Annotated in this window: 43 protein-coding genes (1 of these 43 only partly in view); 23 read left to right on the forward strand and 20 right to left on the reverse strand. The window is 35.9% G+C overall.

Annotated features, from left to right (window positions below):
• The 4 genes from JO178_RS02490 to JO178_RS02505 all read left to right on the forward strand — a co-directional run.
• Positions 1 to 791, forward strand: the 3' portion of a protein-coding gene (locus tag JO178_RS02490) for an SDR family oxidoreductase (RefSeq protein WP_291931098.1). 43 nt of this gene lie to the left of the window's left edge; 791 of the gene's 834 nt are visible here — the last part of the coding sequence; its start codon lies beyond the left edge, outside the window; it ends in the stop codon at positions 789 to 791.
• Positions 792 to 873: 82 nt separating this feature from the next.
• Positions 874 to 1431 (forward strand): Crp/Fnr family transcriptional regulator, encoded by a 558-nt coding sequence (locus tag JO178_RS02495; protein WP_291931101.1) that lies wholly within the window; start codon positions 874 to 876, stop codon positions 1429 to 1431.
• Positions 1432 to 1508: 77 nt separating this feature from the next.
• Positions 1509 to 2318, forward strand: coding sequence for an SDR family oxidoreductase (locus JO178_RS02500; RefSeq protein ID WP_291931105.1), 810 nt, complete (start codon positions 1509 to 1511; stop codon positions 2316 to 2318).
• A 309-nt stretch (positions 2319 to 2627) separates the two neighbouring features.
• On the forward strand, positions 2628 to 3404 hold the full coding sequence (locus tag JO178_RS02505; RefSeq protein WP_291931108.1) for a transporter substrate-binding domain-containing protein: 777 nt from the start codon (positions 2628 to 2630) through the stop codon (positions 3402 to 3404).
• A gap of 544 nt (positions 3405 to 3948) precedes the next feature.
• On the opposite strand, the gene JO178_RS02510 is transcribed toward JO178_RS02505, so the two are convergent.
• From JO178_RS02510 to JO178_RS02550, 9 genes are all read right to left on the reverse strand, one after another.
• Positions 3949 to 4644 (reverse strand): hypothetical protein, encoded by a 696-nt coding sequence (locus JO178_RS02510; protein ID WP_291931111.1) that lies wholly within the window; start codon positions 4642 to 4644, stop codon positions 3949 to 3951.
• A 530-nt stretch (positions 4645 to 5174) separates the two neighbouring features.
• A complete protein-coding gene (locus tag JO178_RS02515; protein ID WP_291931114.1) occupies positions 5175 to 5978 on the reverse strand; it encodes a hypothetical protein in 804 nt (267 codons plus the stop codon).
• 326 nt (positions 5979 to 6304) lie between these two features.
• Positions 6305 to 6889: a hypothetical protein gene (locus tag JO178_RS02520; protein WP_291931116.1), complete on the reverse strand. Its 585-nt coding sequence runs from the start codon at positions 6887 to 6889 to the stop codon at positions 6305 to 6307.
• A 144-nt stretch (positions 6890 to 7033) separates the two neighbouring features.
• The gene (locus JO178_RS02525) at positions 7034 to 7474 is read right to left on the reverse strand and encodes a hypothetical protein (protein ID WP_291931120.1); all 441 of its coding nucleotides are present in this window, start codon (positions 7472 to 7474) and stop codon (positions 7034 to 7036) included.
• A gap of 309 nt (positions 7475 to 7783) precedes the next feature.
• Positions 7784 to 8914, reverse strand: coding sequence for a hypothetical protein (locus JO178_RS02530; RefSeq protein WP_291931123.1), 1131 nt, complete (start codon positions 8912 to 8914; stop codon positions 7784 to 7786).
• A 188-nt stretch (positions 8915 to 9102) separates the two neighbouring features.
• The gene (locus JO178_RS02535; RefSeq protein WP_291931126.1) at positions 9103 to 9660 is read right to left on the reverse strand and encodes a hypothetical protein; all 558 of its coding nucleotides are present in this window, start codon (positions 9658 to 9660) and stop codon (positions 9103 to 9105) included.
• Positions 9661 to 9863: 203 nt separating this feature from the next.
• Positions 9864 to 10217 carry a helix-turn-helix domain-containing protein gene (locus JO178_RS02540; protein WP_291931129.1) on the reverse strand — a complete coding sequence of 118 codons (354 nt, stop codon included), beginning with the start codon at positions 10215 to 10217 and terminating at the stop codon, positions 9864 to 9866.
• The gene (locus JO178_RS02545) at positions 10184 to 10609 is read right to left on the reverse strand and encodes a transposase (protein WP_291931131.1); all 426 of its coding nucleotides are present in this window, start codon (positions 10607 to 10609) and stop codon (positions 10184 to 10186) included. The genes JO178_RS02540 and JO178_RS02545 overlap by 34 nt, the downstream gene beginning before the upstream one ends.
• 30 nt (positions 10610 to 10639) lie before the next feature.
• Positions 10640 to 10870: a hypothetical protein gene (locus tag JO178_RS02550; RefSeq protein ID WP_291931135.1), complete on the reverse strand. Its 231-nt coding sequence runs from the start codon at positions 10868 to 10870 to the stop codon at positions 10640 to 10642.
• A gap of 787 nt (positions 10871 to 11657) precedes the next feature.
• Between JO178_RS02550 and JO178_RS02555 the strand changes: the two genes are divergently transcribed.
• The 4 genes from JO178_RS02555 (at position 11658) to JO178_RS02570 (ending at position 16738) form a co-directional block, all read left to right on the forward strand.
• Positions 11658 to 14567: a HAMP domain-containing sensor histidine kinase gene (locus JO178_RS02555; RefSeq protein ID WP_291931138.1), complete on the forward strand. Its 2910-nt coding sequence runs from the start codon at positions 11658 to 11660 to the stop codon at positions 14565 to 14567.
• 18 nt (positions 14568 to 14585) lie between these two features.
• On the forward strand, positions 14586 to 15197 hold the full coding sequence (locus tag JO178_RS02560; protein WP_291931141.1) for a response regulator transcription factor: 612 nt from the start codon (positions 14586 to 14588) through the stop codon (positions 15195 to 15197).
• An 85-nt stretch (positions 15198 to 15282) separates the two neighbouring features.
• Positions 15283 to 16080 carry a helix-turn-helix domain-containing protein gene (locus tag JO178_RS02565; protein ID WP_291931145.1) on the forward strand — a complete coding sequence of 266 codons (798 nt, stop codon included), beginning with the start codon at positions 15283 to 15285 and terminating at the stop codon, positions 16078 to 16080.
• Between the two features lie 73 nt (positions 16081 to 16153).
• Positions 16154 to 16738, forward strand: coding sequence for an NAD(P)H-dependent oxidoreductase (locus tag JO178_RS02570; protein ID WP_291931148.1), 585 nt, complete (start codon positions 16154 to 16156; stop codon positions 16736 to 16738).
• A gap of 187 nt (positions 16739 to 16925) precedes the next feature.
• Here JO178_RS02570 and JO178_RS02575 read toward each other — a convergent pair whose 3' ends face one another.
• Both JO178_RS02575 and JO178_RS02580 read right to left on the reverse strand, forming a co-directional pair.
• Positions 16926 to 19460: a TonB-dependent receptor gene (locus JO178_RS02575; protein ID WP_291931151.1), complete on the reverse strand. Its 2535-nt coding sequence runs from the start codon at positions 19458 to 19460 to the stop codon at positions 16926 to 16928.
• A gap of 356 nt (positions 19461 to 19816) precedes the next feature.
• Positions 19817 to 20029, reverse strand: coding sequence for a zinc-binding dehydrogenase (locus JO178_RS02580; RefSeq protein WP_291931154.1), 213 nt, complete (start codon positions 20027 to 20029; stop codon positions 19817 to 19819).
• Between the two features lie 139 nt (positions 20030 to 20168).
• Between JO178_RS02580 and JO178_RS21485 the strand changes: the two genes are divergently transcribed.
• The 7 genes from JO178_RS21485 (at position 20169) to JO178_RS02610 (ending at position 26589) form a co-directional block, all read left to right on the forward strand.
• Positions 20169 to 20228 (forward strand): sortase B protein-sorting domain-containing protein, encoded by a 60-nt coding sequence (locus JO178_RS21485; protein WP_365865681.1) that lies wholly within the window; start codon positions 20169 to 20171, stop codon positions 20226 to 20228.
• Positions 20229 to 20278: 50 nt separating this feature from the next.
• Positions 20279 to 20614, forward strand: coding sequence for a DUF6572 domain-containing protein (locus JO178_RS02585; protein ID WP_291931156.1), 336 nt, complete (start codon positions 20279 to 20281; stop codon positions 20612 to 20614).
• Positions 20615 to 20798: 184 nt separating this feature from the next.
• Complete coding sequence (locus JO178_RS02590) at positions 20799 to 21194, forward strand: hypothetical protein (protein ID WP_291931158.1); 396 nt, start codon at positions 20799 to 20801, stop codon at positions 21192 to 21194.
• Positions 21195 to 21248: 54 nt separating this feature from the next.
• Entirely contained in the window at positions 21249 to 22196 is a 948-nt protein-coding gene (locus JO178_RS02595) for a glycerophosphodiester phosphodiesterase family protein (protein ID WP_291931161.1), read from the forward strand.
• A 120-nt stretch (positions 22197 to 22316) separates the two neighbouring features.
• Entirely contained in the window at positions 22317 to 23207 is an 891-nt protein-coding gene (locus JO178_RS02600; RefSeq protein ID WP_291931164.1) for a bestrophin family ion channel, read from the forward strand.
• Between the two features lie 90 nt (positions 23208 to 23297).
• The gene (locus JO178_RS02605; RefSeq protein WP_291931167.1) at positions 23298 to 23867 is read left to right on the forward strand and encodes a Dabb family protein; all 570 of its coding nucleotides are present in this window, start codon (positions 23298 to 23300) and stop codon (positions 23865 to 23867) included.
• Positions 23868 to 24471: 604 nt separating this feature from the next.
• Positions 24472 to 26589 (forward strand): S8 family peptidase, encoded by a 2118-nt coding sequence (locus JO178_RS02610; RefSeq protein ID WP_291931170.1) that lies wholly within the window; start codon positions 24472 to 24474, stop codon positions 26587 to 26589.
• A gap of 475 nt (positions 26590 to 27064) precedes the next feature.
• On the opposite strand, the gene JO178_RS02615 is transcribed toward JO178_RS02610, so the two are convergent.
• Positions 27065 to 28213, reverse strand: coding sequence for an acyltransferase (locus JO178_RS02615; protein ID WP_291931173.1), 1149 nt, complete (start codon positions 28211 to 28213; stop codon positions 27065 to 27067).
• 558 nt (positions 28214 to 28771) lie between these two features.
• Between JO178_RS02615 and JO178_RS02620 the strand changes: the two genes are divergently transcribed.
• The 4 genes from JO178_RS02620 to JO178_RS02635 all read left to right on the forward strand — a co-directional run bounded on the left by JO178_RS02620 (position 28772) and on the right by JO178_RS02635 (position 31220).
• On the forward strand, positions 28772 to 29272 hold the full coding sequence (locus JO178_RS02620) for a DUF2165 domain-containing protein (protein ID WP_291931176.1): 501 nt from the start codon (positions 28772 to 28774) through the stop codon (positions 29270 to 29272).
• A gap of 352 nt (positions 29273 to 29624) precedes the next feature.
• Positions 29625 to 29834: a hypothetical protein gene (locus tag JO178_RS02625; RefSeq protein ID WP_291931179.1), complete on the forward strand. Its 210-nt coding sequence runs from the start codon at positions 29625 to 29627 to the stop codon at positions 29832 to 29834.
• 385 nt (positions 29835 to 30219) lie between these two features.
• Positions 30220 to 30450, forward strand: coding sequence for a hypothetical protein (locus tag JO178_RS02630; RefSeq protein WP_291931182.1), 231 nt, complete (start codon positions 30220 to 30222; stop codon positions 30448 to 30450).
• A gap of 29 nt (positions 30451 to 30479) precedes the next feature.
• Entirely contained in the window at positions 30480 to 31220 is a 741-nt protein-coding gene (locus JO178_RS02635; protein ID WP_291931185.1) for a hypothetical protein, read from the forward strand.
• A gap of 81 nt (positions 31221 to 31301) precedes the next feature.
• Here the strand turns inward: JO178_RS02635 and JO178_RS02640 are convergent, their stop codons facing one another.
• The 3 genes from JO178_RS02640 to JO178_RS02650 form a co-directional block, all read right to left on the reverse strand.
• A complete protein-coding gene (locus JO178_RS02640) occupies positions 31302 to 31562 on the reverse strand; it encodes a hypothetical protein (RefSeq protein ID WP_291931190.1) in 261 nt (86 codons plus the stop codon).
• Between the two features lie 44 nt (positions 31563 to 31606).
• Positions 31607 to 31903: a hypothetical protein gene (locus tag JO178_RS02645; RefSeq protein WP_291931193.1), complete on the reverse strand. Its 297-nt coding sequence runs from the start codon at positions 31901 to 31903 to the stop codon at positions 31607 to 31609.
• 182 nt (positions 31904 to 32085) lie between these two features.
• Positions 32086 to 32721, reverse strand: a complete 636-nt coding sequence (locus JO178_RS02650) for a CPBP family intramembrane glutamic endopeptidase (RefSeq protein WP_291931196.1) — start codon at positions 32719 to 32721, stop codon at positions 32086 to 32088.
• Between the two features lie 279 nt (positions 32722 to 33000).
• On the opposite strand from JO178_RS02650, the gene menA reads away from it, so the two are divergent.
• A complete protein-coding gene (gene menA, locus JO178_RS02655; RefSeq protein ID WP_291931199.1) occupies positions 33001 to 33636 on the forward strand; it encodes a 1,4-dihydroxy-2-naphthoate octaprenyltransferase in 636 nt (211 codons plus the stop codon).
• 77 nt (positions 33637 to 33713) lie between these two features.
• On the opposite strand, the gene JO178_RS02660 is transcribed toward menA, so the two are convergent.
• The 5 genes from JO178_RS02660 to JO178_RS02680 all read right to left on the reverse strand — a co-directional run bounded on the left by JO178_RS02660 (position 33714) and on the right by JO178_RS02680 (position 39176).
• Complete coding sequence (locus tag JO178_RS02660; RefSeq protein ID WP_291931203.1) at positions 33714 to 33965, reverse strand: hypothetical protein; 252 nt, start codon at positions 33963 to 33965, stop codon at positions 33714 to 33716.
• Between the two features lie 37 nt (positions 33966 to 34002).
• A complete protein-coding gene (locus JO178_RS02665; protein ID WP_291931206.1) occupies positions 34003 to 34560 on the reverse strand; it encodes a cytochrome b/b6 domain-containing protein in 558 nt (185 codons plus the stop codon).
• Positions 34557 to 35654: a catalase family peroxidase gene (locus JO178_RS02670; RefSeq protein WP_291931209.1), complete on the reverse strand. Its 1098-nt coding sequence runs from the start codon at positions 35652 to 35654 to the stop codon at positions 34557 to 34559. Before JO178_RS02670 ends, JO178_RS02665 begins: the two co-directional genes overlap by 4 nt.
• Before the next feature lie 144 nt (positions 35655 to 35798).
• Entirely contained in the window at positions 35799 to 36941 is a 1143-nt protein-coding gene (locus JO178_RS02675) for a tail fiber domain-containing protein (RefSeq protein WP_291931212.1), read from the reverse strand.
• A gap of 765 nt (positions 36942 to 37706) precedes the next feature.
• Positions 37707 to 39176, reverse strand: coding sequence for a PLP-dependent aminotransferase family protein (locus tag JO178_RS02680; RefSeq protein ID WP_291931215.1), 1470 nt, complete (start codon positions 39174 to 39176; stop codon positions 37707 to 37709).
• An 88-nt stretch (positions 39177 to 39264) separates the two neighbouring features.
• Here JO178_RS02680 and JO178_RS02685 point away from each other — a divergent pair, with 88 nt between their 5' ends.
• The 3 genes from JO178_RS02685 (at position 39265) to JO178_RS02695 (ending at position 41656) form a co-directional block, all read left to right on the forward strand.
• The gene (locus tag JO178_RS02685) at positions 39265 to 39837 is read left to right on the forward strand and encodes a GNAT family N-acetyltransferase (protein ID WP_291931218.1); all 573 of its coding nucleotides are present in this window, start codon (positions 39265 to 39267) and stop codon (positions 39835 to 39837) included.
• 181 nt (positions 39838 to 40018) lie between these two features.
• The gene (locus tag JO178_RS02690) at positions 40019 to 40429 is read left to right on the forward strand and encodes a 5-fold beta-flower protein (protein WP_291931221.1); all 411 of its coding nucleotides are present in this window, start codon (positions 40019 to 40021) and stop codon (positions 40427 to 40429) included.
• A 765-nt stretch (positions 40430 to 41194) separates the two neighbouring features.
• Positions 41195 to 41656: a T9SS type A sorting domain-containing protein gene (locus tag JO178_RS02695; RefSeq protein ID WP_291931223.1), complete on the forward strand. Its 462-nt coding sequence runs from the start codon at positions 41195 to 41197 to the stop codon at positions 41654 to 41656.
• The last annotated feature ends 169 nt before the right edge of the window (positions 41657 to 41825 follow it).

Raw genomic sequence — 41825 nt, forward strand, 5'->3', positions numbered from 1 at the left:
GAATGGGGTTTTCATTAGTAAAGAAGTTGCTGGAGAAGGGACATCGGGTAGCAGCAACATCAAGAACAATAAAAGCCTTTGAAGGAATGAGTGCTGATGCGGAAAATTTTCTTCCGTTGGAAGTGGATCTGAAAAATGAAAAATCTATAGAACAGTCCATTGAAAAAGCGATAAAAAAATTTGGCCATCTGGACGTTGTTGTCAATAATGCCGGTTATGGACTGGGTGGAGCTCTGGAGGAACTCAATACCGAAGAGATTGAGGGAAACTTTCAAATCAATTTCTTCGCTGTCGTAAAAGTGATCCGTAAGGTGTTGCCTTATTTAAGAAATCAGCGTTCAGGTTATATTATTAATATCTCATCGATTGCCGGTTTTGCACCCGGTTTGGGATGGAGCATGTACTCTGCTGCAAAATTTGCAGTAACCGGATTATCAGAGGCATTGGCCAATGACCTGAAACCGTTGGGAATTCATGTGACAGCGGTTTTGCCCGGATGGTTCCGTACCGGTTTTGCGAAACCGGATTCCCTTGTTTTCAGTGAGAACCGGATTGATGATTACGAATTCCTGAGGAAAGCTCATCAGAAAATGAATGAAATAGACGGAAAGCAATTAGGAGACCCTGATAAGATCGCCGACGTTTTTATTGCATTAACAGAGACTACAACCCCGCCGGTTTTATTATTCTTAGGCTCCGACGCCGCTCAGAGAGCTCAGGATAAAATTGAACAGGTATCAGTTCAGATCAGAGAGTGGAAAACTCTTTCTTCATCAACAGACTTTAAGTAACAGATCGCCGCAGTATGATCCCTGAGAAAGTTTTTACCAAATGATAAAATATTCCGTAATAAGTATCGCTAACTTTGTGATCATGGAAGAATTTTTAGAATTTATATTGCAGTTCGGTCATTTAAATAAACAGCAGACTGACCTTATTGCAGGCAAAGGGAAAGAAATAGAGCTTCACAAAGACGAATATTTTGCCGAAGCAGGAAAAGTGCTGAAACAGGTCGGGTTTATCCTTGATGGTATTCTCCGTATCTGCTATTATAATAATAAAGGTGAAGAAATTACTAAAATTTTTATGGAAGAAAAACATTTGCTTTTCCATCTGAAAAATGTGCCTTCCACAGAATATATTCAGGCTGCAACTCCCTGCAGGCTTCTGGTGTTTTCTAATCAGGACTGGAAAGAGATTTCAGATACGATCATAGACTGGGAAAATATTATTCAGAAGATTACGAATAAGTCCCTTGCCCGGAAGCTTGAAAGAGTAAGCCCGCTGGTGTCTCAGGATGCTACTACCCGATATTTGGAATTTATGGAAAAATATCCCACATTGGTTAACCGTATTCCTTTGTCATATATAGCTTCTTATCTGGGAATCACACAACAGTCATTAAGCAGAATAAGAAAAAACATCCGCTAACTTACTTTTTACCAAATGGTAAACTCTTTCTTTTTTTATCGATGCACTTTTGTAGAATCAATTTAAAAATTTAAAAAATGAAACCAAGCATTTTTATTACAGGAGCATCATCAGGATTAGGAAAAGCAACGGCTAAATTATTTGCCACAAAAGGATGGACGGTACTTGCCGCCATGCGTTATCCCGAAAAAGAAACTGAGCTTACAGCATTTCCGGACATTCATCTGCTGAAATTAGACATCAGTGATCCGAAACAAATTATCGGAATAGCCTCAGAAGCAGAAAAAATAAGTCCGGTAAGTATTGTACTGAATAATGCTGCTTATGGATTAATGGGACCTTTTGAAGGAACTAGCGATGAACAGCTGGCCCAACAGATTAATACCAATTTTTTAGGAACCCTGCTTGTGACGAAAGCCTTTCTTCCTTATCTCAGATCCAGAAGAAAAGGAACGGTAATGACCGTTACTTCTTCAACGGCCAATATTCCCTATCCGTTTGTTTCCGTGTATGCAGCAACGAAAGCCGCGTTAGAAACCTGGACAGAAGGAATGAGCTATGAACTGAATGAATTCGGTATCAGAATCAAAACAATTCTTCCTGCCTATATGCAGACCCATTTTGGCAGCAATGCACAGATCGTTTCACATCCTGCCTATCAGAATGTTTTCAGTCAATATATAACAGCCATGAAAGCTGATTCCGCCATGAAACGTGATACGCCGGAGTCTATTGCCCATAGGGTTTATGAAGCAGCAACAGATGATCAGCAGCAGCTGCATTACACAGCCGGAGATCTGGCCGCAGCAGAATATGAATGGCTGAGAAAAGACGGTATTGAAACGGTGATCAATATGATGAATCAGCGATTGTTGAATGCATTATAATTGGGCATTTCTATGGGGTTAAAAAACAGATAAGATCATTGAGAGTCTATTAGTTTTGAACACCGGCATCCCAGCTAATAAATCCAAAGGGTAGAAAAAGTTTGATGATTCTATAATGTATTATTCTACATTGTTGATTTTCAATACGTATCATAAATGATTAGATTCGCTGTAAGAATAATTTTTTCTTTTCATTTAATGTTTTTTTGAACCTGTTTTAAAAATTAAAACAGGTTTTTTTAGAATTGTAGTTTATTATATTTTTAAAGAAAGCTATAGTAGAAATTTATTTATAAAATATCCATTTTTATGGTACCAAGATCAAGATGTATAGTTCTATCAGGTTTTTTGACGTTATCATTTATTTTTCTGATATGTTTTGGCTGTTGCAATATAGAGAAAGGTACTTTTTTAATCAAAAACAACGACTTAAGGATAGGGAGTCCGGGAGATTATCCCCCACTCAGTATGTATGATCGTATAAAAGGACGATTCAGTGGAAAAGATATCGAGTTAATAGAAAAATTTGGAAAGAATAAAAGAAAAAAAATAATTTTTATTAAAACAACATGGAAGAGCCTTTCTGATGATATGTTGGCAGGTAAATTTGATATCGCTATCGGTGGTATTTCTATCAGTGAAAAAAGAAAGCAGTTATTCATTTTCTCTGTTCCTCTGCTTATTGATCGAAAAGTGGCACTTTTTAGAAAAAAAGATTCTCTGAAATACACCCATTTTTACAATATGGATACTCCTAATACTATAATTGTAGAAAACAAGGGAGGAACAAATGAAATTTTTGCGGAAAAAAATATACATCATGCCTGTTTAAAAGTGGTTTCCAAAAATGAGGAAACGTTAGAACTCCTACTGGCCCATAAAGCTGATATTATGTTTACTGATGAAACGGAAGCTCAATTCAGGATAAAAAATAATCCCGAACTTTCCTGGAGACCCCTTGATGAAAAAATAAGTCCTCCATTCGAAAAAGCTTTTATGTTTAACAAGAGAGATACATTATTAAAATCACAATTCGATAACTGGATTAAATGTTCAACATATCATGATCCATTTCAAAAATCGTAATCAGAATTAATAAAAGATTGGATTAACATTATATTTTACCTTACTATAAAAAATGAGACCGGAATTAATATAGAATTCCGGTCTCTTCCCCCTGGATTAAGAAAAACAAATACCTAACTGCAAAATATTCTGACTTTTATTTTTTTAATTGTTCCGTAAAAGAGATAAAAAATTGAATAAAGAGGGATCTGAACATTACTATAAAAACGTTGTACATGAAAAAAAATCTTTCAAATCTGGCTCTTTATTCAATAAAAAAATATATATAAAATTTGTGTTCTCTAAGGATTAATCATGTATGGTTTTTCATGATGTTTTACTGTCTTTTTAATTTTATCCGGATTTATTTTAAAATTGGGCAAACCGGATGGTTTTTATATGAAGTTCAGTTAATCATTCTAAGAAAAATTATTAGATGAGCCCCAGCCGATGTTGCCCAATGAAAAATTAAATCTGTTTTTTTTTAGAGCTGTAGATTACAGAACAAATGAATTTTTTATAATAACAAAACTCATAGGACTGAATTTAAAATTTAGAGTATTATTTAGGGAATAGGAGGGCTATAGCTTCCGGTATAGTTTCCGTCTGCAGCAGTGATGTCCTGTCCCTGTATGACCTGTCCTTTATTCATAATGAGGGTATAAATGGTCCATGTTCCGTTGGTGTTATCTGAAGTTGTCATATCAGAATAGTCTGCTTTTAAAACCCACCTTCCATTATTTACTAAAGCATATACATTAGGGTGCATTATGCTGGTTAAAGGTGGTTGTGGAGTCTGGGATGCATTTTTTACTAAAGCTTTATTGAATAAAGCATTAACGACTACAACCGTATAATCACTGGCAGATATATTGGTATTAAAATTTCCGACATTGTCCTGACTACCGGTGAGTATGAATTTCTGATAATAGAAAGGGGCTTTCATCAGCCTTTGCCATAGATTTCCATCAAAATAATAATACCCTTCAATCGTTACATTCGCTGTTTTAGGGCTTGTTGAAGTCACCGGATTGGTGACGTACACAAGGGCTCCTTTTTGTGCTGTGCTGTATTGAGCATCAGCGGCCTTGATCTGATCTCCGGTAAGGCGTGGAAATATAGCCCCTTCCGCTGTACTTCCGTCTGTTTTTTTAGCCACCACGTCTAAAGTGGCATTCGGCGATACCATATTAATTCCGATCTGGGAAAAAAGCATAGAGCTTACCGGAAACAGCATGGCTATAAAATATTTCTTTTTCATAGGCTGTGTTCTGATTCTATATTATTTTTTAATCTGGTCTGACTTTATGTATATCCTTACAGATATACAAAACTGTTTTTTTAAAGGGGACCAGGAGTTGATTTTTCTCTGATCCCCGATTGGGAAAAATAAAACGAAGCGTTAAAACTATTCCAAAGCGGATTGATCCGCTGTCTTATATTCTAAAAAAACCAAATAAACATCCTGTACATACTCCGTTTATTACCCATATGATGTATGGATAGGGTCAGTTACTCTGTGGTTAATGAAAATTGTTTTCTTTTTAATAAAATTGGGTGACAGAACCAGCGTATAAAAACACAATTGATGAAAAAATAATACTTCCAAACCGGTTCTGTCATGCCCAAAACCAAAACTTATCTTATAAAAAACAAGTCAATCAAAAGAATGGGATATTGATATTATCAATACGTTATTTTATTTTTAGGGGATAGAACTGGCTTACCTTACTATGAAAACTATTTAAGAAAATACTATTCACCAATTCACATCCCCGTAAAAATTATAGTCTAGTTTGTAACTGGAGGAGCAGAAGCTGTTGCTGTACTATTACCACCAAGATCCTGTTGAATATCTGTATTTTGAGTCACCTGAGACTGATCTATAATAAGCGTGTAGATCTTCCAGGTTCCATTTGCGGTAGAACCAGCGGCATGTTTGGTTCCGTCAGGATCAGTGGTATCAACAGTATAGCGGGGGCCTGCGCCCACATAATCTGCCTGAAGTCTCCATGTTTCTGAGCCGGAAGGTCCTTGTTTAACCGCAGCTACATTGGTCGCACCAAAAAAATCATAAACATTTGTCGCTGTGGGTGAGGTAGATCTGTTATGGTCTGTTGCTAAAATAGCATTTGATGGAAGCTGTAAGGTAGATCCAAGAATAAGCATCGTATACTTTTTTGCATCAAGCAGCGTGTTATAATTAGCAACCCAGTCCTGATTCACATTCGTAAGGGTATAGGTCTGATACGTAAAAGGGCCCTTTATAAATTTTTGCCAGATATTTCCGTCAAAATAATAATAACCTTCCCCTTTGAGATTTACTGTCTGTGGTGAGGCGGGAGAAGTTACCGGGCTCGTTACATAGGCAATGGTACCTTTTTGCGCTGTTGTATATAACTTAGGGCTAGCATTATCAGCCGTTTTGAGATCATCTCCTGAAAGTCTTGGGAGAATAGTACCATCCGGTTTTTTGCCGTCTTTCTTGCCAACTACATCCAGGGTAGCTGCGGGTGTTTGGGTATTGATTCCTACCTGAGCGTAGATACAACCGGCAGAAGCTAAAACAATAAGGGTAAAAATCTTTTTTTTCATCTTTAATTTTTTTTAAAAGAATTAGCAATAGATATTTAGACATACTCATGTCATGATCAACTTTCGTGGTTATTGTGTTTTTAGAAGAATTTGTGTTTTTAGAATCGTAATGAACAGAAATAATTTATTTACAACTCTCCATTCATTGACAGGACAAAGATATCACAGTACAGAGATTGAAATTGAAAAAAGGCTATAGAAATAGTTGTTTGAAAATTGTAGAATTTTTACTATATTCACTTTAAGGTGATTAAAAAAATATATTACTATTGAAAAATGAGACTGAAAATTTTTCCAGTCCCATCAGATGATTATATGAAAATTTCTTACTTTATCTGTACAGAAGGTACGTGGGTATCGTTAAGATGGTAATAGCTGATGACAGCCTGGTAGTCGTTATAATCGACGGGAGAACCTATCTTTGCTGACTTTGCGGCTACATTGGCCCCAGGAACAATGACAAGTCTGAATGTCTGGTTATTGAGATACCTGTTTTTGTCTGCCGTCGATATGGTTCTCAGATCACGTTTGGTATTGATGCCAATATCTATACCGGAATTATCGTACACAAAGTTATAAATCAGGTCTCTCTCATCCATGGGTAAGGAGTCCATATCAGAATAATATCGGGTATCAGGTAAAGGAGCCCATGCCGCTGAAAGGGATGTATTCGAATTTTGATTTCTAAATACTAAAATTATTTCTGAAGGCCGGATGGTAAGATCTTTTGTCATGAACCATTTTTTATCCTGACCCGGATCTTTAAAAGTAAAGGTGGCATCCATTATTGCAGGTGGCTTTGAGTTGTTTTGTGCTGGCTGCTGCACGGTATCATCCTGGTTATTACAGCTGTCTATCACAAAACCCGTGCTGGTTAACAGGATCAATGGAAGGATTTTAATTTTTCTCATTTTGTTGTATCTTTTGGTTAAATATTGGTAAAGCTCCGTTGATATTGTGTTGTTCAACAAACTTTGATGTTAAAAGGTTGTTGGGGGTATGACCTGAAATTAGCACTGAAAAATGATGATCATCTGAAGGAATCTTTTTACTGTTTAATGGGCAGCATAGGCAGGAGGGATGACTACGATTCTAAAAGTCTGATTATTCAGATAGGTATTGGCTTCAACATAAGACAGGGTATTCGGGTTAACATTACCGTCTATATAAATACTTATGCCATGATCGTTGATAGAAAACTTATAATCCAGTTCTCTGCCGTTTGATAAATAATATGTTAAAGGGATTTCTTGCCAGGATGTAGTATAATATGTGTTTGTATCGTTTCTGTATACCTCTACTTTATAGTCGTACGGGATATTCATATTTTGAAAAATAGTCCAGTCATTGGCCTCTGTAAAATTTCCTGAAATAATGACCTCTTTATGGGGTATATTTTGATAGGTTGCTATAGAGCCATCTCCATAATAACAGCTGCCTGTTATAAAACCTATACTGGTTAACAGAATCAATGGAAGAATTTTAATTTTTATCATTTATTTTATTAGTTACAATATCTACAATGTTGCTGAATTTTCATTCCTGGCAGAATAGGCTTTTTTCAAATTCTTATTGAAATAAAGTTTTTTCAGCGTATCGATTTTTATCAAAATAAAAGTACTGCAAGAAAACGGACTTGTGTGAAAAACCCTGTAGAATGATTTGTATAAAAATTGTAGAATTTTTTCGTATCCGTAAAAAATGAGACTGAAAAATTTTCAGTCCCATTCTTAAAAAAATATACTTGAATAAGTGATAAAAATCAATCTGATCCGTTCCTTGTTTTTATAAATAGTTCACTTGTTTTACGGATTGATATTGGCAGGTGGAGTACTGGCCTTCATAATGGTAGGACATTGCGAAGCGTTTGTTGTACTGGCAGGCGTATAGACACTTGTGTTTTGGGTACAAGTTTGCAGATCAGGGCTAAGGTCTGCATTTTGGATAATCTGGCTTTTATCCAGAATCAGGGTGTAAATCGTCCATTCATTATTTGCAGTTTCATTAGACACAGAACCTTTATAGTCTGCACTGATTTTCCATGTTTTGGTAGTAGGGTCAGCATTGGCTACTATATTGGTAGGCCCGAAATAATCTCTGTTGGCATTATTATTATTAGTTCCTCTGTCTGTATATAGCAGATTATTAAAGCTGAATCCCATAATCAATACCGTGTATTTATCAGTTGGAATAAGGGTATCATAGCCGTCTACCCAATCATAATATGTATTTTTGAATATATACTTCTGGTAAATAAAAGGAATGGCATTCTGCCCCTGGCGGAGATCTCCGGAAGCATCCACCGTCACGTATTTATTACCTGCTCCGTTGGCCGGACCGGGAGGCATGCCTCCCACTTTTACAGGACTGGGGTCTGTGGTGGCAAGATTCACTGTTTTATTGCCTACGACATGAAGTTTTGCTGCCGGAGCATTGGTTCCGATCCCGATTCTCAGATTATTGGCATCTACATTCAGAGTGTTTCCGGCGACATTGAAATGGCTGGTTCCTGTAGTGGCCGCAGATTTGAAACTGAGGGTATTGGTTCCCATAGTTACGGTACGGCTGTCCCTAAGGTAGCCATCAGCGGTATAAATATTACTGCCTGGTAAAGAGCTGCTGTTGAGTTGTTGCCACCGGTTTCCGTCAAAATAATAATAGCCTTCGGAGGTCACATAGAATGTTTTTAGTGAGGAACTGGTGACGGGAGCTGTCACATACACAAGGGTTCCTTTCTGTCCTGTCGAATAGAGGTTATCCTTAGCTTTCAGCTCATCTCCGGTCAGCCTTGGAAGAATAGCACCATCCGGTTGGGTCGTATTTTTTGGGGCTACTATATCGAGGGTGGCAGCCGGTTTTTGAGTATTTATCCCAACCTGAGCAAATGCAAATCCTGCACTGCTTAGTATTAAAATTGTCAAAATCTTTTTTTTCATCCTTAATTAATTTATAATAATATATGTTATAGCTCTATGCTATGGGGTTCTTCGGTTTTTGCGTGTTTTTAAGAAGGGCGTATTGTATAAGTATTTTTCGGATCAGATAGGCTTAGGCCCATAACCGAAGTTCTTGCACATGTTCACCGGTAGCTTATGCTACCGCTATTCGGTCCGATTCCATTATTTTACTTTGACAGCATGAGCTGGGTGTTTTTTAAAGTATAGGTTAACGTTTTGCTTCCTCCGCTTGGACAGCAGCTGGCCTCTTTTTCTTTATAAACGGGATAGGACCTTTTTAGTACGGTCCCGGAAAGCGAGAAATCATCATGACCCATATATCCTTTTTCGGTCAATTTCGGAATGCTTATTTTTCCCAGTTGCTGATCTTTCAGGGAAGTATATCCATACACTGTTTCATCGGATCCTGAGCCGGCACTTTGTGTAATGATATAGATTTCATCGAAACCATTTTTATCTAAGTCACCCACCAATACTTTTTTAAAAGGATCCGCATCTTTGATTAAAACAGGAACATCTTTCAGAAAACCTTTAGTGCTGATCTTAATGGTATTTGCACTTGCTCCGCTTCCCGTGATCAATGATATGGTGATCAGTTTGTTGGTTTTGGTTTTGATTTTTTTTATCACCGTCTCTTGTACTGGCCGGAATGGGAGGGGAGATCCTGAAAGGTTATTAATACCTATAAGAAACCCAAGTATCATAGACATCATTATTTTTTTCATTGTATGCGTTATATTAATTTTAAAAAATGATTTTTCATGGTCACTGCAAAATTATTACAAGGAAGAGAACTGATGAAAAAAGAAGTGTAGATATACTCGTTGATAGCCTGTAGAATTTACGCTACAATAAGTGTGGTGAAAATATAAATCTCAAAGAAACGATTTATACTTAATTATTTAAAAATATCAATAATGAGTATTTCTTATGGATGATTGTTTTGCTGTTCATCATGAAACATTTTTTTCCATTTCGTTATGGAATTTCGGCTGAGTTTAAAATGATGAGCCAGCTGCACATTATTTAATTTATTGACTTTCTGATAATGCAGCATTCTCAGGATATCTGAAGGCTGATAAGCATGGTATTTGTGATTGTCTTTTTGTGAAAGGCCAAAGATTCTGTTATTGAGCTCCAGAATATCTATGGCAGACAGTTCTTTTTTGGAAAGTATATTCCTGCATTCGGTTTCTTTTTCAGGATAGAGTTTGAGGATATCCGAATAGATACACCTGAAATCAGGCGTTATTTTTTTTGTTCCGTGTGTTTTAATAACCATTTATTTAAAGTTGTTTTAGGTATTTTATATCGGTCTATGATTTCATCCTTGGTCATTTTTTTCGATAAAAACTGGTTCAGAATAAAATCAATGACTTCTTTTGTATAAATACTTTTCCGAAATAAGGGGAGCTGGGTCTGTCTGGGTACCGGGTCGAATGCCGAAGGGGGAGAATATAATATTAAATGCTGGGTATATAATCTGAAAAAATCATATTTAAGCAGTTTACTCCATCGTAACAACATGTCGGTAGAGAGGTCTTTCTGTGTATACATATGTTCTATCTCTTCTTCGGAATATTGAAAAAAAAGACAGATCCGGGGCAGCTTTATCTGAGATTCTGCAACTCTTTGATGGATTAAAGATCCGATGTGAATTTCTTTAAAATTCATTTTTATAAGGATGAAGGTTACAATTATAAGTTAAGGATTTCCGGTACTATTCATGACGGGTGGCGACGAAGGGCTTATTTTAGCTGACTGATACAAAGTATAAGCAACAATATTATGGAATATCGTTGAATCTCTGTAATTATTAAAAGAATCATACTGATTAATAAATTCCTGAAGATGGGTTGTATCTCTGGTATGAATCATACAAAATCCCTGAATCCATACATTGTAATTATTGCCATTCATAAACCTTCTTATCATTTTGTAAAAATAGAATAACGAAAACGTTTGCCGAAAAAAAATACGTAGAAGTATTGATCTTTCGATTGTCAAATTTATACTATACTACAGGTAGGGTAAATTAATAACTTCCCGGAAACGAAGTGTTGATGACAGAAATGTTTTGAAGAATAGCTGCAGGATATCTGTTGGAAAAGAATTAAAACCCCATAAAGACGATTAAGAGAACATTAATGCATAACAGGGCGCCAAGGAGTAAAAACCAAAATAAATTTTTCATTGTATGTCGTGTTTTTAGTCTTATCATTTAGAATTTCAAGAGAGATAATGAAAACTGGATGTGAATCCGGTCTTTCTGTTGAAAATAATTGATAAGGCAAAAATATTAATATAGAAAATAAGTGACTTGAGATTATTTGTAGAATTTAATCCTGATTTTTTGTAGAGTTTTTACTACACAAATGATGAATATTTTGGATAAATGCTGTATTGACGGTATGTTCGAACATATTAATAGTGTACTTTAGAAATTACAATATATAAGTGTAAATTCTATACCTTTGTGCTTTAAACGAATACGTTTAATAATAACACAATAAAAGGAAAAATTTATGATTGATGAAAAGTCTGTATTTCGTTTTTTACTCTCATAAAAAAATAGATGTAAACCTTATTTTTTATCCATTGTTTTTGGCAGTATCCTGCGAAAAATATTATCCGTTTTGACCTTATGAGAGTCTGCACTTTATTTTTTGTTTTTATATTTTTAACGACTTATGCCCAGCGTTATACCTCCACTTGGTATAATATGGACAACGGATTTCCGCAAAGCAGTGCCAAATCCATTATTAAAGATAAGTATGGCTTTATCTGGATTTCAACCGAAAGTGCTATCCTCAGGTATGACGGAACATCACTGCAGACTTTTAGCGATTTCAAGCTTAACAATTTGCATTTTGGAGAGTTTATGGGAAACCCTCTTATGGACAGCATCACGGTTCATAATGATTATGATGAAAACAGGATTATGATTAAAGGCCGGACCTTGCAACAGGTTCCTCTGAATAAACAGGACAGGGGAATGCAAACAGAAAACGGAGAACTGATCCACAGAATTACCAAAAATACATTTACCACTTCCATATTTTATCGTGATCTCCCTTATTTTATACAACTGAAAGATACAAAGTATAAGTTCAAGGAAAAAGAATCGGTTCTGTATACTGATGAACAAGGAAGAGACATTAAGATCCGTCTTCCTTTTGTTAATAATGACCTGCACAATATTTTTATGGACAAAGAAGTGTTGTTCATCAATGATCCGAAAAAAAGAACAACCTACGCTATCGATAAAGGAAAACTGTCTAAGATAAGCGGGAAGAGCTTACTCAATGATCCCGAATCCAAAATCTACTGGCAGCAAGTCACTAACCAGACATTTATTATCCATCACCGCGATATTTATGTTGTTGAGATGAAAGGGGAGACTCCGGTTCTTCGTTTTCTTGTTCACTATGATCAGGTAAGCAAGTATCCTTTTGCAGCATTGTTTTATGATAAATCTTTTAACAGACTGTATCTGGGAACTTTAAATAACGGGCTCAACATTCTTCAGCTGTCCGCCTTTTATGTGGCCAGAAAAGAAACGGATTTTGCCAATAATGTATATTACGCTTCCTTACCTTTTACCCGCAGTACCATCATCACAACGGATGGAACGGAGTTCGGGCGAAAAGGTATTGTAAAAAACCATCTGATGGGGCAAAACGATCCTTATATGATTGCTTATGACCAGGCTCATAATATGCTGGTTCGGGATGATAAAAAAATCTTTCGGTTTTATAAAAACTCGGATTATAAAAAAAAGGATTCCTTTTCTATAAAACAGGGTTTGAAAGCCTTTATAAAAGATGAAAATTTCTATGGGCTTTCGTTTTTCAATTTTGACCAGAATCAGCTGTATCTGTACCAGGAAGATATTTTTGCAAAGCCCGCTCATGTCTATAATTTTAACAGTCTGATTACTGATTTTCATCAGTATGATGACCATAAATTCCTGATAGGTGGTAGTGACGGTCTTTTTGTACTGGATGAGAAAAAAAATACAATTCGGTCTGTTATGAAAAATATCAGAGTTAAAAATTTTGTACACACTGCAGACCACCAGCTCTGGATTACAACCAATAAAAGCGGGTTCTATCTCTTCAGAAACGGGAAAGTAATCAAAATGCCCTATGATAAGGGAAAAAATCTGCAACTGGCCCATTTCATTTTTGCAGACCGGAAGGGTTTTTATTGGATATCTTCCAATAACGGTTTGTTCAAAGTCTCCAGAAAGCAACTGCTTCAATATGCAGATCATCCTAAAACACCGGTGTTTTATTATCGGTTTACAAAAAAAGACGGCCTTTTAACGAATGAATTCAACGGGGTTCCGTCTCATGAGCTTGAAAACGGAGATTTGGTTTTTCCTTCAATGGACGGGTTCCTTTTCTTTAATCCCGATGAGGTAAAAACGTATTATCCGGACCATACGGAAATTTACATAGAAAGAGCTCAGGTTGGTCATTCTGCCATACAGTATTTCAAAGAAAGTCTGACGTTAGCCAGCGACTATAAAGTCGCCAATGTTTATCTTGATATTCCTTATTTTTCTGATGCTGAAAATCTTTATCTGGAAGCCAGACTGTCGGGAGATAAAAATACAGAATGGCAGCAGGTGGATACCGAAAAAGAACTGAAATATGCCATCAGTGATTTGGGACCCGGAAACTATCATCTGCATGTAAGGATGCTTATTTCTGCTGACGGAAAGTTTAAAGAAAAAACAATTGCTTTAAAAATTATCCCTTTTTTCTATCAGACACTGCTTTTTAAAATAGGAGTACTGATTATCGGGCTCATCATTATTATTTTCATTGTCAGGCTGGCAACCAATTACCTGAGGGTAAGGAATAACGCTTTAAAAGAGATCGTTAAAAGCAAAAATTCCAGACTGAAAGAAAATTCTCTGAATATCGAATTGCTAAAAACCGATTTGAAAAATGAAGCGGAGTATCAGAAAAAACTGGTAGAGACCATTAGTCATGATATCACTACCCCTATCCGGTTTATTGCCATGCTTTCCCATAAACTGCACGAATCTGATGATATAGAACTTCAAAAAAAATATTTTGACAGTATCTATAAATCTTCAGAACAGCTGTATGAGTTTACCTTAAGTTTAAAAGAATATGCTGAGTTGTATAAAGCTAAAAATATTTTTGAAGAAAATGAATATTCAATTAATAAAATTCTTAAAACTAAGAAAAAACTATTTTTAGAAATTGCTCATGAAAAAGGAACCCTTATTACCAGAATTGAAAGAGGAAATGTATATACCAGAATAAATCAGCCGATTTTATCCTCCATTATCCATAATATTATTGATAATGCGGTTAAAAATACCTATGATGGAGAAATTATTCTTGATAGTACTGAAAATGAACACAATATTGTGATTACGATCAGTGACACCGGATCGGGAATGACTTCTGAACAAATCGCTTTGTATACGGATCTGTTTAATCATTCTACCAATGAGATCCGGGACTTTAAAGGAAAAGGAATAGGATTGCATATGGTGATTCATCTGATCAAAAAAATTGATGCCACCATCCGTTTCAGAAAAAACAGCCCTAAAGGAACTATTGTTGAAATTATTCTTAACAAAAACTAAATATATTTAAATTATCATATGAACGAAAGAATTTTAATTGCTGATGATCATCATGTAGTGAGAGCAGGGACAGCCCTGATCCTGCAGTCTGCCTATCCTGACCTTATTATAGATTTTGCAGAAAAATATGATCAGGTGAAAGAATTATTAAAAACAACAAAATACAGTCTTCTCATTCTGGATCTTGATATGCCGGGAAGTCAATACAGAAAAATGATAACCGAACTTAAAGCTATACAGAAGAACCTTAGAATCCTTATTTTTTCAGGATTTAATAAAGAGGTTATCATTCAGTATATCCGTGAAGGGGCAGAGGGCTATATCAGTAAACAGAGCAGTGAAGAAGAGATAAGAAATGCTGTAAAACTGGTTCTTGAAAAAGGTCATTATTATCCTCAGGAACTGATAGGGCTTATTATTGAAAATAAAAGAATGGACCCTAAAGAAAAATTATCTTCCAGGGAATATGAAATTTTTAAACTCCTGGCTGAAGGAAACGGAAATCTGGAAATCGCCAACAGGCTTGGTATAGAAATGTCGACGGTAAGCACCTATAAAAAAAGAATCTTTCAAAAGCTTCATCTCAATAATATTGCAGATTTAATCAAAGCCTATGAGATGATGCATTAAATGATGATGAAAAAGTATATAAAGAAGTAAAATCTGACTATTCATTATAAATTTGTAGTATATAGTAAATCATTTTGTCTATAGTATGTCTTATCAGAAAATCTCACCTCCGTTTTATCTGAAACCCTATATTCATCATTTCCTCATCATAGAAAATAAGGATGATTCCTCCACAATCTTCAGAGTAATGGCAGACGGATATCCCGGACTTATTTTTCAGCAGGGTGAAGGCTGCTTCAAAGATGAAAAGGGGAATCCCTTTCCAAAACTGTTTGTACATGGATTGGGTACCCGGTTTTCTCAGAAAACAGGAGAAGGAAAGTACCTGAGTATTATTGTATGTCTGCAACCCGATGCCCTTAAAACTATTTTGGGAGTGGATGCTTATTTGCTGACCAACCATCACTATACCTTAGATGAGGTTGTCAGGAACAGCTTATGCCAGAAACTTCAGGAGGCCCGGACGATAACGGAAAAACTTGAACTGCTGTCGGTTTTTATATGGAGACAGATCATACGGAATAAAATTCCTGACCAATCGGAAATCCGGTATATGCTCAATACACTCAATACCCATAATGGTTTGATATCACTGAGAGAAATCCGTGACGGACTCCGGATTTCCGAACGTTCTCTGGAGCGTCTGGTAAAATCCTACTTTGGCGTTTCTCCTCAGCTTTTTATGCGTATTCAACGTTTTCAGCGCGCTCTTCATTTTCTTGAGTCCCATCCTGACCGGTCTTTTACGGATATATGCTATGAATATTCCTATGCCGATCAATCCCATTATATCCGGGAATTTCGGGAATTTGCGGGAAGTACTCCAAAGCAGTTCCTCCTGAAATCACGGGGACCTGTTACCAGTTTTTCCGAATGGGATTAAAAATAGCAGCCTGTGTCGGATATCTTCTATTTTTTACAGGCGGTTCTTTTTTTCTTTGTTGAAATTTTTGACAATGAAAAAAGAAATGTACAAAATAGGTATTCTTGTGGGTAGTCTTAGAAAAGCATCCCTCACCTTAAAGATGGCTCAGTATATTCAGGGGGAAAATCTGCCGGATCTTGATTTTGAAATTATTGATCTCAGCAGGCTTCCGATATATAATGAAGATCTTGAAACTGAAGAGCCTCCCCAAAGCTGGCAGGAATTTCGAAAGCATATTAAGAACAAAGATGCCATATTGTTTATCACTCCCGAGTACAACCGCTCCGTTCCTGCAGTTCTGAAAAATGCCATAGATGTTGGTTCTGCACCGCACGGGCACAATGCTTTTGAAGGCAAACCCGCCGGAATTATCAGTCTTTCGCCCGGTAAAATGGGGGCTTTCGGTGCAAACCACCATTTGCGGCAGTCGCTGGTATTTCTGGATATGCCCGTGATGCAGCAACCAGAAGCTTATATTGGCAATAGTGAAACAATTTTTGATACAGACAATCGTCTGGTAACAGAAAGTACACGTACCTTTATCAGTCAGTTTATCATTGCTTTTGCCGGTTGGATAAAGCTGCATAGCATGAATGTATTCCTTTTAAAACAATAGATATTATATGGAAAGAGATCATTATATTCTGTTCTTATCTGGAAATAAGAGGGGTACAGTCGATACTGATGCATATCAGCGGGACATGATTTTTCAGTTTTTATCATTGAATATGAAACGGTTAATGCTCTATGAAGAAAAAGGCTGCTCATTCCGGGCAGCCTTTCTTATTGAGTAAAATAAAAAATCAGAAGGTCACTTTTATTTGTCCGCCAACCACACTTCTTGTACCGCCTATGAATGTGGGAAAGCCAATAATATCACCACTGTTTCCCCCATCAATCATGTACTGGGTATCAAGTATATTTTTACCGTAAGCACCAATATCATATACTGTACTGCCTGATTTAAATGTAAAACCTGCCGTGAAATTCATAAGCCCATATCCCTTCTGGTAAAGATCTTCTCTGTTGCTATCTTCAAAAAATACTCCTGAGCGATAGGAATATGACGGTCTTAAGTAAACAGAGGAGGTTGCTCCGGTTTTAATACTTGCATCAATTCCTAATGCATAGCTGTGTTTGGGCGTTAGTCGAAAACGATGACCGGCATATTCCTGTCTGTTGCCGTTTTCATCGTTCTGATCAAATTTACCGTCGATATAAGAATAATTTCCAAAAATTTGTAATCCGGGTATTATTAAATACTTTAGAGCAGTCTCCACACCGAAAGTATGTGCCTTACCTCCATCATTAGTCATCAGCATAGGGGCAATACTTCCCGGCATCTCCCTATAAGCCATTGTTTGAAAGTGAGACCAGTCGTAAAAATAAGAGCTTAATTCATAACTTAATTTTTTAGCGAAAAGAAGTCCCTTCATACCGATTTCATAGCTGTATACAATTTCAGGTCTTAGAAATTCAGTTGTAGACGGCAGAATATTGATTACTCCCGGTCTTCTTCCTCTCGAAAAAGAGGCATAAATATTATTTTTTTCAAACAGATAATTGAGAGCAATCCTGCCTACATAAGAGTAATAGTCTTTGGAAGCATAGATCATTTCATTAGATACAGGATTGACGATATTGGGTGAGCCATTATTGGCAATCATTCCGATAACGCTCGGTGGGTTAGCTGCGGGAGCCATGTATCCGCCTTTCTGATTTTCATAACTGCCTCTCAGACCCAATGTGAATTTCAACCGATCGGTAAGGCTGTAGGTAGCATCTCCGAAAATTTCGAATGCCTTATTGATTCCTTTATTGGTGAAAGATTCTGTGTGCATAGCCTGAAGAGGGCTGCCGTTCATAACAGAAATCAGTTGTACGAATCGTTTAGGAACAGTGGAGGGAAGCATCCCTGATTGTACCAATTGATCCCAGGTCATTCCCGGAGGTATTTTTCCTCCGGTGAGCATATTGATCAGTTGTAAGGCAAACGGCTGTAAGTTCGGTAAATGAGTAACATAATTCACCTGTCCGTTCGTCATCACTGGCGGTGTAGCCAGAATCTGGCCTATTTGAGTCTGAAGCCCCAGAATTTGTGCTGCAGGTAACCCCAGCTGTTTTCCGAGCCCTGCCATTTGTTGGATAAAAGCATCTTTTAACAAAGGACCTACATAAGCAGGATAAAAAGCTCTTTCATCAATACGCATTGGCATTGCCTGGGTAGAGTTTTCGTAAAAATAACTTGTCCCCAAAAAACCTGAAAACTTATTTTTATAGTTGAAGGAAAAGCGGAACTCCTGGCTCGCCTGGGTTCCTTTTGCAATTTCAGAAGCCCAAAAAATTGGAGCAGCGGTACCATCTGCATCAAAGGATTCATCAGATTTAAAAGCTCTGAACCCTGATATTGATGAGAATTTCCATTGATCATTTAGCGTATGATCAAGCAATAAAGTAGCTCCGCCCACATCTCTTTTGATATAGAGATTTTTGCCCTGTTCCAAATCAGCAAACGTATTGGAATCCGTATCTCCGTCTAAAGGGGCAAATCTTTTACTTTTAAAACCTGTACCGGGATAATCATCGTGCTGGTAATTCAGAATCAATGTCATATTGGTTTGAGGAGATAACCAGAGTTTTGTGCTGTTTCTCAATGCAATGACTTCTTTACCGTTCAGCCTTCCTCCCGATCGGTTGGAGATAAAGCCATCCCTTCTTTCATAATCTAATGCCAGGCGATTGGCGAGTTTATCCTTAACAATGGGGGTATTGATGTAGCCGTTGATGAAAGAGTGATTATAAGTTCCATATCCCGTATTGATTTCGGCACCGAATTTATTTTTCGGCTTGTTTTGAATGATATGTAAAGCCCCAATCTGAGCCCCTCTGCCAAATAATGTTCCCTGAGGGCCCTTCGCAACTTCTATACTTTCCAAATCATAAAGTTCCACTACAGAAGCTCTGGACCTGGAAATAGAAACTCCGTCCTGAAAGATAGAAACTCTGGGTTGTGCACGGGAATCTCCACTATCGGAAGTGACTCCTCTAATGACATATCCGGGGTTATTAGGGCTTTGAAGCTGAACTTCCAGCCCGGGAACAAAATTAGCCATCTCATCCATCTGTTTCAAGTTAAGTTGATCCAAAAAACGACCACTTAACGCACTTACTGTAACAGGAACTTCAATCTTGGACTGGGCTCTTTTTTGGGTACTGATGATGACTTCCTGTATTTGATTTCTCTTTTCATCGATACTAATGGTATCCTGTTTTTTCTGTGCAAAATAATATGCAGATGTTGAGAGCAGCAGTATTGCTGAATAATAAATATTTCTCATTTGTGAATTTATATTTTAAAACCTTTGCAAAATAAGTATGTATTTGTTACTGAATGATTAACTTTTTGTTAATAAGCTATTTTGCTTATTTTATTCTACAAGTGTTTTAAAAAAAAATTATTATTGAAACTATTTTATTCTACAACTGCTCTGTTTCTCAGATTCTGTACATGCGTCTGTCTTTATATATTGATTTAAATAAGGATTGCCCATGGAGTCCGTTTTTCCATGCCCGGAAATGATTTGGGAAAAAGGTTTTATCCACCCGATTCGATGATCTGGTAAAGCAATAGGTTTGATTGCTAAAAAAGAAGTAGTGCATACAACTCTCTTGCAGATCACTTATATTGTCAACGTTAAAGGGAGAAAGCTTTTGTCATTAGTAAATGAGGTGTGCCAATGAAATAGAAAATGGATAAATTGGATGCTACACAGGATGAAAACCGGATCACCACCTTTCCAAAATGTTTTCCCTTTTCCAGATAATTAAAAGCTTCTCTGAAATCGGATAAAGGAAATGAGCGGTCTATCTCAGGTTTCAGGTGATTCTCTTCTAAAGCCGGGTTCAAAAATGTATCATAAAAATTGGAGGGTCAATCCTATTTTATTCTACAAAATTTATTTCTGAGATTAATATGAACCCTGTAAATTTGAGAGTGTTTTTATGGTTTCGTTATCTGATTTAATCTATTTTAAGCTTACTGTCAATTGTATAGTAGGCTTTTTTTAATTTCATCGATGTATTTAATAAAAAGATACAGGAGGTAAGATCGCGTTCTCTTAACCCTTTGAAAAGTTAAAATAAAATTAACCGTTGTATGTCTCTCGAAAAAACAAATGTTATTGATGCCATCAGCATCAGCCACGATAGCAAAGTAGTCCTCATCCTGTCAGATAATTTAGCCTGGGATGAAAAAAAACATCTTCATTTATTGGTAGAAAAACTCAATTTCTATATCCATGTGCTACAAACCCGATATATTGATGAGATTTACCCTGAATCATCAGACAAAGAATTTCTGATTCAAATTGTATGTAAATACAGTCCTGATGCAAAAGGTAAAACGTTTTTAGACTCGGTAGCTCAGGTTTTTGAAACATTACCTTATCATTTTTCATATGGTGAGTTAAATAAACCAATCATGGATAGATAAGAGGCTAAAGTAATTTAATGTAGCTTTTGTTTTTATGGTGTATAGAAAAAATTTGACAGGAAAAAATGTTTTATTCTATAGGTTTCGGCTTTTTCTGTCAGACGGATCATCTTAATTTTGTAGAGGCAAAGGCTGCAGATCGCTGACAGGATATTGTATTATTAATTATTCAATTATTTTGGCAATGAAAAGTATACAAACGCTGACAATCTATACGGTATGTTTTTGTAGTATTGTTTTTATCATTTATCATATGATTTCTATGAGTGAAAATGGTTCATTAGACTGGATTATCATGGTCATGATAGGATTCAATATACTTCCTCTTATATTATTTTTGATTATTTATCCATCAGTGTGTTATAAATTGAAAACGTTAACTCTTAAGGTTTTATGCGGAGGTCTTGTCATTGCATGGGTAATACTTCCTCTGGTGATCAATATGGTGTGGCACCTCAAGGAGAAAAAAGTGACAAACGGGTTATCGGCAGAAGCGTTAACTTTTGTAGCAATGCCTTTTATGTGTATTGTTTCAGGGTTTGTTTTTGTGATGTGTATTAACTTTTTACATAAATTATAAAAGAAGAAAGCCTGTGGCTTTCACCGTTATTTTTTTGCCTTAAACATTTACATTATGAAAAGATTATTTCTGATGGTGATGGCCACCATTGCAGGTCAGCTAAGTCTGGCACAGGCTTTTGATAAAGAAGCCCATCGGGGAGGAAGAGCATTATATCCGGAGAATACGATTCCGGCTATGGAAAATGCTCTGAGGATGAATGTCACCACTCTGGAAATGGATCTTGCGATCACTAAAGATAAGAAAATAGTACTTTCTCATGATCCTTTTTTTTCTTCAGAGCTGACAACGAAACCTGATGGAAGTTCCATTCCAAAAGGGGCAGACTTTTCTTATAAAATTTATGGAATGCCCTATGCAGAGGTAAGTCAATATGATGTGGGCATCAAAAAACTGGACCGCTTTCCTGAACAAAAAAAAATAAAGGTGAGCAAACCGCTGTTCGCTCAGGTTATAGATTCCTGTGAAAGCTATACCCGTAAGCTGAAAAGACCTTTACCCTTTTATAATATAGAAACCAAAACACTACCTTTCACTGATCTTGTGTATCACCCTGAACCCAAAGAATTTGTGGCTCTGATGATGAAAGTTATTCTTGAAAAAGGAATTAAAGACAGAGTGATTATTCAGTCATTTGATCCCCGAACCTTGGAAATCGTTCATAAAGAATATCCTGACATCAGAACCTCTCTTTTGGTGGAGAAAGTGGATGATAAAAAACTGGCTTTCCTGCAGCAGATTTTCAAAAATACCCCGATTGAGAAATTTAAACAAATTCCTGATCATCATAATGGCGTAAAGGGTGATCTTAAGTTCTTAAGTTTTATACCTGCTATCTACAGTCCTGATGAAAAAATTGTGAGCCCTGAGCTTGTGAAAGAATGTCATGATCTGGGAATGAAAGTCATTCCCTGGACGGTTAACAGCAAAGAAAGACTAAAGGAACTTAAAGCAATGGGAATAGACGGAGCGATCAGCGATGATCCGAGGATTTATGAATAAACCTTTTATGGTGGTGAGCCTTATCATTATAGAAGTCTCAAAATAAATAAGTTTTTCCCGGTGCAAGTAGAATTGATAAGAATTCTATGGACAGAAATCTGTATAATAAATTCATTCATTATGCTATTAAATACGAAAATTCCGGTTTGGGGGTTTATTAAACGGATAAAATATGACCTTATCACCATTAGTCTTTTTAGTATTCTTATAGGACTGATTGCTAATTACGGGGACTATTTTGCTATGATTGAGATTCCGATAGCTCTTGTGGCTATTATTGGAACTGCCATATCTCTCTTACTTGCTTTCAGGATATCACAGTCTTATAACAGATGGTGGGAAGCCCGTATTGTATGGGGGAGTATTGTTAATAATTCCCGGACTCTCATTCGTCAGGTTCAGGAATTCCTACCTGAAACGGAATTGGAAGAAATTAAGGGTTTTGCTGAACGGCAGATTATCTGGAATTTTGCCCTGGGAGAGTCTTTAAGAAAAGTTTCCGTGTTCTCCTCCAAAGTACAGAAGTATCTGGAAGATTATAAAATTGAGGCTTATCATATTCCTAATGCTCTTCTTATCCAACATAGTCAACAATTAAAGCGACTGGCAGAAGCCGATAAGATTACTGAATATCGCCAGATTCAGATAGATACCACATTACTCAGGTTATGTAATGCCATGGGAAAATGTGAACGGATTAAAAATACCGTGTTTCCGGCAGCATATAGCATGCTCATCCATTTCCTGATTTATATATTTACCATTTTACTCCCTTTTACCTTTCATTATAATATGGGATTCGTAAATATTTTATTAACAGCCGGAATTCCTATGATTTTCATAGCCATTGAGTATACCTCTATTCTTATGCAGGACCCGTTTGAAAATACACCTCTGGATATACCGATGACCAGTTTAAGCAAAACGATTGAAGCCAATATAAAGCAGCAATTGAATGAAAAGGCAGAAAAACCGGTTCCTTTTCCACCCAATACGTATTATATGATGTAATGCCGTCAAAAAATCGGATCATTCGCTATAGATAAATCTCTTTTTACTTAATGGAAATAATCAATTTTTTACAAATTAAAATCAGTTTTTATGAGAGGAATTAAATTAAAAAATGAGAAGTTAATCACGGCGGGTTTAATAGGAACAGCTGTTTTTTTAGGAGTAATGGCGTATTGTACTAATAAGAATACAGATACTATAGATTCTGTTGGAAATAAAAGGGTTGAGCATCTGGTTTTGTTTCGATTGAGAAAAAATAGTACTTCTGATGAAAAGCAGGAAGTGATCAACCGGTTTATGGCTTTAAAAAAATCATTAAAGGATGGAAAGCCTTATATGAAAATTGAGTACGGTTTCCAGAACAGCAAGGAAAGTGTTAAAGGAGATTATGATATTGGCTTCAGAGTCAGTTTTTCCTCAATAGCTGATCGGGATTATTATGTGGGAAAGCCATTTATAACGGCTCAGGGAAGCTACGATGAGAATCATGATGCTTTTAAAACTTTTATCAATCCTTATCTGGATTCAGATCCTGCAAACCCTAATAAAAATACACTGGTTTTTGATTACCAGGTTGAAGAATCCCGAGAAAAGCGCTTAAACCATTGGGCATTATTTACATCTAAACCTGGAAATCCAATTCAGAAAACAGAGAACTAAGTGGTCTACATGATTTTATCGGAAATTCGCAAAGCTATAGTGTAGAAAGATTTCGACCCTGTAAAAGGTTTTATTCTATAGCGTTCATTCTTTCATATTTGTGTGATCATTGTACCTTTGGAAGGTAATTTATTTCCAACTAACTTATATACTCACCCTTATTACCGCAGGCTCTCTGTCTGGGGTAATTTTTTGCATAAAATTAAGAAAACAGGCAACAAACAAATTCTTATTACAGAGAATTTATTGACTGAAGGATTCTCTTATTTGGGATGATATTTTCAAATTTAGGAAATAAAACAGCCTCTATCACATTGTTCTCTAAAATACATCTTATGATATTGCATCTATGGACGTAGAAAAAGTTTTACAATTTATGTTGTTTTTATTCTATAGTGTTCAGCTTTTCAGTTATTTATAATAGCTGTACATTTATTTCTACTTCTTATTGCTTGTAAAGCTCACAGAACTAGATGTTGAATGACAAAGATGAATAAGCCATCTTAAAACCCCTGCTCCCGGACTTGTTTATAGTCTGGATGTTAGGTAAATATAATCTGATACACTATTTAAATTTTTTTAACCTAATATATTTTTACACCTTATGAAAAAAATCTTTATTTTGATGAGTGCATTACTGGCTTCATGGGTAAGTGCACAAAAAAACAATGAAGCTCTGATGAGAGCATTTGAACAGCAACGGGTAGAAAATGAAAAAAAGTTTGATGCTTATGTTGCTAAAAACTATAGTGCCAATAAAAGCCAGAAAAGCTTAAAAGAAATTGAAGAACAGAGAGCTACTTTAGCAGGATTTAATTTTGGAATTCCTTATTTCTGGCAGCAGGATGACACAAGACAATTAACTAATTCTAATTCAGATCTACTTAATACTGCAGGAAACATCACCGGTTTGACAGGATCTTTCAATGGGGAAAACATTAAGTTTACTATATTTGACGGGGGTAGAATCTATGCTGCTCATACTGCTTTTGATAATGCAACAAATAGAATAACCAACAAAGAAGACCCATCTCAATCTTATTCATTCCACGCAACAGGTGTTGGAAGTTTTATCGGAGGGAAAGACGTTCCTCTCTATACAGGAACCGCTCCAAATCTGGTTTTGGTTGGAAATGCGAAAGGAGTTGCAATAAACTCTACTATAGACAGTTATATGTTTGATACAACCATCTTACCTGGCGGTACATCAGCCAGTACTGTTTACCAAAAAATTCTTATTGCACAGCCCAATATATCAAACCACTCATATGGTGTAAATTCAGGCTGGACTGAAGTTAGAGATACCAGTGATAATCTCACATCTTATGTATACAACGGTTATAAAGCAGGTGACACATTCTATGACTTCCAGGGAACATACAATACAGATGATGTTAATTATGATCAGATAGCCTATAGTAATCCATCATATATAATTGTGAAATCTGCCGGAAATTATTTCAACATGGGCCCTAATGGCTCTTCATCAACACTTCCAAAGTATTACAAAAGTACAAATGGTAATGTCTTATTTGCTCCTACGGATAGAATTCCTCTAAACAATTGCTCTCAAGGATATGACTGCATTGGAAGTGGTTCATTAGCAAAAAATATTATTGTTGTAGGAGCTACCGATATTATTACCAGTAATAATGGAAGATACACAACAGCAGCTGACGTTGTACATTCCAGTTACAGCAGTGCAGGACCCAGAGATGACGGTGGAATAAAGCCAGATATTTCAACTGTTGGAACTAATGTTTATTATGCTTCAACGTCTACAGCAGGAAGCAGCACCTGGGCAAGAGGAAGCGGCACTTCTTTTTCTGCACCTATTGTAACCGGAATTATCGGGCTTTGGACTCAAATTAATAAGCAATTATTTAACAATACATTACTGAATGCTTCTTCAGCCAAAGCACTTACTATTCACTCTGCTTCAGAGGCTGGAAACATCGGTCCTGACCCACAATTTGGCTGGGGGTTCATTAATGCAAAAAAAGGAGCTGAACTATTAGTAGGAAAGGCAAACGGTAGTGTAATTTTCACTGATGAAACCTTAACTAGTGGTACTCCCAACACTAAAACAGTTAGAGCATCTGGTTCTGAACCATTAAAAGTAACAATTACCTGGCTTGACCCTAAATATAGTCCAAATTATCAATATGTAAGTGATGTATTCAACAACAGAACATCAAAATTAATCAACGATATTGATCTAAGAATAATTGATACAACTGATAATACCATTTATTACCCTTGGAAATTAAACGCAGACAGGCCAATGACCCCAGCCACAAAAGCAGACAATACAGTTGACAATGTGGAACAAGTTGTTATTGAAACTCCAATTGCTGGCAGAACCTATAAAATTCAAATTAGCAACAAAGGTACTTTGGTAAATGATACAGGAGCAGCTACACCACAAAACTACTCAATTATAGTAACTGGACATAGTGAAGTTTTAGGAACAAAGGATGTAACAAATACAACAAAAAGTCTTACAGTTGCACCTAGCATTACAAAAGACATCACAAACATTCTGAACGCTCCTAAGAAATCTGTGTTTACGGTGTATGATCTGTCCGGTAAAAAAATACATGAAGGCATCATTAGTAATGACCAGGAAGCTGTTGATTTATCTGCTTATACAAAAGGAATATATATTATTGAAGTCAGAACAGGAAAAGAAGTGGTTTCAAAAAGAGTTATTAAAGAATAAATTCATCAATCACTACATCATATTATTTTACAAAATACTGGCAGTGTCAGTATTTTGTTTTTTTTGATCTCGTTTCTACATTTTTCAACAGGAAATATAGTAAAAGTTTAGCAGCGGATTGTATTTTATTCTACAACATTCAATATTGCAATAGAGATGATTAAACTACATTTGTCATTCAGCTTAGTTTTATATGAGCTTCGTATAGTTTCACGATTACCGCAGATTTTTTGCGGTAATTTTTTTAATAAAATCTCTTGTATTCGATGCAGGTAATGGGCACAATAATATGTACGTAAATTCAGCCCTTCAGAGCTCATAGCAATTGGTCTGTTTATATGCAGTTCTTTTGATCAATTAGCAGGTAGACACTCAATCGTATTCTGATCTTCGTAATCAGATATTTCCGGTAATGGACTGAGATAGAAAGAACCTTTAAACCGGGCGTACCAAAATAATGGGAGTATAAAGAATATTATGATCTGAATTTATCCCTTATTTTAGTCATTGGATATTCATACAATTTATAAATTATGGCAGAAAATAAAAATGTAGTTCCCCAATACAATGAATATAGGATAGGAATAATTATATGGTAGTTTTTTGTAAAACGGGTCCATGGGATACTATATAAAATCATTCCTTTTATTAAACTCATATGGGTGAGGTACATAGAGTAGGATAATATGCTGATGCTGGTAATCAGAATTCCCGCTTTATGCTTGGTTTGTTTTAAGTGAGAAAGAAAAGGCAACAGCAGGAGGGTTGCTAGAGAGGTTAGACTAAATTCAAAGACCGTTTTATAAAGACCCAGTAAATCAGGAAACATTTCATTCAAAAATATATTTCTTGAAAATAATATAAATAAACCTATGATAAATAAAGGGAGCGGAATAAGATTCCAGTACTTTGAATAATAGTACTTAAGATAAGCCGCTATCACTCCGTACATAATGCTGTCCAGCCGGTAAATAACAATATGATGAAATGTTTTTGCTCTTTCCAAATCAAGGCTTGTATGAATTGTATATCTTAAAAAAGTAACCCCGCATAAAACAATCAAAGCGGTTACAAGAACAGCTTTCCTGGGCTTCCATTTAAGTATGATTATCAGGGAAAAAATAATGAAAGGTATGGTAAGATAAAACCACTCTTCAACACTTAAGCTCCAGGATTCTGCAAAATACTCAGGGGGAAGTGCCTGATATAAATTCTGACAAAAAATATAATAATTCATCATCGTATGTATAGTAAACGACGGATTTTTAATCTGGTAGCATACAATCAGAATAGTGAGTATTAAAAAGTAAGTGGGTAACGTACGGAACCATCTTCTTATCCAAAAGTCAATTAATACTCTATAACAGGTGGGCTTATTTTCTAATTGATTAATTAGAATACCCCCGATTAAAAATCCACTTAATACAAAAAATATACTGACCCCATCAACCTGTATATAATTATGGAATTCGACGATTTTTTTAGGAAATATAAATTTACCGTGGTCAATCATGACAACAATGATGGCAAATGCCCTTAAAATATCCAGTCCGAAAATTCTGTTGGCACTGAGTTCCGTTGAAAAGAGACTAAAGAGAAGATTCCAGAGACGGTGTTTTTTCATTTGTATTTGTTCTGCTTTTTATTCTTAACACTCTGACCGTGATGCAAAAGTATTTCTAAAAAATGAAGGGGTTAAAAAATTGCTGTAGATATAGTTTGAGCATTGTGTAGAGATTTTATAACATAAGCATTACAATAAGTTTTACAGTGCGGGTCAAAAAAACTGATCTGGTACCCGTTTATGGAAAGGAAGGGCGAAATGTCCGGCAAGAAAATCTTCAGAAAACGTAGAAAAAGTTTGATAATAAAACGTTTTTTATTCTATAGAAATCAGTAGCTCTAAATGCTGGCATCATTGTATCTTTACCTCATTCTTATAATACATTTTTGATCATTTTTTTAAAGCTTACTGTAGCAATTACAGTAGGCTTTTATCATTCATTTCAATTTTTTGATGATAGAGTTTTGATATCGTTTTCTGTCATATTCAGGTATTGAATACATCTATATTAATGTCTTAAAGAATAAAGAATAAAGAATAAAGAATAAAGAATAAAGAATAAAGAATAAAGAATAAAGAATAAAGAATAAAGAATAAAGAATAAAGAGAAATATTTAAATGCATATGATCATTCGTCTTTCTAAGTCTCTTATCATTCTGGCGATCGCTTTCTTCGTGAGTTTGGTGGTATTCGGAAATATTTCCGATTATCATACCAACTATCAGTATGTTCGGCATGTGCTCTCCATGGATGATGTTTTTCCGGATACTGCAATCAGATACAGGGCCATCATCGCACCGGTAGGGTATACAATAGCCTATAACAGTATTATTTTCTTTGAAGGTCTCACCGCATTATTGTGTTGGATAGGTGGGGTTGTTTTATTGTATAACCTGAAAAAAGAAGCTGTTGTTTTCAATCAGAAAAAGAAGTGGGCTGTTATGGGATTGACCTTAGGATTTCTTATCTGGCAGGTAGGTTTTATGTCTGTTGGCGGTGAGTGGTTTGGAACATGGATGTCTGAACGGCTGAATACAGGACCTACTGCTTTCAGGATTTTTATTCTCATGCTTATTGCATTAGTTTATTTGGTGCAGAAAGACGAAGATACCCGCTGAAAAAGCTTTTGTTGCCGGAAAGATACATTTTTAATACAAGAAATTCTACAAGTTTACCTGGAAAAGTTTTACAGGATGAAATACTTTATTCTATAGGCTCAGGGAGAAGAAGTTAAGCGATTAGCTATAAATTTACCTTAATTATTTCAATGGTTATTTTGTGGATGATTCATACAATCTGTTTTTATGATGGGAGCTGCTGAGAGGAATCAGAAATAATTTTTAGTTATGTGTTAGTTGAGGCTGGATTAATTGTGACTTGTTCAGGTTCAGCCTCAATTTTTTAATACCATGTGAAGAAGTAGGTGCTTTTTCTCATTTTGACTTTTAAGAATCATTATAATGATGAGCAATGAAAAATGAAGATTTTAATAATTTACTGGGAAAAACACGAAATGAAATTAAAGACGACCTGGGAGACGGCTTCAACCTGCATACCAGTGATATATGGACCTATGACCTTGGAAAAACCTGGATAGGCAGAAGAATCATTCTGTCTCTTCGTTTTGAAAACAAAAAAGTAATTAAAATAAATGTTTTCAAAACCTTTAAAAGACGTTAAGATTATAGCTATACTGTATCCGCCTGTTTTAAAAAAGAATATATCCAATGAGATTTTCTTTATTCAGAACCTATTTTCCAGTATATCAGCTGAATACTGCTGAGGTGATATTAGCCGTGAGTTTGGTGGTACTCTTCATCATAATATTTCTGTTAGGGCTCCAATGTTTTGTACGCTTACTGATGTTAATTCCCCGTAATATTCTGGCTATTATAGCATGCCTGTTCTTAATTATTGTTTTTCTCTGTTTTTTATTGAAAATCTGAAGGAACAAGTAGATGATAGATAGAAAAATGCTTTAAACAGGTGTGCCTATAAGTGCTTGATTATATATGGTTTTTTGTTGCTTTTACATTGTACTATATTTTTTCTGATCATTATGCATATGAAAAAAATAATCATTCTTTTAGGAAGTTTTAATGTACTTTATTCTTTGTCTGCTCAGAAAGTTAAGGAAAAAGAGAAAAAACATAAAGAAGTTGAAATACAAAATATCACCCTTACAAAGACCAAAAAAGTGGTGGAACAAAAACCTGACCGTACTATTTTTGACTTTATGCAGAAGGTAAAAGGCTACTGGAGGAAATGTAAATGCTTCATGATAAGAATGGCGTAAAAAGCTGTAATATAACTAGGGATAGCAAAATGAAAAAGATACTAAGGCTCGTGTTGGTTTTGTTGTTTGTATGGGGAAAAGCTCAGATGATTTTTACTGGGAAAACTACAGACGAAGAAGGGAAAAGTCAAAGTGGAATTCAGGTATACAATATGAGGACGGGGAGGAGTGTGATGACCGATTCTGAGGGAGAATTTAAAATTGATGCCCGTACCGGAGACGAGGTGAGATGGGTGTCTTCTCACTTTATACGGATAAGTATTGTATTGACTGATGCAGAATTTAAAAACAAATACGTCATAAAACTTAGTCCATTTGTATATGAAATTCCTGGTGTGCAGCTGGATAAAAAATCAATGAAAGAAAAGGTGGAAGCCATGCAAAAAAATATAGGCTTACCTCCATCTCCTAAAAATCCAAGAGAAAAAGCACCCATCTTGAAAGATGCGTTTGGACTCGGGGTTGGGATAGCAGGAATAAATCTGGACGCACTTTATAAAGTAATATCCGGGGATGCACGAAGAATGCGGTCTCTGTATCGTTATGAGGATGAAGAGAAAAATCTGACCTGGATCATAAAAAGCTTGGGGGAAGATTATTTTACGAATAATAGAATTCCAAAAGATAAACGGAAGGAATTTATTCATTATGTAATGGAAAGAGAAAATCTGCAGATTTTTATAAAAGACCGAAATAGTACAGCAATAGACTTTGTTCTTTCCCGACATGTACCGGATTTTCTAAAAGAGATCTGCAAGAAAAAGCCCTGAAGACCAATAGGATTCCTGATATATATCACAAAGAAGCAAAGGCTTTTGCTGCTATTATAATGTATTCCGATTTGGGTTTTGTTAATCCTTATTGTTCCCATTCATCACTTCAATATGAAGCCAGTTGATTGCTGCCGGATGTATTCTAAAATAAGAATGATTATATTCTGAACCTGTATTTAAAGTGAATGTTCCGGGGAGAGGATGTTCTTGCATTAAAGGAATTTTTACTTCATGATGCTCATCAATACAGATGAGGATTGTTTCAGCTTCTATTATTTTTTTTTCGCCGTTTTCTGATATTGCATAAGCTGTAAAGGGCTGTCGATCATTTTTTTTCATGATATTTTAATTGGTTAGGGATGATTTGTATAAAATAATTAACTTCAGATACTATCCATATCCGAATCATGATATTGGTTTACTCCAATAAAAAGTAAATTAGCTGCTCCTGCTTCCACATAAAACATTTCATTTTTTTTCTCAGGGTTATTATTGTTTTTTCCGATAGCGGTGCCTGTAGACAATGAGAAGGTTCCGGAGAAAGGAGAGGTATCCTCATTTTCTAAATTAATTTCAATCTTCTTTGAATCGTCAAGTTCAATAATAATTATTGGGGAGTTGAGGTATTCCCGTTTCCCGTTTTCTGATATTGTATAAGCCTTGTATATTTTTTTTTCCATTTTTAATAGTGGTATTTTGATTGATGTTCAACGGTAAAGTAAATAAATTAGAAATTAAAAAGATAGTTATATCGTGTAGAACAAAATCTAATTTTATTTAGCATAAAAACTACGGTAATAATACAAGACTCTGTTTTAGGTATCAGCGAGACAGTAAAATGCAGAACACTCATTGGTTATATCTACTGTAAAATACCCAAATATAGTAATGTAAGGGATAGAGTATCTATTAGACCATGAATAGCTACGTTGATCCAAATATTTTGGGTTTTATTATAAATAATTGCAAGTATAATACCCGTAATGAAAATACCAACTACTCCTGAAATCCCCTGATATGCATGAGGAATACAGAATAGCAGCGCGGTAATAGGTACAATCCATTTTGTCTTCTTTTTTAAGGTATGCTCCAGCTGGGTAAAAGCGAATGCCCTGAATAATAATTCTTCACCGAATGCAGCGCTGATCCACATATTAAATATTTTTTTTAAATATAACGGAGTATTACCTTGGAGCTCATGAAAAACAGAATAATCCGCAGATTCTCTGAAGATCCAGTCTATTGCGGGACTCAGGAGGAAAAAATCGAATAGAGAAAAAAGCAAAAATATTCCAATAATGATTTTAAATTCTTTCCACCTTATTTTCTTAAAATTGAGTATTTTTAGGTTTCCATATTGCCAATAAGTAATAATAAATATATAGATGATAATGATACAAAATGTATAGGGAAATTTGGTGACATGGCCATATATCAATAAAAACGGAAGGAGTAAAAGCAAGAATGCACTCACCCTGCTTTGTAATAAATTTTTCATTTTTTTTGTATTGATTATTAATTAAGTGTACTGATTTGCAGTTGATTAACTAGGTTTGTGTTTAATGTTTTAAATAATAAGGATAAAAATATTTAAAGAGCATTATAAAAAGCTTACTGTAAAGTCACTTTACAGTAAGCTCAGGCAATTGGTCTTAGACCAAAACAACTAATATGATATGAAGTATAATAAAGGTATCACTATATTATCAATTTGAGGAAATGAGTATCGTAGAATAAAAACGATAATTATTGTCAAAGTTTTTAGTATAAAAAAGCAGTGGTTCTTTGTACGATACTATCCTTTGTCATGACCACAGTTCTTATGTACAGAACCTTTCTTCCGACTGATACTTATAGCTTTTTTGTTTCAATGCTTATAGGAGTGTTGAGCATATGGGCGGCGATCGCTTATTCCGTGGGTAAAAATGCCTATGGATATAAAGGAATCGGAGATATTTTTGTATTTATCTTTTTTGGGATAGTTTCTGTATGCGGAAGCTATTTTTTATTTGTACAATCGTTTAGCGCATATATATTGCTTCCCGGAGCAGCGATAGGTATGCTGAGTATGGCTGTTCTTAACCTTAATAATATGAGAGATATCAAAAGCGATAGAATGGCTGGTAAACTTAGTATTGCCCTGAGAATGGGACTTGAAAACGCGATGAAATATGAAATGGTACTTCTGCATATTCCCATTATTCTGCTTATTATATTTTTGTTTAGAAATGGTTTTTTCAGAGGCGGAAATTATTATTCGTTTTTTATACTGTTATTCATTATTCCCATTGGAAGACTGGGCTACCAGATAAGATCGGTGGAAAAACCTGCTGATTTGGATCAGAATCTGAAAAAGGTAGGAATAATTACCTTTTTAATCAGTGTCGTGATGGCAGTTTGTATTAATCTGTAGTATTTTTACCGGTACAATATAAAAACTGCCTTAGCATGAAGGCAGTTATTTTTTCAGTGTGATAACTTATCTAGTAGTCATCGTTTATAAGGGTGATTATAGTTATTGTAAGTAGGGCTTTTAATGTTTCTGTTATTATCAAATTCATTTTCTTTTTGATGGAGTTCATTTACGTTTTTTTGAAAATCATTCTGATCGTAATGTAATGATGGTTTGTAAGGATTATATTTATCAGGACTTGCTATGGCTTCACAGTTTACCATCAGCAAAAGCAACAACAGAAGCCCTATTGTTTTTGCTCTTTTTTTTATTATCGTGTTTAATTTCATCTCCTGTTTTTTTTAAAGATCATTGTTAAAATAATACTCAATTTTTGTTTCTATTCTCTGACCGCGGGCCTGTTATAAGACTGGTAAGTAACCCATCTTTGTGGATGAATGCATGGAGTAAAGCCATGGTCAGGTGGCCTGTTACGACCAAAAATAAGCTCCAGGCAAGTATACTGTGGAGGCAGCGTAAAATAGCATACCATTCCGGATCTTGCGGTAGTATTGGCGGCAGTATTATTCCCATGAATAATTTAACCGGATAATTTCCTGCTGAAAGCATTCCCCATCCGGTAAGCGGAAGGAAAAAGATCAGTATATAGATCAGCCAATGGGTAAGGTTAGCCAGAATGCGTTGCCATAAAGGCATGAATACAGGTAAAGGCGGATGTGGATTGAAAATTCTATTGCTAACTCTGATTATGAGTAATAATAAAATTACCAAACCAATCGGTTTATGTAAATCCAGTAACCAGGGACGGTTACTGATAGTAGTTACCATCGAAACGCCTATAAACAGCATAAAAAATATAAGACAGGCCATGAGCCAGTGCAGTAAACGGGCAATTATATTGAAATGAGGTGCTTTCTTTTTCATTTTTTACTTTTTTTACCTACCGCTTCAGGCGCTTTTCCTGTAGCAATTTCATGCATGCGGGCATTATATGAATGTGAGTATACTCCGGACCTTGCTGCCAGTACAGGATCATCCGAGACTTCTATTCCTGTCGGTAGAATAGTTGGATCATAATTAATATCTCTGCATGGGCCTGTGGCTTGGTCAGAAGCTCCGGTTATTTCAAGGGTTCCTATTTTTACTTGTTTACGATTTGCAGGCCATGGCTGTGACGGATCATTAATAGGATCATTAGGATTTGCAATGGTTACTATCATATCCCAATAGAGAGGACCTGATTTCAGCCGTTTCAACAGATCTTCACTTAAGAAATCTGAGTCTTTGGCACTTCTCTGTTTTTCTGATAATTGATGTCTGAGGATATGAGGCTTCATACACCAACGTACATAGCTGGACTTTCCATCATCGGAAATAAAGCGAAATGCATTGATTCCATTGAATTCCATATCACTATAACTGTCAGGCCAGGGAGCCTGAGCTGCCCATTTGTCAAATTTTATGGTTTCAGGGTGTTTTTTATAAAAAAGAGCTATTTTTTCAGGATCAGGTTTACCGGTTTTAGGATCCGGACGGTTGGCCACCATATTATCATAAAAACCTGCCGGAGTTGCTACATGAAAAAAAGGAACGCTATTCATTGCCATACGCCATTCCTGATTATCATCTGTTTTCAATAAAAGAGCCATACTGGTTAGCTTAGCCGTTTTATCTGATATATGTGGGTCCCCGGCTGCGATTGCAAATCGCCCTATTACAGCAACTGTTTTTTGGCTGAATACCCTTGCTTTAGATAGTTTTGAAGCTTTAATTTCAGGATGAAAAATTCCTGTAAAGCAGATTCCTTTTCCATGAGCTCTTCTAAATCCTGGCGGAAATGGGGTAATAGCGTGATCAAACTGGTTAAACATCTGTTTTGAAGTCAACCGCCCAAAGTTAATCCAACCTGCAGTCCATGCAAATAAAATTGCCATAATCAAAGGAAGTGTCAAAATACCGATAATAGATAACCAAATTTTTTTTTTCCCGAGCCATTCCCAGACTTTGTTTTTTTTCATATTTTAAAATTTTTCAGACGGAAGTATATTCTTAAAAGGTCAAACCTGTTGAGTTGCATACATATATTTGTTTGAAACTTGCGATACAACCAATTATAATACTACTAAACCTAAATCATTGTTTTATGAAATTATGAAGCTGTATTATTTTTTAAACGCTTTAATTTCCTTAGCCTGCTGATCAATTATCAGTTTCATCTCCTTAATGCTTTTTTCATGAGACCGGATTATGGCCTGCTGATCCTGAATAGCTTTCACCAGGACCGGAATAAGCTTGGTATAATCAACTGCTTTATAGGCATCTTTATCCTTTGCTGTGGTAACGATTTCCGGAACTACTTTTTCGATTTCCTGGGCTATAAACCCAATCACCGGTTTGGTATTGCTGCCATCTTTCAGATCATAAGAAACAGACCTGATTTTCATCACATCATTGATTCCGTAGGTTAGGTTGTTGATGTTTTTCTTTAAACGGATATCAGACATCGTATCAAAGACATAGGAATAAACATGAGCAAATCCACTTGTTGTACTTCCAATAGCATATGTGTTGTTTTGTCTTGGATAAAAATATTGGCCATCCATATACATAGTAGGACTGTCAGCCACAAGAAAAGCAAGTTTAGTATTAGAGGCTGCTCCAATGAGTATACTGGCTCCATAAGGATAACCAGATGCAGCTGACATAAACTTTGATTTAACACCTTCTTTGCTTTCTGCCTGTAATCCTACATAATCAGTAGTGACGTTATTTGCATCAAATCCTGATCCGGCAGAATAGACCGTATTCCATCTATTTGAATTATTACCTAAGCTTGTCTGGTTGGTCCCGTTAGGAGAAATAGAAGTATTGTTTAAATAGGCAATAGGGGAGTTATTATAGATAAATTGTAAAGGATCGGCTGTATTTGTCCCTATATATCCTCCTTTCTGAAATGCTTTAGGATCATTGGGATTTCCTACTACCGCCTGTATAGTCATTTCAGTTCCGTTATTACTCTTTAATCGCAGGTAAGAGCCATAAGAACTCTGAGAATTAATGACATTCACATTTCCGTTCACTTCCAGTTTTTCTCCCGGAGACAAGGTTCCTATTCCGGTTGTACCATTGGGTTTGACAACAAAGTCATTAAGCTGCTGCACTGCTGTGGGTACGCCTGTAGTGGCATTGTCTTTTCCTCCGTCCACATGAAAAGATCCCTGTGGATTGGATGTATGGACCCCTACCTGAGCAATCACAAATTGTGTATTCATAAGAAGACCCAGTAAATATATATTTTTTTTCATTGTTTGTGAATTAAATTAATATAGAATACAGTTTATTGCAATTCTTTAAATTACAATCTATGCCCAAAGTTAAATAAATAAATCGCTGTTAATTAATGTGTTGCAGTAGTATTAAGTTGCTATTTAATGTAGAATTAAAACTACTTTTGTCTGGGTGTTATTCGATTCGTTGGTGTTGGCCTATACTAGATCAGGTATTTATTATTGATCGTCTATGTCTTTATCTATCCTGAATAGTCTGGTTGTAATCAAACCATCTTTTGATTTCCTGCCACTCTAAAATTATTATTGATCAGCTATTTGAGGATTTGCAATAAAAATATACTCTTGCAACTGACAACATACCATCATACCGCATCTGTATGTTGTTTATGTAAAAACCAATTAAACCATGAAAATGAACAAAACTACACTGTACTTATTGTCCTAATTCATCATCACTCATTGCTTCCAATAATTTAAAACAATAGTAAACTCTTAGCATTTCTCTGGAATAACCAGTCGTATTAATCTATATGATTGATCAGATTATTTCTTCATATTATATGAAATGAATACGGGTTATGAACATATACCGGGTATTCTGCAATCGGTTCAGAAAAAAAACGCTCCGTTGATTTGGGCTGGATATGCTGTTGTATGAGAGTGATGATACTGCATGATCTGATCAGCTAATATACTTTCATAATCAATGTGTATGATCCTTTACAACAACAGCTACAATTTCTTTAGTGTTGAAATCTTTCAGAATAGCGTCACTTATCTTTAAGGGATACGATTCTTTTTTCTGAGCTCCTTTTCCAGTTCTGTTTTCAAAAGATCAACGGCTTGTTCCAGCTCTGTTTCGTTTAAAGAGGCAAAGCCAAATCTGAATGCATTTTGTTCGGCATCCCATCTTGTAATTGTAATCAGCGGGCTTTTTGCCAGCCGGATAACAGAAAAATCAGCGTTTAGGATGATCCAGATCGCCATGCCGCCCGTAGGCAATGTATACGAAATGTATTTTCCTAATTTTTCTCTCAGCAGTGCATCTAAAAAATCTCTTCGTTTATGATAACATTTTTTTGATTTTTTGATGTGTCTTGTAAGCTCATCTTCCTTGATCACTATAGCCAGCGCATTTTGCATATATCCGTCTCCGCCTATGTCTATTAATCTCCTGAGAGCAGTGCATTGATCAATAAAATTTTTCGGAGCCACCATAAATCCCATACGTAAAGCCGGATCTAATACCTTGGAGAAAGATCCTATATAAATAACATTTCCATGATGGTCCCCGCTTGCCAGCGGTAAATAGGGAGAAGAAGTATAATGATAATCGTAATCATAATCATCTTCAATAATCGTAAAAGAAAACTGTTTTGAAAGTTCCAGAAGCTTGACTCTTCTTTCCACACTTAAAGTTACAGTAGTTGGGTAATGATGATGCGGAATTACGTAGACGGCATTAATTTTTGTCTGTTGGCATACCTTTTCAATAGCATCGGTATCAATTCCCCTGCTGTCTACATTTACTTCAATTATTCTGGCGTTGGTTTCTTCAAAGACCTTATTCGCTACAGGATAATTAGGTTTTCCGATAATGATTCCCGAAGAAGGTCCCAGCAGAAGTTGGGAAGCCAGATAAATACTCATCTGGGCTCCGTGTGTAACCAGAATATGATCTGCGGAAATATTCAGTCCCCGTGTTACAGACAGATAATTAACCAGTTCCTGCCGGAGTATCAGGGTTCCCTGTGTTGTTCCTGTATTTGCGTTTTTAATGGCTGCTTTTCTGGAAGTAAAAGAGCGATAGTTTTTTAATAAACTGTCTATGGGAGATAAGCGGACATCAGGATGTCCGTCGTCAATCACGATATCAGCACTGAAAACAGGAGCATGAACGGGATCCTGCTCTATCATTCTGAAGGGGATCTTCAGATCATTTTCGTACGGAATCCCTACCTCAGCGTTTCCCCATTGTTGGGGAGTCAGTACAGGAATCTGTTCTGATACGGCAACATATTTTCTGGGAACACTGGTAATCCAGCCCTGTATGTCCAGTTCTTCATAGCTGGCGATCACCGTTTTCCGGTGCACTCCCAATGTTTTAGACAGCTCCCGGCTGCTTGGCAAATGAACTCCTTTTTTCAAGGTCCCGCTAATAATAGCATTTATGATTGAAATCGCTATTTGTCTGTACACAGGAATTTTACTGTTATTCTCTATGATAATGAGACGTTCGTAAGGTAACATATTGGACTACTGTATATATATAAATTGGACTACAAATATAGTCCAATTACGAATTAATTTTGCAGCATTAATTTAATAATTAAAAGAAATGGAACGTAATAATGGATTAAAAACGAACGGTTTAGAAGGGTTCAATATGCAGCCGGTTCTGGAAAATAAAACAATCATTCTTTATCCTCTCGAAGAAGAAGACTTTAGCACTTTATATGCTGTTGCCTCGGATCCGGAAATCTGGGAACAACATCCTAATAAAGACCGCTGGAAAGAAGATGTATTTAAGACATTTTTTGATGACGCAATGAAGAGCAAAGGTGCTTTTAAAATAATTGATAAAATAAATGGAAACACCGTTGGCAGCACACGGCTCTACGATTACAATCCGCAGGAAAACAGTATCGTTGTAGGATATACTTTTTGTGGAATACAATATTGGGGAAAAGGAACCAATCATTCCGTAAAAACGCTGCTGCTGGATTATCTTTTTCAGTTTGTCTCCAAAGTTCATTTTCATATCGGTGCCCATAATATCCGGTCACAAATTGCTATTGGCCGCATCGGTGCTGAAAAAATAGCAGAACAGAGGGGCGACTGTTCCAGCCCAATACCACAGATAAATTTTATCTATGAGATCAGCAGAGAAAATTGGGGAAAAGCTGAATGAAAGATCTCCGCCATCAGATACAACCTGTTTTCGTTTTTTAACTTTAATAAAATTCAGCATTGTGGCGAAAAATATGAATGTTTAATGTAACTTTACAACAAATGATCCGGGTAATCATACAAAAAAAAGATCCCTATTTTTTGAATACTAATCCGAATAATACCCATTAAAATTTCAAATCATGAAAAAAACAGGACTCATCAGCTTTCTTCTGTTCAGCCTTTCCATGGTAAGTGCACAAACTATCGAATCAGGAAGCCATAGTACAACGGGCTATATCAAATCCGACGGAACGATTGAAAACAGCAGCCGTTCCACACTTGGTTATATCAAGTCTGACGGAACCATTGAAAATAAAAGCCATTCGACTATCGGGTACATTAAAAGTGATGGTACCATTGAAAACCGAAGTCATTCAACGGTAGGCTATGTTAAAAAAGACGGAACTGTGGAAAACAGCAGCCATTCAACGATAGGGTATATCAAAGACGACGGCACGGTAGAAAATAGCAGCCATAGTACGATAGGCTATGCTAAAGGAGTGGAAAAAGAATGGGCGGCAGTGGTCTATTTCTTTTTTAAATTAGACTGATCGCCACCTGTGCAGAAAAAGCAGTTTTAATTTCAAGGCAAAAAAAATGGAATATATAAAACAGATCACCATCTATGCTTTTAATTTAAGTGTTCCGGTCCTTCTGCTTATGTATTTATTTTTTATGTTTACGGTTCAGGAAATGGTGCAGACCTATATATAAAGAATTATGGCATTTATTGGCTACTGACTTACCTTTTTATCGGAATAGTACAGGTAATTCTTATCGGGATGTTTCTCAAAGGGCAAAGATGGTCTCAATATCCTGTAATGGCTGTTATACGGCTGTATATCGCTTTATTGCCTGTTCAGAGATGTAAATAAAATACTTCAGGTATCTGTCTTTGGAAACGCCCGGACAGATGAATCGAAACCTGTAACAAAGTAAAGCCCGGATTGTATAATCCGGGCTTTTTTAGCGGAAGTAACAGATTAAAACAATGAGAAATCAGTATTGCCGGTATTGTAATACATGCCCTATTATTTCCGGTGGTCTTTTATTCCTAAAAGTAATCCTCAAAAAAATAAAATAAATAACTGATTTTCAATCTTATCATACAACTTGTTTTATTTTTTTTACAATGCTTATTTTACAAAAACTTTATTTTTTTCGTTGACGAAACGATTCATTATCGAAAATTTTTCTATTAGATTCTTTCTTTATTTATGACAATCTATAAATCACATAAAAAGGATAAAATTAATATTAAATCATTGATTTTGATTTGATTATATCTAATTATAGCTTTGTTGAAATAAAAAAATATGAAAAAAGAATTACTTTCTGCATGTTCCCTTATGATAGGATTTCTCGGGTTTGCCCAGACTGAAGTCTATTTTAAATACGATGAAGCCGGAAACCAGAAATACAGAGGAACCAACGCATCAGCCAAAAAAGCTGAAGAACCTGCCGCTTTACATGAACAGACAAAAACGGCAGCATCTTCTGCTATGGACGAAAAAGAGTTCTGGAAGCAGATCAGGGTATATCCGGTTCCTGTGAATGATATTCTCACTATTGACTGGACGGAAGAGACAGACCAACTGATAGAATCGGTTTCACTGTATCAGCACAGTACGGTACACTGGAAATTCCGGCAGCAAAACCTTCCTGAACTGAATCATCAGCTGAAAATTGATATGACAGGCTATGAATGGGGTGTTTATATCCTTCGGTTTACCCTGAAAGACGGAAGAACCTTCAGTAAAAATATCACCAAAAGATAGCATAGCTAGGGATGTAAACAATATTTTATTTAGAAACAAAAACACAAATCATGAAAATTTTCTATATATTATCGCTCTGGTCGGTATCGGTCTTTTCACAGACGATACTGTATCAGCCGGAGACCTCCTCGCGGACGGTGCAGGATCCGCAGGCTATTATTCTCGCCCC

It is taken from the genome of Chryseobacterium sp. (assembly GCF_019236175.1).
In the GTDB taxonomy this organism is placed as follows: Bacteria; Bacteroidota; Bacteroidia; order Flavobacteriales; family Weeksellaceae; genus Chryseobacterium.

Excerpts from the sequence above, each read along its gene's own strand:
- JO178_RS02495 (WP_291931101.1), top strand. The coding sequence starts at position 874 with ATGGAAGAATTTTTAGAATTTATATTGCAGTTCGGTCATTTAAATAAA.
- JO178_RS02500 (WP_291931105.1), top strand. The coding sequence starts at position 1,509 with ATGAAACCAAGCATTTTTATTACAGGAGCATCATCAGGATTAGGAAAA.
- JO178_RS02505 (WP_291931108.1), top strand. The coding sequence starts at position 2,628 with ATGGTACCAAGATCAAGATGTATAGTTCTATCAGGTTTTTTGACGTTA.
- JO178_RS02510 (WP_291931111.1), bottom strand. The coding sequence starts at position 4,644 with ATGAAAAAGAAATATTTTATAGCCATGCTGTTTCCGGTAAGCTCTATG.
- JO178_RS02515 (WP_291931114.1), bottom strand. The coding sequence starts at position 5,978 with ATGAAAAAAAAGATTTTTACCCTTATTGTTTTAGCTTCTGCCGGTTGT.
- JO178_RS02520 (WP_291931116.1), bottom strand. The coding sequence starts at position 6,889 with ATGAGAAAAATTAAAATCCTTCCATTGATCCTGTTAACCAGCACGGGT.
- JO178_RS02525 (WP_291931120.1), bottom strand. The coding sequence starts at position 7,474 with ATGATAAAAATTAAAATTCTTCCATTGATTCTGTTAACCAGTATAGGT.
- JO178_RS02530 (WP_291931123.1), bottom strand. The coding sequence starts at position 8,914 with ATGAAAAAAAAGATTTTGACAATTTTAATACTAAGCAGTGCAGGATTT.
- JO178_RS02535 (WP_291931126.1), bottom strand. The coding sequence starts at position 9,660 with ATGAAAAAAATAATGATGTCTATGATACTTGGGTTTCTTATAGGTATT.
- JO178_RS02540 (WP_291931129.1), bottom strand. The coding sequence starts at position 10,217 with ATGGTTATTAAAACACACGGAACAAAAAAAATAACGCCTGATTTCAGG.
- JO178_RS02545 (WP_291931131.1), bottom strand. The coding sequence starts at position 10,609 with ATGAATTTTAAAGAAATTCACATCGGATCTTTAATCCATCAAAGAGTT.
- JO178_RS02550 (WP_291931135.1), bottom strand. The coding sequence starts at position 10,870 with ATGATAAGAAGGTTTATGAATGGCAATAATTACAATGTATGGATTCAG.
- JO178_RS02555 (WP_291931138.1), top strand. The coding sequence starts at position 11,658 with ATGGACAACGGATTTCCGCAAAGCAGTGCCAAATCCATTATTAAAGAT.
- JO178_RS02560 (WP_291931141.1), top strand. The coding sequence starts at position 14,586 with ATGAACGAAAGAATTTTAATTGCTGATGATCATCATGTAGTGAGAGCA.
- JO178_RS02565 (WP_291931145.1), top strand. The coding sequence starts at position 15,283 with ATGTCTTATCAGAAAATCTCACCTCCGTTTTATCTGAAACCCTATATT.
- JO178_RS02570 (WP_291931148.1), top strand. The coding sequence starts at position 16,154 with ATGAAAAAAGAAATGTACAAAATAGGTATTCTTGTGGGTAGTCTTAGA.
- JO178_RS02575 (WP_291931151.1), bottom strand. The coding sequence starts at position 19,460 with ATGAGAAATATTTATTATTCAGCAATACTGCTGCTCTCAACATCTGCA.
- JO178_RS02585 (WP_291931156.1), top strand. The coding sequence starts at position 20,279 with ATGTCTCTCGAAAAAACAAATGTTATTGATGCCATCAGCATCAGCCAC.
- JO178_RS02590 (WP_291931158.1), top strand. The coding sequence starts at position 20,799 with ATGAAAAGTATACAAACGCTGACAATCTATACGGTATGTTTTTGTAGT.
- JO178_RS02595 (WP_291931161.1), top strand. The coding sequence starts at position 21,249 with ATGAAAAGATTATTTCTGATGGTGATGGCCACCATTGCAGGTCAGCTA.
- JO178_RS02600 (WP_291931164.1), top strand. The coding sequence starts at position 22,317 with ATGCTATTAAATACGAAAATTCCGGTTTGGGGGTTTATTAAACGGATA.
- JO178_RS02605 (WP_291931167.1), top strand. The coding sequence starts at position 23,298 with ATGAGAGGAATTAAATTAAAAAATGAGAAGTTAATCACGGCGGGTTTA.
- JO178_RS02610 (WP_291931170.1), top strand. The coding sequence starts at position 24,472 with ATGAAAAAAATCTTTATTTTGATGAGTGCATTACTGGCTTCATGGGTA.
- JO178_RS02615 (WP_291931173.1), bottom strand. The coding sequence starts at position 28,213 with ATGAAAAAACACCGTCTCTGGAATCTTCTCTTTAGTCTCTTTTCAACG.
- JO178_RS02620 (WP_291931176.1), top strand. The coding sequence starts at position 28,772 with ATGCATATGATCATTCGTCTTTCTAAGTCTCTTATCATTCTGGCGATC.
- JO178_RS02625 (WP_291931179.1), top strand. The coding sequence starts at position 29,625 with ATGAAAAATGAAGATTTTAATAATTTACTGGGAAAAACACGAAATGAA.
- JO178_RS02630 (WP_291931182.1), top strand. The coding sequence starts at position 30,220 with ATGAAAAAAATAATCATTCTTTTAGGAAGTTTTAATGTACTTTATTCT.
- JO178_RS02635 (WP_291931185.1), top strand. The coding sequence starts at position 30,480 with ATGAAAAAGATACTAAGGCTCGTGTTGGTTTTGTTGTTTGTATGGGGA.
- JO178_RS02640 (WP_291931190.1), bottom strand. The coding sequence starts at position 31,562 with ATGAAAAAAAATGATCGACAGCCCTTTACAGCTTATGCAATATCAGAA.
- JO178_RS02645 (WP_291931193.1), bottom strand. The coding sequence starts at position 31,903 with ATGGAAAAAAAAATATACAAGGCTTATACAATATCAGAAAACGGGAAA.
- JO178_RS02650 (WP_291931196.1), bottom strand. The coding sequence starts at position 32,721 with ATGAAAAATTTATTACAAAGCAGGGTGAGTGCATTCTTGCTTTTACTC.
- JO178_RS02660 (WP_291931203.1), bottom strand. The coding sequence starts at position 33,965 with ATGAAATTAAACACGATAATAAAAAAAAGAGCAAAAACAATAGGGCTT.
- JO178_RS02665 (WP_291931206.1), bottom strand. The coding sequence starts at position 34,560 with ATGAAAAAGAAAGCACCTCATTTCAATATAATTGCCCGTTTACTGCAC.
- JO178_RS02670 (WP_291931209.1), bottom strand. The coding sequence starts at position 35,654 with ATGAAAAAAAACAAAGTCTGGGAATGGCTCGGGAAAAAAAAAATTTGG.
- JO178_RS02675 (WP_291931212.1), bottom strand. The coding sequence starts at position 36,941 with ATGAAAAAAAATATATATTTACTGGGTCTTCTTATGAATACACAATTT.
- JO178_RS02680 (WP_291931215.1), bottom strand. The coding sequence starts at position 39,176 with ATGTTACCTTACGAACGTCTCATTATCATAGAGAATAACAGTAAAATT.
- JO178_RS02685 (WP_291931218.1), top strand. The coding sequence starts at position 39,265 with ATGGAACGTAATAATGGATTAAAAACGAACGGTTTAGAAGGGTTCAAT.
- JO178_RS02690 (WP_291931221.1), top strand. The coding sequence starts at position 40,019 with ATGAAAAAAACAGGACTCATCAGCTTTCTTCTGTTCAGCCTTTCCATG.
- JO178_RS02695 (WP_291931223.1), top strand. The coding sequence starts at position 41,195 with ATGAAAAAAGAATTACTTTCTGCATGTTCCCTTATGATAGGATTTCTC.